48 protein-coding genes and 1 pseudogene are annotated in these 49,660 nt (G+C 65.0%); 14 read left to right on the top strand and 35 right to left on the bottom strand.

The window, feature by feature from the left end; all coding sequences use genetic code 11:
- The 4 genes from E5Z01_RS14300 to E5Z01_RS14285 form a co-directional block, all read right to left on the bottom strand.
- A partial coding sequence (locus E5Z01_RS14300) for a nucleotidyltransferase domain-containing protein (protein WP_135229975.1) occupies positions 1-310 on the bottom strand: 310 nt, incomplete at its 3' end.
- 92 nt (positions 311-402) lie between these two features.
- The gene (locus E5Z01_RS14295) at positions 403-1,146 is read right to left on the bottom strand and encodes a methylenetetrahydrofolate reductase (protein ID WP_135229974.1); all 744 of its coding nucleotides are present in this window, start codon (positions 1,144-1,146) and stop codon (positions 403-405) included.
- Positions 1,143-4,850, bottom strand: a complete 3,708-nt coding sequence (gene metH, locus E5Z01_RS14290) for a methionine synthase (RefSeq protein WP_135229973.1) — start codon at positions 4,848-4,850, stop codon at positions 1,143-1,145. Before metH ends, E5Z01_RS14295 begins: the two co-directional genes overlap by 4 nt.
- A 538-nt stretch (positions 4,851-5,388) precedes the next feature.
- Positions 5,389-5,670 carry a YciI-like protein gene (locus E5Z01_RS14285; protein WP_135229972.1) on the bottom strand — a complete coding sequence of 94 codons (282 nt, stop codon included), beginning with the start codon at positions 5,668-5,670 and terminating at the stop codon, positions 5,389-5,391.
- Between the two features lie 252 nt (positions 5,671-5,922).
- Between E5Z01_RS14285 and E5Z01_RS14280 the strand changes: the two genes are divergently transcribed.
- Complete coding sequence (locus E5Z01_RS14280) at positions 5,923-6,612, top strand: acetyl-CoA carboxylase biotin carboxylase subunit family protein (protein ID WP_205750494.1); 690 nt, start codon at positions 5,923-5,925, stop codon at positions 6,610-6,612.
- A 118-nt stretch (positions 6,613-6,730) separates the two neighbouring features.
- Here E5Z01_RS14280 and E5Z01_RS14275 read toward each other — a convergent pair whose 3' ends face one another.
- Both E5Z01_RS14275 and E5Z01_RS14270 read right to left on the bottom strand, forming a co-directional pair.
- Positions 6,731-8,479: a long-chain-fatty-acid--CoA ligase gene (locus E5Z01_RS14275; RefSeq protein ID WP_135229971.1), complete on the bottom strand. Its 1,749-nt coding sequence runs from the start codon at positions 8,477-8,479 to the stop codon at positions 6,731-6,733.
- Positions 8,480-9,086: 607 nt separating this feature from the next.
- Positions 9,087-10,205, bottom strand: coding sequence for a DUF1990 family protein (locus E5Z01_RS14270; RefSeq protein ID WP_135229970.1), 1,119 nt, complete (start codon positions 10,203-10,205; stop codon positions 9,087-9,089).
- Positions 10,206-10,344: 139 nt separating this feature from the next.
- Here E5Z01_RS14270 and E5Z01_RS14265 point away from each other — a divergent pair, with 139 nt between their 5' ends.
- The 3 genes from E5Z01_RS14265 to E5Z01_RS14255 all read left to right on the top strand — a co-directional run bounded on the left by E5Z01_RS14265 (position 10,345) and on the right by E5Z01_RS14255 (position 13,451).
- Positions 10,345-11,958 carry an alpha-amylase family glycosyl hydrolase gene (locus E5Z01_RS14265; protein ID WP_135229969.1) on the top strand — a complete coding sequence of 538 codons (1,614 nt, stop codon included), beginning with the start codon at positions 10,345-10,347 and terminating at the stop codon, positions 11,956-11,958.
- A 102-nt stretch (positions 11,959-12,060) separates the two neighbouring features.
- On the top strand, positions 12,061-12,981 hold the full coding sequence (locus E5Z01_RS14260; protein ID WP_135229968.1) for an HpcH/HpaI aldolase/citrate lyase family protein: 921 nt from the start codon (positions 12,061-12,063) through the stop codon (positions 12,979-12,981).
- Complete coding sequence (locus tag E5Z01_RS14255; RefSeq protein WP_135229967.1) at positions 12,978-13,451, top strand: MaoC family dehydratase; 474 nt, start codon at positions 12,978-12,980, stop codon at positions 13,449-13,451. The genes E5Z01_RS14260 and E5Z01_RS14255 overlap by 4 nt, the downstream gene beginning before the upstream one ends.
- Before the next feature lie 55 nt (positions 13,452-13,506).
- Here the strand turns inward: E5Z01_RS14255 and E5Z01_RS14250 are convergent, their stop codons facing one another.
- From E5Z01_RS14250 to E5Z01_RS14240, 3 genes and pseudogenes are all read right to left on the bottom strand, one after another.
- Positions 13,507-13,782, bottom strand: coding sequence for a stage V sporulation protein S (locus E5Z01_RS14250; RefSeq protein ID WP_135229966.1), 276 nt, complete (start codon positions 13,780-13,782; stop codon positions 13,507-13,509).
- Between the two features lie 402 nt (positions 13,783-14,184).
- Positions 14,185-14,652, bottom strand: a complete 468-nt coding sequence (locus tag E5Z01_RS14245; RefSeq protein ID WP_119766018.1) for a hypothetical protein — start codon at positions 14,650-14,652, stop codon at positions 14,185-14,187.
- 93 nt (positions 14,653-14,745) lie between these two features.
- Positions 14,746-15,800, bottom strand: a pseudogene (locus E5Z01_RS14240) (pyridoxal phosphate-dependent aminotransferase).
- A 279-nt stretch (positions 15,801-16,079) separates the two neighbouring features.
- Between E5Z01_RS14240 and lepB the strand changes: the two are divergent.
- The 3 genes from lepB (at position 16,080) to E5Z01_RS14225 (ending at position 18,161) form a co-directional block, all read left to right on the top strand.
- A complete protein-coding gene (gene lepB, locus E5Z01_RS14235; RefSeq protein WP_135229965.1) occupies positions 16,080-16,703 on the top strand; it encodes a signal peptidase I in 624 nt (207 codons plus the stop codon).
- A gap of 166 nt (positions 16,704-16,869) precedes the next feature.
- Positions 16,870-17,394, top strand: a complete 525-nt coding sequence (locus E5Z01_RS14230) for a hypothetical protein (RefSeq protein WP_240738449.1) — start codon at positions 16,870-16,872, stop codon at positions 17,392-17,394.
- Between the two features lie 89 nt (positions 17,395-17,483).
- On the top strand, positions 17,484-18,161 hold the full coding sequence (locus E5Z01_RS14225; protein ID WP_135229964.1) for a DUF2259 domain-containing protein: 678 nt from the start codon (positions 17,484-17,486) through the stop codon (positions 18,159-18,161).
- A gap of 252 nt (positions 18,162-18,413) precedes the next feature.
- Here the strand turns inward: E5Z01_RS14225 and E5Z01_RS14220 are convergent, their stop codons facing one another.
- The 4 genes from E5Z01_RS14220 to E5Z01_RS14205 form a co-directional block, all read right to left on the bottom strand.
- Entirely contained in the window at positions 18,414-18,887 is a 474-nt protein-coding gene (locus E5Z01_RS14220) for a MarR family winged helix-turn-helix transcriptional regulator (protein ID WP_135229963.1), read from the bottom strand.
- A gap of 148 nt (positions 18,888-19,035) precedes the next feature.
- Positions 19,036-20,292 (bottom strand): aspartate aminotransferase type Ic, encoded by a 1,257-nt coding sequence (locus E5Z01_RS14215; protein WP_135229962.1) that lies wholly within the window; start codon positions 20,290-20,292, stop codon positions 19,036-19,038.
- A gap of 191 nt (positions 20,293-20,483) precedes the next feature.
- Entirely contained in the window at positions 20,484-20,822 is a 339-nt protein-coding gene (locus E5Z01_RS14210; RefSeq protein ID WP_135229961.1) for an RNHCP domain-containing protein, read from the bottom strand.
- Complete coding sequence (locus E5Z01_RS14205; protein WP_135229960.1) at positions 20,819-21,409, bottom strand: cob(I)yrinic acid a,c-diamide adenosyltransferase; 591 nt, start codon at positions 21,407-21,409, stop codon at positions 20,819-20,821. Before E5Z01_RS14205 ends, E5Z01_RS14210 begins: the two co-directional genes overlap by 4 nt.
- Positions 21,410-21,502: 93 nt before the next feature.
- Here E5Z01_RS14205 and E5Z01_RS14200 point away from each other — a divergent pair, with 93 nt between their 5' ends.
- Positions 21,503-21,982 carry a hypothetical protein gene (locus tag E5Z01_RS14200; protein ID WP_135229959.1) on the top strand — a complete coding sequence of 160 codons (480 nt, stop codon included), beginning with the start codon at positions 21,503-21,505 and terminating at the stop codon, positions 21,980-21,982.
- 216 nt (positions 21,983-22,198) lie between these two features.
- On the opposite strand, the gene E5Z01_RS14195 is transcribed toward E5Z01_RS14200, so the two are convergent.
- Together E5Z01_RS14195 and E5Z01_RS14190 are read right to left on the bottom strand one after the other, a co-directional pair.
- Complete coding sequence (locus tag E5Z01_RS14195) at positions 22,199-22,561, bottom strand: metal-sulfur cluster assembly factor (RefSeq protein ID WP_167757938.1); 363 nt, start codon at positions 22,559-22,561, stop codon at positions 22,199-22,201.
- A complete protein-coding gene (locus tag E5Z01_RS14190; protein WP_167757937.1) occupies positions 22,558-22,872 on the bottom strand; it encodes a rhodanese-like domain-containing protein in 315 nt (104 codons plus the stop codon). Before E5Z01_RS14190 ends, E5Z01_RS14195 begins: the two co-directional genes overlap by 4 nt.
- An 81-nt stretch (positions 22,873-22,953) precedes the next feature.
- On the opposite strand from E5Z01_RS14190, the gene E5Z01_RS14185 reads away from it, so the two are divergent.
- Positions 22,954-23,229: a rhodanese-like domain-containing protein gene (locus E5Z01_RS14185; protein WP_119766029.1), complete on the top strand. Its 276-nt coding sequence runs from the start codon at positions 22,954-22,956 to the stop codon at positions 23,227-23,229.
- 87 nt (positions 23,230-23,316) lie between these two features.
- On the opposite strand, the gene E5Z01_RS14180 is transcribed toward E5Z01_RS14185, so the two are convergent.
- The 8 genes from E5Z01_RS14180 to E5Z01_RS14145 form a co-directional block, all read right to left on the bottom strand.
- A complete protein-coding gene (locus E5Z01_RS14180; protein ID WP_135229957.1) occupies positions 23,317-24,879 on the bottom strand; it encodes an Rqc2 family fibronectin-binding protein in 1,563 nt (520 codons plus the stop codon).
- The gene (locus E5Z01_RS14175) at positions 24,879-25,967 is read right to left on the bottom strand and encodes a DsbA family protein (RefSeq protein WP_240738447.1); all 1,089 of its coding nucleotides are present in this window, start codon (positions 25,965-25,967) and stop codon (positions 24,879-24,881) included. The genes E5Z01_RS14180 and E5Z01_RS14175 overlap by 1 nt, the downstream gene beginning before the upstream one ends.
- A gap of 179 nt (positions 25,968-26,146) precedes the next feature.
- Positions 26,147-27,247, bottom strand: coding sequence for a tRNA epoxyqueuosine(34) reductase QueG (gene queG, locus E5Z01_RS14170; protein WP_135229956.1), 1,101 nt, complete (start codon positions 27,245-27,247; stop codon positions 26,147-26,149).
- The gene (locus tag E5Z01_RS14165; RefSeq protein WP_233554685.1) at positions 27,247-28,107 is read right to left on the bottom strand and encodes a metallophosphoesterase; all 861 of its coding nucleotides are present in this window, start codon (positions 28,105-28,107) and stop codon (positions 27,247-27,249) included. Before E5Z01_RS14165 ends, queG begins: the two co-directional genes overlap by 1 nt.
- On the bottom strand, positions 28,104-28,550 hold the full coding sequence (locus E5Z01_RS14160; RefSeq protein WP_276321255.1) for an NUDIX domain-containing protein: 447 nt from the start codon (positions 28,548-28,550) through the stop codon (positions 28,104-28,106). The genes E5Z01_RS14165 and E5Z01_RS14160 overlap by 4 nt, the downstream gene beginning before the upstream one ends.
- 5 nt (positions 28,551-28,555) lie before the next feature.
- Positions 28,556-29,272 (bottom strand): heat shock protein transcriptional repressor HspR, fused homodimer type, encoded by a 717-nt coding sequence (gene hspR, locus E5Z01_RS14155; protein WP_135229955.1) that lies wholly within the window; start codon positions 29,270-29,272, stop codon positions 28,556-28,558.
- Between the two features lie 351 nt (positions 29,273-29,623).
- Positions 29,624-30,031, bottom strand: a complete 408-nt coding sequence (locus tag E5Z01_RS14150) for a GNAT family N-acetyltransferase (RefSeq protein ID WP_205750493.1) — start codon at positions 30,029-30,031, stop codon at positions 29,624-29,626.
- A gap of 219 nt (positions 30,032-30,250) precedes the next feature.
- Positions 30,251-30,712: a hypothetical protein gene (locus E5Z01_RS14145; protein WP_119766035.1), complete on the bottom strand. Its 462-nt coding sequence runs from the start codon at positions 30,710-30,712 to the stop codon at positions 30,251-30,253.
- Between the two features lie 218 nt (positions 30,713-30,930).
- Here E5Z01_RS14145 and mutS point away from each other — a divergent pair, with 218 nt between their 5' ends.
- Entirely contained in the window at positions 30,931-33,414 is a 2,484-nt protein-coding gene (gene mutS / locus E5Z01_RS14140; RefSeq protein ID WP_135229977.1) for a DNA mismatch repair protein MutS, read from the top strand.
- Here the strand turns inward: mutS and E5Z01_RS14135 are convergent.
- Positions 33,401-34,012 carry an NAD(P)H-dependent oxidoreductase gene (locus E5Z01_RS14135; RefSeq protein ID WP_135229953.1) on the bottom strand — a complete coding sequence of 204 codons (612 nt, stop codon included), beginning with the start codon at positions 34,010-34,012 and terminating at the stop codon, positions 33,401-33,403. The genes mutS and E5Z01_RS14135 overlap by 14 nt on opposite strands.
- A gap of 71 nt (positions 34,013-34,083) precedes the next feature.
- Between E5Z01_RS14135 and E5Z01_RS14130 the strand changes: the two genes are divergently transcribed.
- Positions 34,084-34,695 (top strand): TetR/AcrR family transcriptional regulator, encoded by a 612-nt coding sequence (locus E5Z01_RS14130; RefSeq protein ID WP_135229952.1) that lies wholly within the window; start codon positions 34,084-34,086, stop codon positions 34,693-34,695.
- Here the strand turns inward: E5Z01_RS14130 and E5Z01_RS14125 are convergent.
- The 7 genes from E5Z01_RS14125 to E5Z01_RS14095 all read right to left on the bottom strand — a co-directional run bounded on the left by E5Z01_RS14125 (position 34,690) and on the right by E5Z01_RS14095 (position 40,519).
- Positions 34,690-35,184, bottom strand: coding sequence for an SMI1/KNR4 family protein (locus E5Z01_RS14125; RefSeq protein ID WP_135229951.1), 495 nt, complete (start codon positions 35,182-35,184; stop codon positions 34,690-34,692). The genes E5Z01_RS14130 and E5Z01_RS14125 overlap by 6 nt on opposite strands.
- A complete protein-coding gene (locus E5Z01_RS14120; RefSeq protein WP_167757936.1) occupies positions 35,181-36,272 on the bottom strand; it encodes an alpha-hydroxy acid oxidase in 1,092 nt (363 codons plus the stop codon). The genes E5Z01_RS14125 and E5Z01_RS14120 overlap by 4 nt, the downstream gene beginning before the upstream one ends.
- A 101-nt stretch (positions 36,273-36,373) precedes the next feature.
- Positions 36,374-37,546, bottom strand: coding sequence for an aminotransferase-like domain-containing protein (locus tag E5Z01_RS14115; RefSeq protein WP_135229950.1), 1,173 nt, complete (start codon positions 37,544-37,546; stop codon positions 36,374-36,376).
- Between the two features lie 107 nt (positions 37,547-37,653).
- Positions 37,654-38,427 carry an amino acid ABC transporter ATP-binding protein gene (locus E5Z01_RS14110; protein WP_135229949.1) on the bottom strand — a complete coding sequence of 258 codons (774 nt, stop codon included), beginning with the start codon at positions 38,425-38,427 and terminating at the stop codon, positions 37,654-37,656.
- A gap of 41 nt (positions 38,428-38,468) precedes the next feature.
- Complete coding sequence (locus E5Z01_RS14105) at positions 38,469-39,095, bottom strand: helix-turn-helix domain-containing protein (protein WP_135229948.1); 627 nt, start codon at positions 39,093-39,095, stop codon at positions 38,469-38,471.
- 1 nt (position 39,096) lies between these two features.
- Positions 39,097-39,765 (bottom strand): amino acid ABC transporter permease, encoded by a 669-nt coding sequence (locus tag E5Z01_RS14100; RefSeq protein ID WP_135229947.1) that lies wholly within the window; start codon positions 39,763-39,765, stop codon positions 39,097-39,099.
- Between the two features lie 13 nt (positions 39,766-39,778).
- Entirely contained in the window at positions 39,779-40,519 is a 741-nt protein-coding gene (locus E5Z01_RS14095) for a transporter substrate-binding domain-containing protein (RefSeq protein ID WP_135229946.1), read from the bottom strand.
- A 154-nt stretch (positions 40,520-40,673) separates the two neighbouring features.
- On the opposite strand from E5Z01_RS14095, the gene E5Z01_RS14090 reads away from it, so the two are divergent.
- A complete protein-coding gene (locus E5Z01_RS14090) occupies positions 40,674-42,038 on the top strand; it encodes an FAD-binding oxidoreductase (protein ID WP_135229945.1) in 1,365 nt (454 codons plus the stop codon).
- Positions 42,039-42,052: 14 nt separating this feature from the next.
- Here the strand turns inward: E5Z01_RS14090 and E5Z01_RS20240 are convergent, their stop codons facing one another.
- The 3 genes from E5Z01_RS20240 to E5Z01_RS14085 all read right to left on the bottom strand — a co-directional run bounded on the left by E5Z01_RS20240 (position 42,053) and on the right by E5Z01_RS14085 (position 44,919).
- Positions 42,053-42,175, bottom strand: a complete 123-nt coding sequence (locus E5Z01_RS20240) for a hypothetical protein (RefSeq protein ID WP_274378923.1) — start codon at positions 42,173-42,175, stop codon at positions 42,053-42,055.
- 86 nt (positions 42,176-42,261) lie between these two features.
- Positions 42,262-42,402 (bottom strand): hypothetical protein, encoded by a 141-nt coding sequence (locus tag E5Z01_RS19590; RefSeq protein WP_167757935.1) that lies wholly within the window; start codon positions 42,400-42,402, stop codon positions 42,262-42,264.
- 33 nt (positions 42,403-42,435) lie between these two features.
- Positions 42,436-44,919 carry a transglycosylase domain-containing protein gene (locus tag E5Z01_RS14085; RefSeq protein ID WP_135229944.1) on the bottom strand — a complete coding sequence of 828 codons (2,484 nt, stop codon included), beginning with the start codon at positions 44,917-44,919 and terminating at the stop codon, positions 42,436-42,438.
- A 266-nt stretch (positions 44,920-45,185) separates the two neighbouring features.
- On the opposite strand from E5Z01_RS14085, the gene ttcA reads away from it, so the two are divergent.
- Positions 45,186-46,070 (top strand): tRNA 2-thiocytidine(32) synthetase TtcA, encoded by an 885-nt coding sequence (ttcA, locus tag E5Z01_RS14080; protein ID WP_135229943.1) that lies wholly within the window; start codon positions 45,186-45,188, stop codon positions 46,068-46,070.
- Positions 46,071-46,147: 77 nt separating this feature from the next.
- On the opposite strand, the gene E5Z01_RS14075 is transcribed toward ttcA, so the two are convergent.
- On the bottom strand, positions 46,148-46,966 hold the full coding sequence (locus E5Z01_RS14075) for a pyruvate, water dikinase regulatory protein (RefSeq protein ID WP_167757934.1): 819 nt from the start codon (positions 46,964-46,966) through the stop codon (positions 46,148-46,150).
- A 139-nt stretch (positions 46,967-47,105) separates the two neighbouring features.
- Here E5Z01_RS14075 and ppsA point away from each other — a divergent pair, with 139 nt between their 5' ends.
- Positions 47,106-49,463, top strand: a complete 2,358-nt coding sequence (gene ppsA, locus E5Z01_RS14070; RefSeq protein WP_135229941.1) for a pyruvate, water dikinase — start codon at positions 47,106-47,108, stop codon at positions 49,461-49,463.
- Positions 49,464-49,660: the final 197 nt, after the last annotated feature.

The raw sequence follows: 49,660 nt of genomic DNA, 5'->3' as shown, positions 1-49,660 counted from the left end.
TCAGTTCCGCACCTGGTACAACACCGTCCGCCCGCATTCGGTCTTGGGGTACAGCTACCCCTGGGTTAAGCTTCTGGAAGTGGCTGAGTCTCTCAAAGCCGCTTGAAGGATTTTCTGGAGCACTACCGTCGGACTTCTCTTTCAGCAGAACATGCACGTCTACGTCCGAGTACCTGTTGGCCTTTCCTCGTCCCAGGCTGCCTTCCAGCCACATCGCGAGAAAGCGCGGGTCAGGCTGAACTTTCTCTGTCAAGCGTTGCAAGAACTCGTCTCGCGCCTGTTCCAGTTCCCGGCGGCCATCCTCGGACATGACCAGAGCTTAGAGCGGTTCTCTGAATTCTCTTCTGCGGAGCTGTGCCAGTCGGTTAGGACAAAAAGCGCTTCGTTCTTCTGTCAATTGCTCTAAAGAATGCCGCCCAGATAATCCACGACCTTCGTGCGAATCGGCTGGAAGTACATGTGTTGCCTCCGGTCGCGTGCGAATTGCAGGGCTTCGGCGGCCAGGCGGCGGTTCCACTCCAGCGACAGATCGAAATGACGCGGGTACACGGCGGCGTTGCGGGTCGCCCAGTAGGTCATGCTGCCCTCGGTGGTCACGTTCGTGACGCCCCACCACACCTCTGCGCCGTCCGGCACGAGGTCGGCGTAGGCGTCCATCAGGCGCAGGTCGAAAAACGGCTGGGTGAAGAACCCCACCGCGCCCGCCTCCAGTTTGCGCTCCATGTAGTCGCGTTCCCGGGCCAACGACTGGCGGTAAGGGTCAATGCCGGCGTACACCTTCACATGCGGCAACTCGCGCGCGAAGCGCCGGATGGCCTGCTCGGCGTCCACGTTGTACACGCGGCGGTTCATGTCACTGGGCGCGTCCCCGGTGACGATCAGCACCTCCTCGATGCCGTGCGCGGCCAGAGGGTTCGCCATCGGCAGCGGCTCTTTGGGGTTCAGGTCGATGGCGCGGATATGGGGAATGGCGCGGAAGTGGGGCCGCGCGAAGGCGCACCCTTCCCAGGAACGCGTGGAAAACCGTGCCAGATCCGGGACGTTGATGGTGTCCACCCCCGGAAACGTCTGTTTGACTTCCTCCAGTTCCGCCCGCAAGCCACTGCGCGTTCGGGGAATCAACTCCAGGGAAATCCGGGTGGTCATGCGCTCACCGCTTCCTGCTTGCTGGGGTCGTAGGCGAGGTTCGGGGCCAGCCATTTCTCGGCTTCTTCCAGCGTCCAGCCTTTGCGCCCGGCGTACTCGGCCACCTGATCGCGCCCGATGCGGCCCAGCGCGAAGTATCTGGCGTCCGGGTGCGCGAAGTACAGCCCCGAAACGGCCGCGGCGGGCGTCATGGCGCACGACTCGGTGAGGCCCATGCCGATGCCCTCCGCGCCCAGCAGGCGGAAAATCGTGCGCTTCTCGGTGTGGTCCGGCTGGGCCGGATAGCCCGGCGCGGGCCTGATCCCGGCGTAGCGCTCCTTGATCAGGTCATTGTTGTCCAGCGACTCGTCGGGCGCGTAGCCCCAGTGCTTCACGCGCACGTCGCGGTGCAGTTTTTCCGCGAAGGCCTCGGCCAGCCGGTCCGCGACCGACTTCACCAGAATCGCGTTGTAATCGTCGTGCTGGGCCTCGAAATCCTGCGCCAGTTGTTCCGCCCCCTGAATGGACACGGCAAAAGCCCCGATATGGTCGCCTCGGTGGGCCACGAAATCGGCCAGGGCGGTATTCGGCGTGGCCTGATCGCGCTGCTGACGCAGGGTATGGAAACGGGGGAGATCAGGCAGGGAGTCCCGTCCGGCCGCGACCTCGTGGGTCTGTCGATCCAGCGTCCCCTGCGGGTGAAGGTCATCCAGCACGATGTCGTCGCCTTCGCGGTGCGCGGGCCACAGCCCGATGACCCCCCGCGCGCGAAGCAGGTTTTCGTCCACGATGCGTTTCAGCAAGGCCTGGGCGTCACCCAGCAACTTGCGGGCCTCTTCACCGCGCACGGGGTCTCTCAGAATGTTCGGGTAGATGCCCTTCATTTCCCAGGCGATGAAGAACGGTGTCCAGTCGATGTATTCCAGCAGTTCGCTGATGGGTTGCTCGATGACCTGCCGGCCGGGTTGACGGGGAGCGGCGGGAACGGCCGGGGAAAGGCGCGGCGCACGTTCGCGGGCCTGCCCGAGCGGAATCAGGCGCACCTGCCGCTCGCCGTGGCGTTCGCGCAGGGCGTCGTACTCGGTTCGGGTTTTGTGGCGGTAAGCGGCCTCGTCGGCGAGCAGTTCACTGGTGGTCGTGACGGCGCGGCTGGCGTCGATGACGTGAACGACCGTTCCGTCGTAGGCCGGGTCGATCTTCACGGCGGTGTGGGCGCGGCTGGTGGTCGCCCCGCCGATCAGGAGGGGCTGTTTCATGCCCCGGCGCGTCATCTCCCGGGCCACGTTCACCATTTCGTCGAGGCTGGGGGTGATCAGGCCGCTCAGGCCAATCACGTCCGCGCCCAGTTTCTCGGCCTCATCCAGAATTTTCTCGGCCGGCACCATCACGCCCAGGTCGGTCACCTGATAGCCGTTGCAGGCCATGACCACGCCCACGATGTTCTTCCCGATGTCGTGCACGTCGCCTTTCACGGTCGCCAGGACGACCTTGCCTTTGCTGCTGCTCTCGGCCTTCTCGGCTTCCAGATACGGGGTCAGGTGGGCCACCGCGCGCTTCATCACGCGGGCGGACTTCACGACCTGCGGCAGAAACATTTTGCCGGCGCCGAACAGGTCACCCACCACGTTCATGCCGTCCATCAGCGGTCCCTCGATTACGGCCAGCGGCGAACCCAGTTCGCGGTAGGCTTCCTCGGCATCGAACACCACGTGGTCGGTCAGGCCTTGCACCAGCGCGTGCTTCAGGCGCTCCTGCACGGGCCATTCGCGCCAGGCGTTCACGGCCGCGGCCTCGCGCTTCACGTCTCTGTACCCCTCGGCCAGCGTGATGAGGCGCTCGGTGGCGCTGCTTGTATCGGATACTGAACCGCGCGCCAGAATCACGTCCTCGACGGCCTCACGCAGTTCGGGCTCGATGTCCTCGTACACCGCCAGCATCCCGGCGTTCACGATGCCCATATCCAGCCCGGCGCCGATGGCGTGGTACAGGAACACGGCGTGCATGGCCTCGCGCACGTGGTTGTTGCCCCGGAAACTGAAGGACACGTTGGAAATCCCGCCCGACACCAGCGCCCCCGGCAGGTTTTCCTTGATCCAGCGCGTGGCCTCGATGAAGTCCAGCGCGTAGCGGTCGTGTTCCGGCAGACCGGTGGCGACCGTCAGCACGTTGGGGTCGAAGATGATGTCCTGCGGCGGAAACTGCACCTGCTCGGTCAGCAGCCGGTAGGCGCGGCCCAGAATTTCCTGACGGCGCGAGAGGTTGTCGGCCTGGCCCTGCTCGTCGAAGGCCATGACCACCGCCGCCGCCCCGTACCGCCGCAGCAGCCGCGCCCGCTCCAGGAATTTCTCCTCGCCGTCCTTCAGCGAGATGCTGTTCACCACGCACTTGCCCTGCACGCGCTTCAGGCCCGCTTCCAGAATCTCCCACTTGCTGGAGTCCAGCATCAGCGGCACGCGCGAGATGTCGGGTTCACCCGCCAGCAGGTTCAGGAACTTGACCATGGCGGCCTCGCCGTCGAGCATGCCCTCATCGAAGTTCACGTCGACCAGCTGGGCGCCGTTGCTGACCTGCTGGCGCGCAATTTTCAGGCCCGCGTCGTAATCCCCGGCCAGAATCGCCTTTGAAAAGCGGGGGCTGCCGGTCACGTTGGTGCGTTCGCCTACGTTCACGAAATTCAGTTCGGGCGTGACGGTCAGGGCTTCCAGACCGCTCAGACGCAGGTAAGGCGACCGCGCCGTGGGCGTGCGTGGCGTGAGGCCCTTCACGGCGTCGGCAATGGCTTTGATGTGCTCGGGTGTGGTGCCGCAGCACCCCCCCACGATGTTCACCAGCCCCTCGCGCGCGAACTCGGCCAGCACGCGGGCGGTGTGCTCGGGTGTCTCGTCGTATTCGCCAAACGCGTTCGGGAGGCCGGCATTCGGGTGAACCGACACCAGCCGGTCTGTGTTCGCCGCAATGGCCCGCAGGTGGGGCCGCAGCAGATCCGCGCCCAGCGCACAGTTCAGGCCCAGGCTGAACAGGCCCGCGTGCTCGGTGCTGACTGCAAAGGCTTCCGGCGTCTGGCCGCTCAGCGTGCGCCCGGAAGCGTCGGTGATGGTGCCCGAGAGCATGATCGGCAGCTCGCGGCCCCGCTGCTCGAACACGTCTTGCGCGGCAAACAGCGCTGCCTTGGCGTTCAGCGTATCGAACACGGTCTCGATCAACAGCAGGTTCGCGCCGCCGTCCATCAATCCCGTCACGGCCTCGCTGTAAGCCGCCACCAGATCGTCGAAAGTGACGTTCCTGAATTCGGGGCGCTCCACGTCCGGCGAGAGGGTCGCCGTGCGGTTGGTCGGGCCCACCGCCCCCGCCACCCAGCGCGGTTTGCCGTCGCGGCCGGTGAATTCGTCGGCCACCTCGCGCGCCAGCCGGGCGCCCTCCAGGTTCATGCGGTAGGCGAGGGCCTCGGTGCCGTAATCCGCCTGCGAGATGCTGGTGCTGTTGAAGGTGTTCGTGCTGGCGATGTCCGCCCCGGCCCCGAAGTAGGCGCGGTGAACGTCCCGGATGACGTCGGGCCGGGTCAGTTGCAGCAGGTCGAAGTTGCCCCGGTACATCCGCAGCGGGTCGGCGCCGTCAAAACGGAAATCAGCCTCGGTCAGCCCGGCGCGTTGCAGCTGCGTGCCCCACGCGCCGTCCAGAATCAGGATGCGTTTTCGCGCTTCGGCGCGAAGGTTCGTCGTGCTCATGCTGCTCAAAATGTTCACTCCATGAAAAAAAGCCGCTGACAGGCGACCTCCGGTGTCTATGCGCTTGGGCGCCTCCGCTGGGCCATCGTGTTCGCTCGCACCATCGTCGGTGCACCCACGCGAACCTTTCCTGAAAGCACCGTGCCGCAATGAAGGCCGGTTGCTCCGCCGTGCAGTCGGGCAGGAAACACCCTCTGGCGAGTCTGGATGACCGCACCGGACAGGTGCGATAGGAGCAAGGATAGCGCGGAGCCAGGGAAGCGAAATGGAGGTGGCTATTCAGGTGGTAAAACGCGCGTCTGCCATCCCCGCTTTTCCAGTCTGGTCAAATCAGGTTCCTGGGCAATGGAAACAAGGTGGCGCGCAGGTGCCAGGCGTTGCCTGTCGCCCAGGTCACCTGTCCACGCAGGTCAACCGCCCACTCAGATCAACCACAAAAGTACCGCTCTGTCTCTGGCGGTATTTCCCGCGCCGGAGTGAGCAGCAGAAAAGACGCACGGCGGGAGACGCAGGAGGCTGGCGGCGCTTTCCCGCCAGCTTATTTCACCAGCGCCCCCACCACCGTCGTCCAGGGCCTGATTTCCCAGCTTTTCACCAGGCCGCTTTGCACGTATGGGTCGGCTTCCGCGAACGTGCTGGCCGCTTCGGCACTCGTGAAAACCAGCACTGCGCCGTCCATCGGTTCGGCCAGGGCGCCGCCCAGCAGCAGTTCGCCGCGTGCAGCGGCCTCGCGCGCCAGGGCGAGGTGGTCGGCGCGGTACGGTTCGCGGCGCACGGCGTGGTCGGCGTAGGCAAAGCGGTAGAACAGCAGGTGATGCATGGGGGCCTCCTGGCATGGGTTTTCTTTACTGTAAAGCGGAACCTCGCGCCAGCGTGTGCTGCGGCGCCTTTAAGGTGATGCCAGTGTCCCCAGCGCTGGCGCAGTGCCGGGAGTTGCGGGTGATCCCAAGATTCTACGCTTTCTGTGCAGACTCTTGTGGTGGTCGGCAATCTCGGTTCAGATCGTCTCCAGGCTGTGGACGGGAATTGCCTGGCCCCTTTACTCTTGACATACCGGTGGAATGATGAGGGCATGGAAAAGAGAGTGATCGGTGTGACCGAACTCGCTCTGCGCGACGCGCACCAGAGCCTGATGGCGACCCGTATGGCGCTGGAGGACATGCAGGGCGCCTGCGCCGACATCGACGCGGCGGGCTTCTGGAGTGTGGAGTGCTGGGGCGGCGCGACCTTCGACGCCTGCATCCGCTTCCTGAACGAAGACCCCTGGGAACGGCTACGTACCTTTCGCAAGCTCATGCCGCAAAGCCGCCTGCAAATGCTGCTGCGCGGCCAGAACCTGCTGGGCTACCGCCACTACGCTGATGACGTGGTGGACGCCTTCGTGGAGAAATCCGCCGAGAACGGTATGGACGTGTACCGCGTGTTCGATGCGCTGAACGACGTGCGCAACGTGCAGCGCAGCATCGCCGCCGTGAAAAGGGCCGGAAAGCACGCGCAGGGCACCCTCTGCTACACCGTCAGCCCGCTGCACACCGTGCAGGGCTACGTGCAACTGGCCCGCGACCTGGTAGACCTGGGCTGCGACAGCCTGTGCCTCAAGGACATGGCCGCGCTGCTCAGGCCCCAGCCGGCCTACGACATCGTGAAGGCCATCAAGACCGAACTGGGCGAGCAGACGCGCGTTCATGTGCATTGCCACAGCACCACCGGCGTGACGCTGGCCAGAAAGAGAAGTGCTTCCTGGCCGGGCGAAGTTGAATAAACAGGATGGACTTGCCAGGTGGCGCAGCATACGGGCACAGCTCCAAAGGAGAGAAGGGCGCCGCCTGGGGCGCTGATCCCCTTCAGGGCATCATTCGGAGAACTGCGCTCAGCCTTCCTTAGCCCTGCGGCGGCAGGTTCTTCTGCGCCCGTTCCTGAATGACGCGTTCGGTGGCTTCCTGGGCGAGCTGGCGGCGCAGAATTTTCAGGGCGGCCGTCTTGGGCAGTTCGCTGCGGAATTCGACGCTGCGGGGAACCTTGTAGGCGCTGAGTTCCTGTTTGCAAAAAGCCCGGATGTCGGCCTCGGTGACGCTCTGGCCGGGTTTCAGGGCCAGGACGGCGTGCACGCTTTCGCCGCGGTACTCGTCGGGAATGCCGACGGCAGCTGCTTCCAGCACGGCGGGGTGCATCATCAGGACTTCCTCGACCTCGCGCGGATAGATGTTGTGGCCCCCGGCGATGATCAGGTCTTTTTTACGGTCCACGATTCTGAAAAAGCCGCGTTCATCCATGGTGGCGATGTCGCCGGTTTTCAGCCAGACCTTGCCGCCGCGCTCGGCGAGGGTACGGGCGGTCTCTTCGGGGCGCTGCCAGTAGCCTTTCATCACCATGGGGCCGGCCACCCACAGTTCGCCGCGTTCGCCTGTCGGCACGGGCTGGCCGTCATCGTTCATGATCAGCGCGTCCACGCCGGGCAGCGGCAGGCCAATGCTGCCTTCCTGCTGCTCACCAAAAATGGGGTTGACGTGCGTGACCGGGCTGCTCTCGGTGAGGCCGTAGCCCTCGACCAGGTTCGCGCCCCCGGTGATCCACTTGAACTTGTGCGCGGTTTCCAGCAGCAGGGGCGCACTGCCGCTGATGCAGGCGCGAATGCTGCTCAGGTCATGCCTGGGCGTGTCGGGGTGGTTGTTGATGGCGTTGTACAGCGTGGGCACGCCGGGAAACAGCGTGGCCTTGTTCTTCTGAATCTCGGAGAGCACCATCTTGATGTCGCGGGCGTTGGGCACCAGCACCATGTTCGCGGCGCCCAGGATGCTGAGGTTCATGGCGACGGTCATGCCGTACACGTGAAAGAACGGAATGGCCGCCAGCGTGACTTCCTGGCCCACTCTCAGGTCACCCATCCACAGGCGGGCCTGTTCGGCGTTCGCCACCAGGTTGGCGTGGGTCAGCATGGCGCCCTTGGGCGTGCCGGTGGTGCCGCCGGTGTATTGCAGGAGCGCCACATCCTGCGCCGTCATGTTTACGGCGGCGGGGTAGGGTGTCTGCGAATCGATGACCTTCGTGAAGTTCAGCACGTGTTCCTGGGGCTGCACGTTCACCCAGGTGCCTTCCTTTCTGGCCTTGAGGGGGTACAGCAGGTTCTTGGGAAAGGGCAGGGCGTCCTGGATGCCGGTGACCAGCACGCGCTTGACCGGCACGCGCTCCTGGATCTCCAGGTAACGCGGGTAAAACATGTCCATGATGATCAGCGTTTCGCTGCCGCTGTCCTGAAGCTGGTGCTCCAGTTCGTGCGCGGTGTAAAGCGGGCTGGTGTTCACGACAATGGCCCCGGCGATCAGGGTGCCGAAGAAACTGATCACGAACTGCGGGCAGTTGGGCAGCATGACGGCCACGCGGTCGCCCGGTTTCACGCCCATTTTTTGCAGGGCGGCGGCCAGTTGCTGCGCCTGGGTGAGCAACTCGGCGTAACTGGTGCGTGCGCCGATGAAGGTCATGGCCGTGTGCTTCGGGTAATGCTGCGCGGTTTGCTGAAGCAGTTGCGGCAGGGTATGGCCGGTGGGCTGGAAGTCGTGGGGAACGTGTTGCTCGTAGTGCTCCAGCCAGGGCCGAGGGGCAGGGGCGTGGGGGTCAGCGGGTGAAGTCATGTGTTCTACCTTCCTTCTGGCCTGATGTGGAGGCCGGGAACCTCCAGCAGCGTTGACGACCAGCAGCGTTGATGAATTGAACCCAGTATAAGTAGACTCAGCACAAAGATAACAGTCATGGCAGCGGGAGAACGGGTTCACCTAGCCTGACACACCGCCTGGCACAGGCTTCTGAACGCGCCCGGCCCTTAAGAAAACCCATTGGTCGGGCGGCGCTGTGGTGAGCTGGAACGGCCACTGGCACGAATTCAAGCAGTGATCTAAAGCATTTGACATAAGAATGGCAGCGTATTTCTGCCATTCGTTGTCCGAACGAAGTGAGTGAATTTGAGGAGAGCATAGGGCAGACTGGAGGCATTTGGGGTGCTGTTCCCCGAAGGCCGTAATTCTGTCAAATGCTCTAGATAAGGCGTGCGCCAGGAAAGCGCCTCTATCCGCTCCCCCAGCTTTGCCACTCCGTTCTGCCCGTCGCCATTCGCTTGCTCTCTGTAAGCTGTGTTCTTCCACTCAGCCACAAACCTCCCTCTTTCTGGCCCAGGCGCTTAATGCTGCACGTTCCCTGGGTGGCCGCAGGAAGGGTCTGTGTTCCAGACGACCCCGCCCAGGATCAGTCGGCGGTCATTTCCTGCATGTTGCGGATGTACTCCTGCTTGAACTTGCGGCGCAGCGCCGCGTGAACCGGAGCCAGAAAAGTCAGGTTGGGCATCGCCAGGAACTGCTGGGTACTCAACGAGAACACCACGCGGTCATCGGGCTGCCAGTCCACCAGGAAAGTCTCGCGCAGCAGCAGCACCTGGCCGTCCAGGCTGACCAGCGTGAAGCCCCAGCGGCGCGGTTCCTCGACCATGTCCAGCACGCGGCATCCCAGCAGCAGCGTGACCGGCCCGATCTTCTGCTCGACCAGGGCGTTGCGGCCGGGCAGCGGGGGCCCGTGCGAGTGAATGTCCATGTTGGCCTGGCGGTGCGTGCGCCACGACCACAGCGCCGACTGCGCCCGCAGGAAGCACGGTTCGCCCTGTCCCAGTTCGGCCTGGCCGCGGATGACCCCGGCCGTCCGGTCGGGCGGCACCCGGATGTCCAGCCGCGTCAGTGAACGCAGGGTCGCGGCAGGCAGGCCCTCGGGGGGGGAACCGATCACGTAGGGGCGCGGTTCGGGTGCTGGGACGGGGGGCGTGCCACTGGCGGCAGGGGAGACAGACGCTGGCGCACCGGCTGCCGGGACTGAGGAAGGAGAGGGCCGCCGGGGTTCCTCGAAAGTGGGTCTGGAGGCGTTTCCGTGGCGGCCCAGCAGGGTGCCCGACGCGGTGGTCTGCGCCAGGGCGTCCGTTTCGGCCAGTGTGTCGGGCAGGGCGTCGTACAGGGCACGGATCAGCGCCTCGATAACCGAATCTTCCAGCGTGGGTTGTGGCTCCGTGAAGACGGTGCCCGTGAAGCCTGTCCCTGTGAAGCGTGTGCCCGAGAACTCCAGATCCAGGGGCTGTGTGCTGAGATGAGTCAGTTCCGGCGGCGTTTCGGGGCCAGGATGCGGTTCAGGGCCGTGCAGCGGCAAGAACTGCTCTGACCGGCTTTGCAGGCGTGAGGCGAACCCGCCGGGCGGGCGTTTGACCCAGCGGTAATCCAGCAGTTTCAGGCCATGCCGGGCATACGGCCAGCCTGCGACAGCCGCAGGGGCAGGGAGCCGGGCGTGATCAGCCGGCCCGCCGAACGCTGGCTTGAACTTGGCCACGGCTTATTGTTCCACAGCTGGGGCAGCGACGACAGCCGGGTTGCCAGCCGGGTGAATCAGGGGCGATTCTTCAGCGGGTGATCTAGACCGTTCGACTGAATCGATTCAGTCGGGTTGCCAGGCCTGCTACGCTACCAGCATGACCCCCAACCTGCACGGCGAACTGAAATGGTGGCAAAGCGGAATCATCTACCAGATCTACCCGCGCTCCTACCAGGACACCGACGGCGACGGCATCGGCGACCTGCGGGGCATCACGCAGCGCCTGCCCTACATCGCCAGCCTGGGCGTGCAGGCGGTGTGGCTCTCGCCCATCTTCAAAAGCCCCATGCGCGACTTCGGCTACGACGTGGCCGACTACTGCGACATCGACCCCCTTTTCGGCACGCTCGAACAGTTCGACGCGCTGGTCGCCGAGGCGCACCGGCTGGGCCTGAAGGTCATGCTGGACTATGTGCCCAACCACTCCTCCTCGGATCACGCCTGGTTTCAGGAGGCGCTGGAGGGCAAAGACAGCGCCAGGCGCGACTGGTACGTGTGGCGCGACCCCGCACCGGACGGCGGCCTGCCGAACAACTGGAAGTCCTTTTTCGGTGGCCCGGCCTGGACACTGGACGAAAAAAGCGGCCAGTATTACCTGCACCAGTTCCTGCCCACCCAGCCCGACCTGAACTGGCGCAATCCGGCCGTGCGGCAGGCCATGTTCGCCGTGTTGCGCTTCTGGATGCGCCGGGGCGTCGACGGTTTCCGGGTAGACGTGATCTGGCTGCTGGCCGAGGACGCCCGCTTCCTGGACGAACCCGTGAACCCGGACGCCGGGCGCGAGGTGATCGGCGGGCAGGTGGAACACAGCACCCTGATTCACATCTACACGCAGGATCAACCCGAAACGCACGAATACATCCGCGAGATGCGCCGCGTGATCGACGAATTTTCCGACCGCATGATGGTCGGGGAAATTTACCTGCCACTCGACAAACTGTTGCCTTACGCCGGCACGCCCGATGCCCCGATGGTTCATCTGCCGTTCAACTTTCACCTCATTCTGCTGCCGTGGCAGGCCGGCACCGTCCGCCAGTTCGCGGACGACTACGACGCGGCCAGCCTGAGGGCCGGCGCGTGGCCCAACTGGGTGCTGGGCAACCACGACCAGCACCGCTTCAAGACCCGCGTGGGCGCGGCGCAGTACCGCGTGGCGCAGACGCTGCTGCTGACCCTGAGCGGTACGCCCACCGTGTACTACGGCGACGAGATCGGCATGCAGAACGTCCCCATTCCCCCGGAGCGCATGGTCGACCCGGCGGGCCTGCAACAACCCGATTCGCCCGCCGCTGGACGCGACCCGGAACGCACCCCCATGCAGTGGGACGCCTCCCCCAACGCCGGGTTCAGCGCGGCGGGCGTGGAGACCTGGCTGCCCGTGGCGGACGACTTCATGGCCGTCAACGTCGAGGCGCAGCAGGCCGACCCGCTCAGCGACCTGAACTACTTCCGCGCCCTGACGCGCCTGCGCGAGACGCATCCCGCTTTGATCGGCGGCACGTATGAAAGCCTGGATTCCGGACACGAGGACGTGTTTCTGTTCCGCCGCCAACAGGGTCGGGAAAGTGTGCTGGTGGCGCTGAACTTCGGTTCGGAATCCCGCCCGCTGAGCGTTCTGAACGGCCGGACGCTGCTCAGCAGCCTGAATGACCAGCCGCCTGCCGACACGTCCCTGCGCCCGGACGAGGCCCGGATCGTCCTGAACTCCTGACGCGGGAGGCTGGGCCAGGCGGTTCACCCTCTAGACTGTCCGCATGCTGATTGCCCATTTGACCGTTTCGGGGCCTGTGTTGGGGTTCATATCGGGGCGGGCGTGAACGGCCTGCTGTCGCGGCCCCGCAGCGTGCTGTTCGCGCCCGGCAACCGCGCCGACCTGATCGCCAAACTGCCGCGCAGCGCACCGGACGCGGTGGTTATCGACCTGGAGGACGCCGTGCCCGGCACGCCCGAAGCCAAGGCCGCCGCGCGCCCCATCGCCCGTGACGCGGCCCGCGACCTGATCGCCGCTGCGCCGCACCTGGCCGTGTTCATTCGCGTAAATGCCCCCCACTCGCCGTACTTCGAGGACGACCTGACGGTGCTTACGCCGGAACTGGCCGGCGTGGTCGTGCCGAAACTGGAGAGCGCTGCCGACGTCTCCAGGGTAGAGAGCGCGCTGGCTGAACTGGGCCTGAACCTGCCCATCATGGCGGGCCTGGAAACTGCCGCAGGTGTCTGGAACGCCCGTGAAATCATGATTCCGCCCGTGGCCTGGGCGTACTTTGGCGCCGAGGACTACACCACGGATCTGGGGGGCACGCGCACGGCCGGGAACCTGGAAGTGCTGTACGCCCGTTCGCAGGTGGCGCTGGCCGCGAGGCTGGCCGGGGTGGCCGCGCTGGACATCGTGGTCACGCGCCTGAACGACGAAACGGCTTTCCGCGAAGACGCCACGCAGGGCCGCGCCCTGGGATACAGCGGGAAGCTGTGTATTCACCCGGCGCAGGTGACGCTGGCCCACGACCTGTTCGGCCCGACACCCGCCGACCTGGCCCGCGCCCGCGCCCTGCTGGACGCCGCCCACGCGGCCGCGCAGGCTGGACACGGGGCCTTCAGTTTCGAGGGCCAGATGGTGGACGAACCCATGCTGGTCAAGGCCCGCGCCCTGCTGCAAAGCGCCGACCTACCCAGTGGCGACTTACACAGTGCCGAACAATCCGCTGCACACCAGCACCCCGAAAGGAAAGACGCATGAACGATGACCTGAACCGCCCTGCTGGCCGCTACTTCGAGGAACTTCCGCTCGGTACCGTCATTCGCCACCGCGTGACGCGCACCGTCACCGAGTCGGACAACATCCTGTTCACGACCCTGACCATGAACCCCCAGCCGCTGCACCTGGATTTCGAGTTCGCCTCGAAAACCGAATTCGGCCGGCCGCTTTTCAACAGCATGATGACCCTTTCGCTGCTGGTTGGCATTAGCGTGCACGAACTGAGCCTGGGCACGCTGGTCGCCAACCTGGGCCTGACCGACGTGGTGTTCCCCCAGCCCGTGTTTCACGGGGATACGCTGCGCGTCGAGTCGGAGGTCATCGAGTCGCGCGCCAGCAAGAGCCGCCCCAACCAGGGCCTCGTGACTGTCGAGCACCGCGCATTCAACCAGCACGGTGACCTGGTGGCGCAGTGCAAACGCACCATGCTGTTTCACCGCAAGCCCAATTGAACAGGGAAATACCGGGCCGCCACGCGCAAGGAAAGTCGAGCAGCGTGGCAGCTTTTTACGGCTGTTGGGTGCTGTACCCGTAGACCAGGAATTTCATGGCGGTGCGTTCCTCACTGGCGACATCCAGTTTTACGAAGGAGGGCTGCACCGTCAGGTCAAGGTTGTCGTCGTGCAGGTAGCCGCGCGCAATGGCGATGGCCTTGATGGCCTGGTTCACGGCGGCGGGCCCGATGGCCTGCACTTCCACCTGGCCCTGCGATCGCAGCAGCGCCGCGACGGCTCCGGCGACGGCATTGGGACGTGAATTTCCTGAGACTCGCAGCGTTTCCAGTGGGGATCAGTCCTCCAGGAGAGGAAAAAAATATGACTCAAGACCTATGGGGGATTCAATGAAGTGAACTGGGGTCAGAATACCCCAAAAAATGAAGTGAGACCAAATTTCCGGGTTGCGCCCCGATGTGGCCGGACAATCCAGAGGTTTGCCCTGTTTTCATCGAGTTTTTGCAGGGATGAATTGTCCTCGTCCGCTTGTCAAGAGAAGGTCACTTTCGGCAGATGCCCAGAGAATCCGCATCACACTGCTACATCTCGCGGGGGAGTTTCTCAACTCTGCAAGCTGCCTGTGCCGTGTCAAGATTCCCAGCCTGTCCGTCAACCCCTCCCGACTTATGCAAAGAAAAAGCCGACCACTGATGGATCGGCTTGAGAAGCATATGGGGGTGAACAGGCAGGATCAGTTGTTCAGCTGGTAGTTCAGGCCCAGGCGGGCACCCCAGCCGAACGAGAAAAAGGTGGCGCTGCCCAGGTTGAAGTAAGGGCCGGCATTCACTTCACCGAAGATGCTCAGCGGGGCGGAGACGTTGTACTTGGCCCCCAGCAGCGCGTGCGGGTACAGGCCCACGCCGGTTCCCGCGCCCAGGCTCACGTAAGCGCCCAGACCCGCGCCGTAGTAGGGCGTCAGGGCTGAGGGGGCTTGGCCAGGGATGTTCATCAGGTAATCGGCGGAGCCGCCGACCCGCAGGTTGTTGAAGCTCAGGCCGGTGGCGGCCAGATCCAGGCTGTAACGCATGGCGGAGGTGGCAGAACGGTCTTGCTGATAGTGGATGCTGCCGCCCGTACCAATCGAGCCACCGACGTAATTGGCGGCGGAAGCGGTCGTTACGGTGCACAGGGCCAGGAAGCCTAAAAGGGTCTTCTTCATAAACCAAATAGATCACATTTGGGGCCGCGCTGGCACCTGAGAGTATCTTTAGGATGTGACACCGAACAATGCCGAACCGGTTCGTCCGAACCCCTAGGCCAGCCGGGAAAGGCGTGCCAGGGCCTCCTCGAGGTCTTCCTGAGATTTGCAGAAGGCCACGCGGAAAAGTCCTGGCGGGCAATCGTGCTGGTCGTAAAAGGCCTCGCCCGGAACGACTGCCACGCCCTCCCGAACCAGCGACAGGGCGTCCCAGGCAGGGTGCTGCGCCGTCAGAAAGTAGGTGCCCTGTGGCTCATGAACGGTGACGCCCAGGGCCCGCAGGCCGCTGACCATCCACTCCTTTCTGACGCGGTATTTCTCGCGGAGCTGGGCGTAAAACCCTTCTTGCCGCGCCCGAGGCAGCGCCTGGGCCACCGCCACCTGCAGGGGCGTGGGGGCACAGAAGGACGCCAGTTGCCGCACGCCTGCCACCTGTGGGGCCAGGCCGGCCGGGCACGCCACCCACCCCACGCGCCAGCCGGTGGCTTCCAGCCGCTTGCCCGCGCTGCCCACTGTGAATGTCCGCTCCGGGGCCAGTGAACGCAGGCTGACGGGCTCGTCGGTGAAAGACAGTTCGTCGTACACCTCGTCGGAAATGATCCACAGGTCGTGCTGGCGGGCCAGCGCCACCAGGTCACGCTGTTCGGCCGCGCTCAGCACTTTGCCGGTGGGGTTGTGCGGCGTGTTCAGCAGCAGCGCCCGGGTGCGCCCGGTCACGGCGGCCTGCACGGCGTTCACGTCCACCGCCCAGCCCCCGTCATTCAGGGTCATGGGCACGGTCACCGGCGTCGCCCCGGCCAGCCGCGCCTGCGGCAGGTAAACGTCGTACACGGGTCCAGCATCAGCACCTCGTCGCCCGGGCCGTACAGGCTCAGCGCCAGGGCGGCCAGCGCCTCGGTCGCGCCGCTGGTCACCACGATGTCCTGTGGGTCTACATGCAGGTCGGCGCCCAGCGCCTCACGCAATGCGGGGAGGCCCGCCGGGGGGGTGTACTGGTCGAAGTGCCCCACAGCCCCCCGTGCCGCCTCCAGCAGGAACGCCGGCGGCGGGTCTGCCGGAAACCCCTGCCCCAGGTTCACAGCCCCGTGCTGCGCGGCGAGGCGGCTCATGACCGAAAAAATACTTTCCCGCGCAGTGCGGGCCGCCGGCATCAGTTCAGGCATGGCCGCAGTCTGCCACGCGCCCTGTTCGGCCTGCTTCCCACTAAACTTCACTGGCCTGACTCATGGAAGAGGCACGACCCCAAACGCGAATGCGCTAGAGCATTTCTCCGAATGACACGCTCTGTGGAAGGGCACCCCAGAGCCCTTCATTCCTCGACCTCTTCATTTAAATTCACTCGCGCTGTTCGGACAAAATCACTGCGTTCTTTTGTCAAATGCTCTAGCATGCAGCGCGTGACCCCGCCCCAGGCCCGTTCCCCTGCCCCGTGGCGGGACTTCTGGCGCACCTGGGTGCTGGGGGCGCTGCTGCCGGTGTACCTGCTGACGACCTTCGTGGCGACCTTCGCCCGCGTGAATGGCGAGAGCATGGCCCCCACCCTGCACAGCGGGCAACTGCTGCTGCTGCTGAAGTACCCGCGCTGGCTGCACGCCTGGCACCTCAGCGGCCCCTACCTGAAGCGGGGCGACCTGGTGGTGTTCAAAATTCCTGCCGACAGCCCCTATGCCACAGAAACCATGTACGGCCTGCGTTACCGGCCCTACAACGTCAAGCGCGTGGTGGCGCTCGCCGGGGACACCGTGCGTATTCAGGGCGGGCAGCTGCTCGTGAATGGCCGCGTGGTGGCCGAACCCTACACCAGCCCCGAGGGGTACATGAACGAGCAGCCCGCCCAGGTCGTGCCCGGCGGCAAGGTGTGGGTGCTGGGCGACAACCGCCGCCTGGGTGACAGCCTGGACAGCCGAGCCTATGGCCCGGTGAGCGTGCGGGACGTGGCTGGCACCGCCAACCTGCGCCTGTGGCCCGCCCCTCGGAACCTGCGCCCAGACCAGAACGAGCGTTCAAAGTAGCCTTCCAGCCGCTGACCGCCTGGTTTTCTGGCCTGACTTGCTGGGGCGTGACTTGCTGGCTGTGCCGGGGCGTGAGATGTCTTCTCCAGGTGCTGCTGCTCTCCTGGTGAACGTCCCGTCAAGTTTTAACGCGCGCTTCCTCACATTCCTTTGTTAAGGTGCCGGCATGAAGATGTCCGCTGTGTTGCCCCACGTTCTGCTGACCGCTGCCTTGATCCTGCCGCACACCGCTGCAGCGCAGACCCTGGTGCCGTTCAGCGACCCCAAACTGCCTTACTCATTCAGCCACCCGCAGGGCTGGCTGGGCGTCGAACTGGGCGACAAGACCAGTGGCGTCAGCATGGTGTCCGGTAAGACGCCCCCCGCCACCATGATCCGGCTGCTGTACGCCCCCAAGGCGGGCGGGCAGACCCTCAACCTGACCGAGCAGTTCACCGGCTACGAGCAGGGCCTGAAGTCCACCGGGGTGAGTGTGCGCCCGCAGAGCAGCTACCCTGTCAGTTACGGCGGTCTGCGCGGCATGGAGCGCGAGTACATCGTCAGCAGCGGCAAGAAATCCATCAAGATGCGGGTCTGGTTCGCGCAGGGCAACAAGAACCTGTACTACTTCCAGCTGTCCGATACCGTCGAGCGTTACCCCACGTCCAGTCTGCTGTTCACCAAGGTCATGCGCACCGTCAGGTTCAAGTGAGCAGCCCCTTGAGCCAGGAGGCGCCGGGTAACGCAGGGAATAGGGAAGCCCGTTCCGGCAGGTTTCCTTTCTCTGCGTCAGGCCGCCGGATGCTGGCAGTGCTTGGTGCTGGCGTGCTGCTGGGCGGCGCGGCGCAGGCTGGAGACCGCCTGAGTGTGACCCGAGTTTCCTTCAATGCCGGGGCCAGCCACGCGCTGGCGATGGTGCAGGGTTCGCGGGACGGCAGCGGCTTTTCGGCGGCGCAACTGCACCTCCTCAACACCATGACGGGCCGCGAGTGGAAGGCCAGCCGGCAGGCGCAGCGTGAAAGCCCCAGCCCTCAGACCCTGATGGCTTCCCTCCTGGAGGCGCAGAAACCCGCCCTGAAACAGCAGGGATACGCGTCCGGCCTGACCTCGGTGCCGCGTTTCAAACGCACCTTTCCGGTGCAGGCCCCGACCTGGCAGGAAGGCGTGGGCGCCGGGCAGACAGAGCAGAACAGCGTGAAACTGTGGAGCCGCCCCGTGCCTGTAGATGTGCAGGTGCTGCCGGCCCAGACGCCGTGCCCGTGGCGCAAGATGCTGCCGCCCGGCAGCGTCCCCGCCCGGCTAATCCTTCGGGTGGGCGGGCGGCAGGTGGCGGCCACCGCCGTGCCCTGCGCGGCCCGCTACACCCTGGAGCGCGTGGACGTAAAAGGCAACCGCGCCCTGTTTACCCTGCGGGCGTACACCCCGGGTTTTGAAGGCCCGAATGCCCAACCGCTGTTCATCGCCACCACCTTCGACTGAACAGCCGGGCGGCGCAGCAGTCCTGGACAGAGTGGACACCTGAAGGCCAGCCCTCACACTGCGACAAAGAACACGCTGCTGAGGCGGCCCCAAATGAAAAGCCCTCGCGTGCATAAGGCGAGGGCTGTTTTCATTGGCTGGAATTATACGCTTGCCGGAAAAGGAGTTCTCGAATCGGAAAACGCCCATTCGAGAACTCCTTTTCCGGCAACCGTTTTGTTCCTTCTCGCTCCGCTCGGGTTGAACATCATGTCAACTGTTCAACCGGGATCCGTATGACTTCAAACTCAGGCCCAGTTTGCGGGTCAGGTAGGCCAGTTCCTGCACCTCTTCCGGTTCCAGGGCGCTGAACAGGCTGGTCAGTCCCTCGACGTGCGTCGGAAGGATATTCCGGATCAGGCTCTCACCGGTCGCGGTCAGGGTCACGATCATGACGCGGCGGTCGTTCGGGTCGCGTTCGCGGGTGACCAGGCCGTCGCGTTCCAGGTTGTCGATGACCATGGTCAGGTTGCCGCTGGAGCGCAGGATCTTCTCGGCCAGGCGGCGCTGGCTGAGTGGCCCCAGGTGCAGCAGGGCTTCGAGCACCCCGAATTGACTGATGGTCAGGTTGTGGGCCGCGAGGTGACGGTGCGCCGCCGTTTCCATGGCCTGGGCCGCCCGTGACAGTTTCACGTAGGCAGCGAGCGCCCGTTTTTCCTCCTGGGTTCCTGGGTAACGACTGGGCATCACCCTCCATCCTCGGGGGTAGGCACTGAAAAAGCAAGCGACCTTGAGCGGTAATTTACCGTGTAAACCGCGTTTGAAGAAAGTTCATTCACGGCCGTAAATGGGCGTATTCGGGAGGGCATCTGCTGGCGGCTCAGTGGTTGGCGGCTCAGCCCTGCCGCGCGCGGTGTTCCTCGGTGGCCAGGCGAATACAGGTCGCAATGCCCTGCATGGCCGTGCCCACTTCCTCCAGCGGGGGGCGCGTGGGGGCCAGGCGAATGTTGCGGTTATGAGGGTCTTTCCCGCCAGGGTAGGTCGCCCCGGCAGGCGTCAGGCTGATGCCGGCTTCCTCGGCCAGTTGCACCACCCGGTCGGCCACGGGCGCAGTCGTGTCCAGGCTGATGAAGTACCCGCCCCTCGGGTTGCCCCAGGTGGCGAACTCGCCGCCCGTGCCCAGTTCCTGGCCCAGCACCTCGCTGACCGCCCGGAATTTCGGGTCGATCAGCCGGGCGTGGTCGAGCATCAGGCCTTCCAGGCCGCCTTCATAGGCCTCCAGGAATTTCACGTGCCGCGCCTGCTCCAGCTTGTTCGGCCCGATGCTCTGCGCGTTGAGGTACTTGCTGACCCACTTGATGTTGTCCTCACTGCTGGCCATGAACCCCAGCCCCGCGCCCGCATACGTGACCTTGCTGGTGCTGGCGAACACGAAGGCCCGGTCCGGAAAGCCCGCGTCGCGGCACAGCGTCACGAGATTCACGGGCGTATCGCGCTCATCCGAGAGGTGGTGAGCCCGGTAGGCATCATCGGCAAAAATGGTGAAATCCTGCGCCGCTGCCTTCAGGCCCGCCAGCCGCGCCGCCTTCTGCGCACTGATGGTTTCGCCACCGGGGTTGCTGTAGGTCGGCACGAACAGCAGGCCCTTCACGCTGTCGTCCTGCCCGGCGAGGCGCTCGATGGCGTCCACGTCCGGCCCGTCGGGTTGCATGTCCACCGTCAGCAACTCGAAGCCCAGCGTCTCCAGCAGCAGAAAGTGACGGTCATACCCCGGCACGGTCACGATCATCTTCGGTTTGCCGTGCGCCCAAGGCCCCTTCGAGGCCCGCAAGCCGTGCAGCAGGGCAAAGGTCAGCACCAGGCCCTGCAATTCCAGCGAGGCGTTGTTCCACACCAGGACGTTCTCCGGCTTCACGTCCAGGTACTCCGCGAACAACTTCCGCGCACTCGGAAGGCCCGTCACGCCGCCCGGGTAATTGCGCAGATCCAGGCCGTCCATCTTCAGGTCGGCTTCGGTCAGCACGCTGAGCAGCCCGTTGCTGAGGTCAAAATCGGCGTCGCTGGGCTGGCCGCGCTGCATGTTCAATTTCAGGCCACGCGCTTTCAACGCCGCGTAAGCCGCCTGGGCCTGGGTCAGAGCATCACTCGTCATGATGCACAGCCTAACGTCACCCGGTCAGCAGGCGTCCAGCTTGTTAGATCAGGCGCGCAGGAGAGAGCAGCAGTGAGTGAAAAAACCGTCGGCTGGAGATGGTAACTCCAGTGTGCAATCCTGGCAACCAGTTATAAGAATTCCGGCCCCTCGGTGATGAAATCACTGGGAAGGAACAAACGATAGGCTCGCTACAGCTTCGGTCGGCTCAGCTCGATCAGGGCGTCCCAGTCGTCGGGCTGCTCGGGGTCGTCCAGGGCGGCCTTGTTGCGGCCCTCGAAGCCGCATCTGGCGCAGCGGTGGACGATGATCCAGCCTTTCTTGCCGCTCTGCTCGACGCCCACCGGCACCATGTCGCCGTGGCAGGTGCAGGCGCGGTCGCCGGGTTGAAGGTCGACATGCTTGCTGTGCAGGCATACCGGGCAGTGGTTGCGCACCGAACCGTTCGCCAGGGGCCGAATTTGCGCGCCGCAGTGACCGCAGGTAAAGCCGTTGTTGGTGCCCTGCACGGTGAACTTGCGGCCGGTCATGCGTTCTGGTCACCTGCTGGGCGGCGGTCACCCTTCTGCGCAGCTTCCTCATCGAGGCCCGCCCGGTGGTTCACGACCCGCGCCATAGCGAACAGCAGGTCGGACAGGCGGTTGAGGTACACCTGCGCGGCGTGGTTGGTTTCCTCGACTTCCATCAGCCGGATCACGTCGCGCTCGGCCCGGCGCGCCACCGCCCGCGCCACCTGCAACTGCGCCGCCGTCAGCGTGCCGCCCGGCTGAATAAACCACCGGATGGGCGGCGCGGCTTCCATATAGCGGTCGATCATGCCCTCGATGTCCGACAGGTCACGGTCGTCCAGGCGGCTCACGTTCTTCTCGTAAGGGCTGCCCGTGCGGGTCGAGAGGTCGGCGCCCAGGTCGTACAGCGCGTTTTGCAGATAATTCAGGTCGCCGTCCAGCCCGGCATCCTGCGCCTCGGCCCGGTTGTGCGCCCGCACCACGCCCAGCACGCTGTTCAGTTCATCGACTGCGCCGTAAGCCTCCACGCGCGGGTGCGCCTTGCTGACCCGGTCGGCCCCGTACAGCCCCGTCGTTCCGCCGTCTCCCGTTTTCGTGTAGAGCTTCATGGGTACAGGGTAAACGCTGAGCGCCCGCCCGGATGAACAGGCGTTGCCCCGCGCCTCACGCCCTGCCGGGCCGGGCGGGCCTACAGTAACCCCATGCCCCGACTGTTCCTGGCCCTGCTGGGCATCACTGCCCTGAGTTTAAGCGCCTGTGCCCCGGCGCCCCTAACCGCCCGCACCGCGCCGCCCGCCGCCGGGACGTGCGCCCCAGGCACCCGGCCCGTCACTGGCATCGCCGTGCAAAGCGTGTTCGATGGTGATTACGGCCCGCAACTCACCCAGTACCTGACCCGTCGCCTGAACGAGGAGGGGTTCAGGGCATACCGCAGCACCGATTACCCCGACGTGAACGCCGCCAGCATCAGCATCACGGGCCTGATCGATCACTGGGCCAACGCGCAGGATCAGGCCGCCCCGCGCGTCGGAGCCGCCGATATCCTGATCAGCGACCGGAACACCGGCACCACCCTCAACCGTTTTCAGGTGCAGCAGTCTGGTGTCTTCTTCGCCCCCAGCCTCCCCGAGTACGCCGAAGGCCTGCTCAGCGAAATTCAGCGACGCTATTGCCAGGTCTAACCCGACATCAGGAAAAGGCCGCCCTATCAGTGGGGCGGCCTTTTCGATGTCGGGGCGTTGATAAGCCTCCGTTTGTTTCGTGCTCCCTGCGGAACAACGCCGGAGGGTTCACTCTATGTCCGAGACGCTTTTTGTTCCTGTTCGCTCTGATTTCCAGCTTTGTAAGTCTGCTCGACCCTTTCCAGTGACTTCATCACCGAGGGGCCGGAATTCTTGTTACACGTTGAAGCCGAACATGCGCATCTGGCGCTTGCCGTCCTCGGTCATCTTGTCCGGCCCCCATGGTGGCACCCACACGAACTCCACGTTCACCTCGTTCACGCCCTCCAGGCGACTGACGGCCATTTCGGCGTCGGCGCGGATCAGGTCCTGTACGGGGCACCCCACGCTGGTCAGGGTCATGGTGATGTCCACCAGCCCGGTGTCCTGCACGTCCACATCGTAGATGAGGCCCAGATCGACCACATTCACGGGAATTTCCGGGTCTTTCACGACCTTCAGGGCTTCGAGCACCTGCTCGCGCGTGGGCAGGGCACCGTTGAGTTCGGCGGGCGTACCCGTCTGTTCGGGCTGCGTCATGCGTCCCCTCCCACCACGGGCAGGCCCGCTTCGTTCCAGGCCAGCGTGCCGCCCGCCAGGTTGGTCACGTCCGCGTACCCGTTTTGCAGCAGGAATTCGCCGGCACGGGCGCTGCGGGCACCACTGCGGCAGATCATCACGAGGGGCCGGTCCTTCGGCAGTTCGGCGTAGCGGGCTTCGAGTTCACTGAGGGGCAAGAGCTGCGCGCCCTCGGCGTGAATTTCGCTGTACTCGTTGGGCTCGCGCACGTCCACCAGCACCGCGCCGCCTTGCACCAGGGCCTGACCTTCAGCAGGGGAGACTTCTTTCATGCCCCCAGCATACCCGAGCGAACCACTCGGATTGTGGCGTGGCCCGGGACAGGCCAGGTCACCCACCGTACACTTTGAGCAGTGCCCCTTTCCGACGTTCACACCATCATCGACCTGCGCCCGGCCCAGGCCGGGGAACCGCTGGCCGGCCGCCTGCCCGTTGTTCGCCTCAGCATGGACGACATCGAGGAAGGCCGCCATGCCCTCACTCCGGCGGGTGGGCCCTACCTCGTCGTGTGTGAGCGCGGCGCCCACGCCGGCCTGGCCGCCCGTTACCTCCGCGCCGACGGCTTAAATGCCGAAGCGTGGACAGGCACCCCCGCCGCCCTGGGGCAGGCGCTGCGGGAAAACGAGTAGAGGAGAGGGGCGGCCAAGGCCTGTCACTCGCCAGAAAACGGTCAAGAGTCGCTGCCCTCTTAATTTGGCTCCCTCAAACTGGCCCGTTTAATCTGGCAGACTGCCGTCCACAAAAACTGTCTTCTGGTCAGTGTAGTGAACCTGTCCGGCGGGTGCGCCTTTAGGCCGCCACACGAACTTGATGCGTGTGTAATCCACCGGGACGTTGCTGCTGCCCCGCGCCTTGCTGTGCGCGGCGGCCAATTGAGCGGCGTACAGGATATCCGGTAGGTCCAGTTCCTTGCCGCCCGTGCGCACCAGGACGTGACTGCCGGGATACCCCTGGGCGTGAAACCACCAGTCCAGGCTTTTGCCGACGCGGTGCGTGAGGGTGGCGTTCTCCTTGTTGTTGCGGCCCACCAGCGCCTCGAAGCCGGTGGGGGTGGTGAAGCGGGCGCCGTAGGCGCTTTTCTCGGGCTTCTCAGATTCGAGTTCGGCGGCCAGGGCCTCCAGTTCGCCCAGGTCGGCATGGTCGAGACGGCCCAGGCGTTCCTGCGCCGCCTGAAATTCCGCTCTCAGGCTTTCCTCGCGCTCGGCCAGGCGCTCGTAGACCTCCTCACGGCGGCGGGCGCGGGTGTAGCGCTTCTCGGCGTTCTGGAGGGCCGTCAGTTGCGGTTCCAGTGAAATGGGAACGTCACGGCTGTCGTCGAAGGCCGGGAGGGTCACCTGGGGCGTTCCGGCCGGCACATCGTGGGCGTAGGCCATCAGCAGGTCGGCCTCCAGGCGGTCTTGCGCGGCCAGTTCCACGCCCTGCTCGGCGCGGGTCACGTCGCCCAGCTGGTTTTTCAGCAGGGTCAGGCGCTTGTCCAGCGGTTCGCGCAGCAGTTTGCGCAAGGACGCGGCTTTCTCGGCCCGCGCCGCCTCGCGGGCGCCGCCCTGCAAAGCCCCCTCACTGACCGAAGGGTCGGCCACCAGGGAACGCAGGGCCGCCAGCACGGCCGGCCACTGGTCTCCCGGCGCCTGCCCCAAGGTCATGTTGGCCCGCCGGGCCAGTTCGGCGCTCAGCAGTGGCCCCAGGCCGTCCACCCGGTCACGCCAGTTCACCACGGGGAGGGCAGCCAGGGAAGCGGCCTCCCGTTCCGTCATGATGCGCGGGTCGAATTTCTCGTAAGGCGGTGGGGGCGTATACGTGCCGCCGCTGCGCACGGTGCGGAAGCGGTTGCGGCTGCCGGTGATCTCGCGGGCGGCCAGGGCGATGCGGCCCGTGAAGCCCTCGCCCTCGTCGAGCACCAGCAGGTTGGCGTTGCGGCCCGTGACCTCGAACAGCAGCCGGGCGGGCGGCTGGTCAATGAAGCCGGCTTCCCCGGCGAAGTGCAGCGCCACCACCCGGTCGAGTTTCAGCTGCTCGACGCGCAGCAGCTCGCCGCGCACGCGGGCTGCCAGATAACGCTGAAAGCCGTTCTTCGGATCGCCGCGCAGCCGCTCACGGCTGATGAACAGCGCCGGTTGCGGCGGGCGGTAACTCAGCACCAGGTTGCCCAGCACCGCGCCGTCCGGGCCGCCCAGCAGCAGGGCTGAGGTCGTTTCGTCGGGAAAGGCCCAGCCCAGGTGCCGGGCCGGCAGCAGGGAGCCCAGGTCACGCAGCACCTGGGCCAGCATCAGGCCTTCCATCAGGGCCTGGCGGGCGTCGCCGCAGGCGTGGGCAGCGTCCCGGCCACACGGGCAAAGGCGATGAGGTTCAGCAGGCCGTTCGCGTCGTAGGCATTTCCGGCCCGGAAGCCGTTCACGAAGACCGTCGGCGTGCCGTTCAGGTTCAGGCGCAGGGCCTCTTGCAGCCCGGCGTCCACCGCCGCCTTCCCGGCGCGGCTTTCCACGCACTTCTGGAAGGCCGCGACATTCAGCCCCACCTTCCCGGCCAGGCGCACGAACACTTCCTGCGGGTTGCTGGCCAGCCAGCTGCGGTCCGTGAACAGCGCGTCCTTGTACGCCCAGAACTTGCCCTGCTGGCTGGCGCACTCGCTTGCCTCGGCGGACGGGCGGGCCAGCGGGTGAATCTGCTCCAGCGGAAAGTGGTGAAACTCGACAGAAACGTCATCCGGCAGTTTTGCCAGCAGGGTCGGCAGTGTTTCGGTCTCGAACTTCTGGCAGTAAGGACACTGGAAATCGCTGTACACGCGCACCACCACCGGTCTGGCCGATGGTGTCCTGGCGGGCCGCAGGGTTTTCACGGCCTGGAAGGCTCGGGCGTCCACCTGCGGCAGGCTGAGGGTCACCTTCAGCACGCCCCCCTCCGTTTTCGCGGAAAGCAGGTACTCCTCGGCCCCGACGCTGAAGCCCTGCGCCAGTTGCGCGGCCACGTCCGGACGGTTGAGGAACGCCTCCAGCGGCCCGGCCAGTTCCTCGCCGTACCCGCTCAACACGCCGATGACCTGCGCCACGCGAGCAACCGCACTGTTCGGCCCGCCGCTGCCCTGAGTCGAGGTGCCCGGTGCCGCTGCGGGCTGGGCCGCCGGAGCGGTGTATTTCACCTGCACCGTCCCCGACATCAGAAAGCCCTGGTTCTGGCTGAGCAGCACGCTGACGCCGCCCGGCAGCAGGTAGGTTCCCGCCGGCCCACGCGCCGCCCCCCCAAACAGCGCGTTCGACAGCACCGGGGCCGCCTGCCCTCCCACCTGGGCCTGCGCTGCGCCCAGCACCCCAGACGCCATTACCCCAGACGCCAGCAACGCGGCCAGCCAACGAGTTGAACGAAAAGTCATACCCACCATCCTAGAGCATGGGCCTGATTGGCCCATACGCCTTTAGAACAGCTTGCATAATTCCGCCATTTGTGGAACCCCGCCCCAAACGGCTCCAATATTCCAGCTGCTCGTTAAAAGTCACTCGTTCCACTCGGCATAAAAAGGGAGAACGACACGACCTTTTTATGCAAACTGCTCTAGGCCTGTTCTGCGATTCGCTGGGCGGTGCGCTGCACTTCCTCATGCGGGTCGTTCAGCAGCGGGGCAAGGTGTTTCTGTTCACCCCACTCGCCCAGTGCCCAGGCGGCGGCCTCGCGGACTTCCCAGGCGGGGTCTTCGCGCCCCAGCAGCAGCAGGGGCCAGCCTTGCGGGGCGCGGGTGTTGCCCAGCACGGTCAGGGCGTTGCGGGCCATGCCCTTGCGGCGCGGGCGCAAAAAAGCTGTGCCGCTGAACTGCCGCTCGAACTGCCGTTCGCTGACGCCAAAAAAACGCGACAGGTCGGGCCAGGCCAGTTGCGGATCGGGCCGGAAAAGACGGGCCAGCGGCCCGGCCTTCTGCGTCCATGGGCACACGGCGCTGCACACGTCACAGCCAAAAAGCCAGTCGCCCATGCGGCGCCGCAGCGAAAGGGGAATGGGCCCCCGGTGCTCGATGGTCAGGTAGGACAGGCACAGGTTGGCGTCGATGGTGCGCTCCGGGCCGATGGCCCCGGTGGGGCAGGCGCTGACGCAGCGCACGCAGCGGCCGCACCTGTCCGGGTGGGCCGGCGGAATGTCCTCCAGAGGAACATCCGTGAGCAGCACTGCCAGGGTCAGGAAGGCGCCGTAACTGGTGCTGACCAGCATGCCCGATTTGCCGCGCCAGCCCAGGAACGCCTGGGCACCGAACAGGCGCTCCAGCACCGGGCCGTGGTCCACATAGCCCCGTGCCCGCACGCCCAGGTCGGCGGCGCGGGCCTCCAGGGCGTTCAGCAGGGGTTGCAGCTGCTCGTGGTAATCGGGCGTCCAGGCGTAGCGCGCCACGCGGCCCACCCGCACGCCCCCCGCCGGGCGTTCAGGAGGTGCAAAGGCGTGCGATACCCCCAGCACCAGCGCGCTCTGCACGCCCTCCAGGCGCGAGGCCGGGTTCAGGCGCGTGGGGAACTGCCGTTCCAGGTAGGCCATCCCCGCGTGCTTTCCAGCGCTAAGCCACTGGGCGTACTGCGCGGCGGCCTCCGGCGGCACGCTCACGGGCGACCAGCCCACCACGTCCGCCCCCAGCTCCAGGGCCAGGGCTTCCAGGTGCTGCCGGGCGGACATCAGGATTCGGCAAGGGGAACAGCTGCCGCGTCGGGAAGTTCGGTCACGCGCACGACCTCTGCCACCTGCGTGCCTTCCAGGCGCGTGATGAACCCGGCCTCGGCGAAGTACGCCATGCCGCTGTCCACGTTCAGGCACAGGCCCCCCGCGTATTCGACGGGCGACACCAGATCAATCACCAGGCCCTGCGTGTTCTCGGCGTGCAGCAGGTGAACGGGCGTGTGACCGTGCATCAGCCGCCTCCCGCCCAGGCGTTCCAGCAGGTGCCGGGCCAGATCCTCACCGCCCGTGTCCGCGAAGTTCAGGCGATCCACGAAGGCGTTGGCAAATTCGCCCCAGTCGACCGGTTCAGGGCTTTGCAGCAGGTCGAGGACGCGCGCGTTCACGCCTTCCAGCGTGCTGCCCAGGTTCAGGTAGAACAGCGAGTCGGCGTGCATGGCCAGCCACTCGCCCACCCGCAGCAGGGCCGGACGGGACAGCAACCAGTCGATGTCCTCGGGCGTCGCCCCGCGCAGGTCGCTGCTCTGGCCGCCGTTTCCGGCCCAGTACATGTAGAACCCCAGGCGGTCACGCGGGTCGGCCACACGGAAGCGGTGCGCCGCCAGGAACATCACCTCGTGGTTGCCCAGCAGCGCCGAAACGCGCCCGCCCGCGTGAACTGCCTGCGCCTCCAGGCGCTGCACCAGCCGGATTACCCCCAGGCCGTCGGGCCCCCTATCCAGGTAGTCTCCCAGAAACAGCAGGTGCGCGTCTCCGCCCGCCCAGTTGCCGAGGTCATCGATCAGCCGGGCACGGTGCAGGAGCGTTCGCAGTTTCGGCAGGGCGCCGTGAATATCCCCCACCACCCACACGGCACTCACGCGGGCACGCTCCGCAACGCCGCAAAATAGGCCCGCGTGGCCGGGGAAACGTCTACGGGCAGATCATTCAGCGGCCACCAGCGCACCTCGGCGGCGTCATCGGCGGCTTTGGCCACCCCCTGCACCTCCCGCGTCACGAACAGCACCGTGACCCACTCCACGACGTTCCCGTCCGGGTAGAGGTGACGATGCTGCGGACCGCTGAACACACCCAGTAGTGTAAGCGTCCCGTCTGACAAACCTGTCTCTTCCTGAAGCTCGCGTGAGGCCGCCGCCTCCACCCGCTCGCCGGGTTCTACGCGCCCGCCCGGAATGTCCCACAGGCCGTTGTCGATCCGGCGCACCAGCAGCACCTGACCACCCCGCAGTACAGCTACGCCTGCACCAATTTGTTGTACAGGTACGCGTTGCTTCGAGAACCTGAAGTTCAGGGAGGACAGCACCCTGTTCACTCTTCTTCCGTTGATTCTTCCTCGTCGTAGGGGGCGGGCAGGGTGCGCCACTTGGTCATGCGGTCGGTGATGTCCTGCTGGATACGGCGCACGTTGCCTTCCAGATTGGCTTTGGCGCCGTCCAGTTCATGCCGCAGGCGCATGATCTCCTCGACACCCGCCAGGTTCACGCCGAGTTCCTGGGTCAGCCGCCGGATTTCGCGCAGGTGCTCGATATCGCGCTCGCTGTACAGGCGTGTTTTGCCGCTGCTGCGCCCGGGCCGAATGAGTTGCTTGCGCTCGTACAGGCGCAGGGTCTGCGGGTGCATATCCACCAGTTCCGCCGCGATGGAGATCACGTACACCGGGCGGTCTTTGGGGTCGGTGGGCGCGCCGGAAGAGGGCAGTTCACGCGCCTGCCCCTGCTGGCGCAGCTCGCCCTCGATGCGGGCAATTTCGGCCTCGAACTCGCCCTGAAGGTCATCGAGTTCGTGTTGCAGGCGCATGACCTCCTCGACGCCCGCCAGGTTCACGCCGAGTTCCTGGGTCAGCCGCCGGATTTCACGCAGGTGCTCGATGTCGCGTTCACTGTACAGGCGTGTTTTGCCGCTGCTGCGCCCAGGGCGGATCAGGCCCTTGCGCTCGTACAGGCGCAGGGTCTGCGGGTGCATATCCACCAGTTCCGCCGCGACGGAAATCACGTACACGGGGCGATGTTTAGAGTCCGACGCCATACCTTGCTTGAGTATACCGGAAGCAGGGTTTATGAGGGTGGTATCTGAACAAAGGGTTTTTACGACACAGAGAAAGCAAATCTGGATTCTTGAACTGAAAACATAAGGCCTCAGCTCCATCACCGTGTGGCAGAAAGCCAGCAGGGCACCAGCGTGCTCCGGGAGAGAGCACAACCCAGCCCCTGATAGGTTGAGCTAAACATCGGCCAGGTGACAGGAAAAAACGATGGGGGGCAGCCTGCGGGGTACGAAAAAGTCCCCATCGGCCCACACGGCCCGTCTGGAGGGATGGCCCTTTCTCCCGCGCCTGACGGAGCTGGAACCCGGCCTGTAAGGGCCTGCGGAAAGCGCTTACGGCTCCGAAGGGAAGGTCAGTCGGGCCACCACTTCTTCATCTTCCAATTCCCCTGTTTCCTCGAAACCCAGCCCCAGATACAGGTGGCGGGCCACGGTATTTCCCGGATGATAGGACAGGGCGAAGCGTCGGTCTCCATGCTGCGTTTCCAGGGCGGCCACGGCGGCCAGGGCAGCTTGTTTGCCATACCCCTGACCTTGAAAGGCCGCGTCCACCATAATCCCGCCCAGCCAGCAACTGCCGTCCTGCGGGTCGACCGCCCACATCAGAAAGCCAACGACCTGATCACCGCTTCGCACGGCCAGGGGCGACCATCCGGCAGGACTGTACTGGTATAAAGCCAGATTGAAGACCGGTGGATTGACGCTTTCCTGCTGCTCAGGCCTGACCTGGAGGGCAGCCACCGCCCTCCAGGTCTCGGAGGTGACTGCCTCGACAGCTACAGGGGGGCCAGACCTGGTAGGGCTTTGCATCAGAGGTACATATATCAGAGCGGCCCCTTTATCCCTGTGCCTGTTGGCCGCCACAGACGGTCTGGCATTTTTCTGTGACTCGACTCTCCGCCACTCCACCGCCAGGCATCTTAATCTGGCCGGTGCTCAGGAGGGAGAGATCGGCCTCCACTACTTGACTTTCTGGATGCCTTTTTCGGCGATGATCCAGAAGCGACCGGCCGTATCTGGCTGAACGTAAAAAGTATTCGGGGCGCTGTACCCGCGGCTGACACTCTGGCGTTGCGTATCGATCTGAACAATGCCGCCCTTCAGAAGCTGGAAGGTGGGGTTACGGTGAAGGTCTGGAGTTTCCACCAATGGAATACTGCGCAGCAGAGCCTTGTACTGAACGCCACTCATTTTCAGGGTACGAATCTCTCCATTCCCGGAGTGCCGATCCACCACAATGCTGGCGGTGTCGTGGTAAAGCTCGGCCAGCTGCTTGCCGTTGTTGGCTTTGACGGCCTGCAAGTAGGTGTCGTAAAACTTCTTTGAACCGTCAAGAAGCTGCGCGTCGGTCAGTTTAACCTGACTGGTCTGGGCAGCACCCAGGCTGGTGAGTGTCAGGAGGGCCAGAGCGGTCAGTCGCATGGAGACCCATTCTATTGACGAGTCGTGGGGCGCAGCAAGCAGAATTCTCGGTTCAAGCCTTACTCCTGAATCGATGGCATGCCAGCCTGCTAGGGTCGTTTTTGAATGAAATTGCACCTGTATATTTCGCTGTCAACAGAGGGATTGTGCGCTATGCTTCTGCGGTGAAATCGGCGCAGAGTGTCCTCAAAGGAACCGGGGCGGGGGCTTTGCCACCCATGCTGGAGCAGTACGTGCAGATGCGGGACGACGTGGCCGCCCAGCTTCCGCACGCCATCCTGCTGTTTCAGGTGGGCGATTTCTACGAGACCTTCGGTGAGGACGCCGAACGCACCGCCCGGCTACTTTCCCTGGCGCTGACGCACAAGAGCAGCAAGGACTTCTCGACGCCCATGGCCGGTATTCCCCTGCGGGCACTCGACCAGAACGTGGAGAAGCTGCTGGCGGCGGGCGTGTGCGTGGCGGTGGCCGACCAGACTGAGGAAGCGGGCAGCGGTCTGGTGGAGCGCAAGGTCACGCAGCTGCTGACACCCGGCACCGTCACCGAGGAACGCCACCTCAGCGCCGATGAAAACTACCTGGCGGCGGTCGCCACCGGGGACGGGTACGCGCTGGCGCTGCTGGACGTTTCGACCGGCGAGTTCCGCACGGCGGCCTTTCACACCCGGCTGGCGCTGTACGACGAACTGTCGCGCCACCGCGCCCGCGAGGTGCTGCTGGCCCCGGAACTGAGCGGCAACCCGGCCCTCCTCAGCGACTTTCAGGCGCGCTTTCCGGTGATGCTGTCGCCGGCCAACTTTGGTGAGGACGCGTCCCGGCAGGAGTTGGCCGCGCATCTGGGCGAAGTGCCCGGCACGCTGAGCACGGCCGCCCTGGTGCGCGCCTGCGGGGCGGTGCTGGGGTACGCCAAACTGACGCAGCAGGGACATCTGGAAATGGTGCGCCGCATCGTGCGCTTCGAGCCGGGAGCGCATATGCGCCTTTCAGACACCGCCGCCCGCGCCCTGGAACTGTTTCAGGCGCAGTCTCCGCAGGGTGTGACGCTGATGGACGTGCTGGCGCAGACGCGCACCGCCGGGGGCAAACGCCGCCTGCGGGCGTGGCTGCGGGCGCCGCTGCTCGATGAACTCAGCATTCGCGCCCGGCTGGACAGCGTGGAACTTCTGACCCGCGCCCCGGATCTGCGCGGCGCCGTTCGTTCACTGCTGTACCGCGCCCACGATCTGGAACGCCTGGCCGCCCGCGTCGCCACACGCCGCGCCACGCCCCGCGAAATTGCGGCGCTGGCCCGCACGCTGGAACTGTTGCCGGAAGCCGCGGGGCTGCTGCCCGCGCAGGACGGCCTGTTGGGCGGTATTCGCGCCCGCCTGGGCAGCCTGCCGGACGTGGTGACGCGCATTCGCGCCGCCATGGTCGACGACCCACCCATCCGCATCGGGGACGGCGGCCTGATCCGCGACGGGTTTCACGCCGAGCTGGACGACCTGCGTGCCGGGGCCATGGGGCACCGCGAATGGCTGGCCCAGCTGGAAGTGACCGAGCGGGCGCGCACCGGCATCGGCAGCCTGAAGGTGGGGTACAACAACGTGTTCGGGTACTACCTGGAAGTGACCGGAGCGCACCTGAGTAAGGTGCCCGCCGATTACCGCCAGATCGCCACGCTGAAAGACCGCGCCCGCTTCACCCGCCCGGACCTGCGCGAACACGAACGCGAAATTGCCCGCCTGGAGCTGGCCGCCGGTCGCCTGGAAGTGGACGTGTTCACCGAACTGCGCGAGTCGCTGGCCGCGCACGCCGAGCCTCTCGCCGAAGCCGCCGGAGCGCTGTCGGAACTGGACGTGCTGACCACCCTGGCCGAAATCGCCGCCGAGAAAGGCTGGACGCGTCCCCAAACCACCGACGGCCCCGCCACCCTCCGGCAGGCGCGTCACCCCGTGGTCGAGCAGGCCACCGGGGGCAAATTTGTTCCGAACGACGCGGAACTGAGTCCCCACCGCTTTACCCTGCTGCTGACCGGGCCGAACATGGCCGGCAAAAGCACCTACCTGCGCACCGTGGCCCTGTGCGCCCTGCTGCACCAGATCGGTTCCTTCGTTCCGGCAGACGGAGCGCACCTGCCCGTGTACGACGCCATTCACACCCGCATCGGGGCCAGCGACGACCTGGCGGGCGGGCGCAGCACCTTCATGGTGGAAATGACCGAACTGGCCGCCATCTTGCACAGCGCCACCCACCGCAGCCTGGTGATTCTCGACGAGGTGGGGCGCGGCACCAGTACTCTGGACGGCCTTGCCATCGCCCAGGCCGCGCTGGAGCACCTGCACGCCACCCGCGCCCACACGCTCTTCGCCACCCACTACTTCGAGCTGACGCGCCTGGAAACCGACCATCCCGGCCTGGTGAACCTGCACGTCGCCGCCGAGGAAGACGAGACCAAAAATGGAGGAACGGGTGGTCTCACCTTCTACCACCAGGTCATTCCCGGTGCCGCCCGCCAGAGCTACGGCGTGGAAGTCGCCCGCCTCGCCGGGTTGCCCGCGCCGGTCACGAACCGCGCCGCGAAACTCCTGACCGCCCTGAACACCAGCGGCGACGACCGGAAACTCATGCAGGAACTCGCCACATTGGATTTGAGCCGCCTGACGCCGATGCAGGCTTTGGAGGTATTGCACCGCTGGCAACGCGAGGTTACGAAGGAGTGAAGGCTGGCGGTCGGGCGCGGGAGTGGGCATGATCCCGCTGCGCCAGCCTGACCGTCTGGGCCAGCCACGCTTCCCGCTGCCTTGGTGTGCTGGTACGCAGTATGCCGAAGCGGGTGCTTTTGACCTTGAAGCCGCTGAACCCCAGCACGCCCTGAGCGATGGCTCTCACGGTGCTGTCGCCCATGACGGTACGCAGCAGCAGCGGCGGTGAGTCGGTGGTGACGATCAGGCGGGCGGTGCGGCCCCGCAGAAGTTTCTCCGGTATCAGGTGTCCGGGACGGTACTTGAAGGCGAACCCGGGCAGGAAAATCCGGTCGATGAACCCTTTCAGGACGGCGGGCATGGAACTCCACCAGGTGGGCGTGACCACGAGCAGGTGCTGACACCAGGTCAGGAGTTCCTGGGCGCGTTGCAGGTCAGGTTCGAGTGGCTGGATCGACCGGTAGCCGCGGTGCAGTGAGGGGTCAAAATTCAGCCGGGCAAGGTCGAGGATGTGCACTTCGGCACCACCTTGCCGGGCGGCCTGGGCGTAGTGGTGGGCCAGGGCATGGCAGTAGCTGTCGGGGTTGGGGTGGCCGATGAGAACGAGGGTGCGCACGGTTGAACCTCCAGGGCAGCCACACGCCGCCCGCAATCTTGACACTGTCAACTTAAGGTAGAATCTTGCCAATGTCAAGATTGGTCGCGGCGGGACGCCACTATCACCACGGGCAACTCCGCGAAGCCCTGCTGGACGCGGCCGCACAGCTCCTGGAACAACAGGGCACTCAGTTCAGCCTGCGCGAGGTGGCGCGGCAGGCGGGTGTCAGTCACGCTGCTCCCTATCACCACTTCGAGGACAAGCATCAACTGCTGGAAGCGCTGGCCGAACGCTGCATGAAAGCCTTCAGCCAGGCCCAGACGGCGGCGGCGCAGGCCAGCACCCCACGCGCCCGGTTGATCGGTCTGGGCACGGCCTATATTGAGTACGCCGCCGCGCACCCCAACGCCTTCCAGCTGATCTTCAACCCGGAACTGTGCCGGCCCGGACAGACCAGCGTCCTCACGCCTTACATCCAGGCGGATCACGCCCTGCTGGCCGAAGTTCTCGCCCAGGCCATTCAGGCCGGCGACCTGCCCGGCCACGCTCCCGAAGCACTGGGAACGGCCCTGTGGGGAACCGTGCATGGACTGGCCCACCTCGTCCTGCTTGGGCAAGTGAACTTAAACGATGTTCCAACCGTACTCGACAGCCTATTCAAACCCGTATCCGCAAGCTCAATGACAACTCAAAACTTATAACCCGTAGAAGTAATTGCCGCCTGAATTCACAAGATGGCTGAGCCACTCGTCAAAATCCACCCAACTTTCAAGAAATTCGTCCCAGTCTTCGGGCAGCATGTCCACATCGGAAAGGGCTATTTTTCCGTCGCTACGCATCAAAAGGTGCGAGCCATACGCCGAAATTGTAACGGGCAGCAGGAAATCAACATCATTGAAATCCTCGCCAGGGAAAGCCAGCGTGTAAAAGGCGGCCATTTCGTCAAGGCAGAGGAACTCAACACCGATTCCCCCCAATAGAAACAGGCGGCACGCCCCGACATCCTTCAGGAAGGTTGCGTAAGGCTGAGGAAGTGGCTTTCCCGTTTTCACCTCGAACTCCGTGATGTCTTGCGGCGTATGTCGCTTGACCCGTTCAAATGCGCGAGGCCGTTTCTGGTCAAGGACAATTTCTTTACCTTGACTTTTGTCGAGCCAATTGTTGAGTTTGTTGTAAACGTCGTTCATCATGTGGTTTCGATTTTCAACAAGTCCGGCCCCAGTTCACTGACCCTGGTCTTGCCGCTGAGCATCATGGCGAGGCGGAATTCGTCTTGCAGAAGTTGCAGGGTGTAGCGCACGCCTTCTTCTCCGGCGAGGGCCAGGCCGTACAGGGCGGCGCGCGCGATAAACACGGCTTTGGCACCGAGCGCCACGGCTTTCAGGATGTCGGTACCACGGGTAATGCCGCCGTCCAGGTACACCTCGACCCGACCTTCCACCGCTTCCACGATTTCGGGCAGGGCGTCCAGGGCGGTCACGGCGGTGTCCAGCTGCCGTCCGCCGTGGTTGCTGGCCCACACATGGCAGCCGTGCTCGGCGGCCAGCCGGGCGTCCTCGGCGGTCAGCAGGCCCTTGAGGACAATGGGAAGTGTCGTCTGTTCGCGCAGCCAGGCGAGGTCGTGCCAGGTGAGGGCCGGGTCGAGGAGGCTGTCGAAGTATTGCAGGTCATCCAGGTGTTCACTGCCGGCGCGGCGCGGGCCGATGTTGGGCAGGATGGTGCCGGGTTCGATGTGAACGGGCGTCTTGATGATGGCTTCGCGCCGGCCCAGCGCGGGAGCGTCCACGGTGACGACCAGGGCGCGCGCCCCCGCCGCCTCGGCCCGCTGAATCAGGGCGCGGCTGATGTCGCGGTCTTTGTACACGTACAGCTGAAACCACAGGCGCCCAGGCGCGGCCTGCGAGACGTCCTCGATGGTGCGGTGACTCATGGTCGAGAGGGTCATGAGGCTGCCCATGCCGGCGGCGGCGCGGGCGGTGGCGACCTCGGCATCCGGATGGCACAGACCGTGCATGGCGCACGGAGCAATGCCGAGTGGGAAGGCCAGCGGCACCCCCAGAACCGACGTACCCGTATCGATGTTCGAGACGTCCACCAGCATGCGGGGTCGCAATTTGATCTGCGCGTATCCGTCGCGGTTCTCGCGCAGCGTATGTTCGTCGTTCGCGCCGCCACTGTAGTAAGCGAAAGCGGCGGGCGAGAGGACTTCAGCGGCGGCGGCTTCCAGTTCTTGCAGGTTCAGGTACTGGCTCAGATTTCGGGTCAGGTTCGGGGTCATGGTCGCTCCTTTGCCGTGTCGTACGGCGTTGCACAAGACAAGACGGGCTTGAACAGCACGTAGGGAACGCGGGTGCATTTTCAGTATCCACGCTGGAGCGTTCAAAGCCGCCGCATAGCCCGAATGGCCTGCCCTAAACGCTGAACGCCTTCGCGCAGGTCATCTTCCTCGTAGAAGGCGAAGCACAGGCGCAGGTTGTTCCCCTGGGTGCCGTCCGGCGAGAAGAGGTTGCCCGGCTGGAAGCGCACGCCCCGTTCCAGGGCGGTGGTCAGCAGGTCGTCACTGTTCAGGCTTTCAGGCAGGGTGACCCAGATGAAGTACCCGCCGCGCGGACGCTGGAACTGAATCCCCAGGGGGCGCAGGTCGTCCAGGGCGTCGGCCAGGACGTGGGCGCGGTGGCGAAAGGTGTCGCGGAGCTTCTGAATGTACGGCGAGAGCAGGTTCAGCTCGAGCATGCTGCGAATCAGGCCACTGCCCAGCGGACTGAAACCCCCGCCGCTGATGATCATGCCGTTCTGGGCCAGGCGTTCCAGCAGGGCCGAAGGTGCGTGAATCCAGCCCAGGCGCGTGCCGGGGGCCAGGATCTTGCTGAAACTCCCCAGGCTCAGCACCCGGCCACCCTCGCCCTGTGCCGCTACCCACGCGGAAAAGCTGCGCGGGGGCGTACCGTCAAAGGTCAGCAGGTGATACACCTCGTCGGCCATGATGTAAAAGTCGTGCTGCTGCGCCAGTTGCACCAGTTTCTCCCGGCGCTCCTCACTCAGGGTCACGCCGGACGGGTTCTGGTGGGTGGGGATGGTGTACACCAGCTTCGGCCGGTGCTGCTGCACCAGTTTTTCCAGGGCGTCCACGTTCAGGCCGTGCCCGTCTACCGGGGCGGTCCGGATGTTCAGGCGGTGGTTGCGGAAAATGCCAGACGCGAAGAAGTAGGTGGGGTCTTCCACGATGATGGTGTCGCCCGGTTCGGTCAGCATGGCGCAGATCAGGTCGAGGGCCTGCGATACCCCGCCGGAAATGAACAGGTCTTCGGCCTGCACGGGCAAGCCATCCTCCTGGTTCAGGCTGTATTCGCGGGTCAGGAAGGCCGCCAGTTCGGTGCGCAGGAAACCGTCACCCCACTCGAACCCGTACTGGAGGAATTCCGCGTCGCCCTGCGCGAAACGGTGGGCGGCGGCCTGTTCCATTTCACGCAGGGGCAGCATGGGCAGAGAAGGGTGCCCCACCGCCAGGTTGATGACGCCTTCTGTCAGGGTGGTTTGGGCGGTTTTCAGCATTACGGCACCTCCTTAAAGCATCTGACAAAAGAGCGAAGTGCTTTTTGTCCGAGTCAATCGAGTGAATTGAGATGAGCAGGACGAAGAACGCAATTCGCAGACCTGCTCTAATGCCTGGACACGCGGTTCAGGAACTGTTTCAGGCGATCCAGGCGCGGATTCCCGAAGAACTCGGCGGGTGGGGCGTCTTCCAGCAATTGCCCACGATCCATGAAGATCACCCGGTCGGCGACCTCGCGGGCAAAGCCCATCTCGTGAGTGACCACCAGCATGGTCATGCCCGACCCGGCCAGCGAACGCATCACGTCCAGCACCTCGCCCACCATCTCGGGGTCGAGGGCGCTAGTGGGTTCGTCGAACAGCATGATCCTGGGTTCCATCGCCAGCGCGCGGGCAATGGCCACCCGCTGCTGTTGCCCACCCGACAGTTCCGAGGCGTGCTTGTGCGCCTGCTCGGCAATCCCGACCCGGTTCAGCAGCGTCATGGCGCGCTGCTCGGCGGCTTTTTCGCTCAGGCCGCGTAATTTCATGGGGGCCAGCATCACGTTTTTCAGCACCGTCATGTGCGGAAACAGGTTGAACTGCTGAAAGACCATGCCCACCTCACGCCGCACGACCTCCAGTTGCCCGTGCTCCTTCAGTCGGTGCCCGTCCACGACGATCTCGCCTTCCTGAAATTCCTCCAGGCGGTTGATGCAGCGAATCAGGGTGCTTTTGCCACTGCCGCTGGGGCCGAGCACCACGACCTTCTGCCCGGCCTGCACGTTCAGGTTGATGTTCGTGAGCACCTGGTGCGAACCGAACCACTTGCTGACGTTCCTGATCTGAATGATGGGGCCCGCGCCCTGCGCCGGTTCCCGTTTCGCCTGTGCTTGAGTCATGTGAGCCTCGGTACGAAAAAGAATCTGTTGTTAAGTATGGTTCAGGGGTGCGGGCTGGTGACCCACAGCACCCGCGTGGGCACGCTGCCGGGGTTGCGCCAGTTGTGCGGAATGCGGCTGGACATGGTCAGGCTGTCCCCGGCCTGAAGGAAGTAATGCGCGTCCTCGATCATGAATTCCAGCACGCCCTCCAGCACGGTCACGAAGGTCACGTCCGCATTCAGGGTATACAGTTCCTCGCCGCCGTGCCCGCCGGGGTGAATCACCGAGTTCAGGATCATCATCTCGCCGTTCAGCCCCTGCGAGAGCAGCCGCTCGTCCACGTTCACGCCGCCGAAATTGACCCGCACCGCGTCGGACGCCCGCACCAGGCTGGCGGTGGGCGGGTCGAACAGCGCCCCCGGTTTGATGTCCAGTGCCGCGCACACTTTCACCAGCGACGCCACCGACGCCTGTGCCAGGTCGCGTTCCATGCGGCTCAGGAAGGACTTGTCCAGGCCCGTGAGTTTCACCAGGGCGTCCAGTGTGAGGCCCTTGGCCTGCCGCGCCGCCCGCAAGCGTGGGCCGATGCGGGGCGTGTCCGGCTCGGCGGGCCTGCCGTTCACGCGCTTGACGCTCGCGTCGAAATCCAGTGCCTCAAGGCCTTTTCCTGCCCGCGGCGGCGTCATGTCAGGCGACCTTCCAGCGTTTCTCGATGCGGCCTGCGATAAGGCTCATGGGGATGGTCATGCACAGGTAGAGCAGGCCCACCGCCAGGTACATCTCGAAGGGTTTGTACGTGCGGGACGTGATCATCTGGCCCACGCGCACCAGTTCCACGATCATGATGGTCGACAGCAGCGAACTGTTTTTCAGTAGCGTGGTCGCCTCGTTCAGCAGCGGCGGCACGATGCGCCGGAACGCCTGCGGCAGCACGATGTAGCGCAGCGTATCGGTGGGCGTGAACCCCAGCGAGAGGCTCGCCTCGGTCTGCCCGCGCGGGGTGCTCTGAATCCCGCTGCGCACGATCTCGGCCACGTAGGCGCTGGAGTTGACGGCCAGGATGGCGGTGCCGGCCACCAGCGGGTTGAAGTTCAGGGGAATGTTGAACATCTCCTGAAACACGTAAGGCAGTCCGTAGAAGAACAGGAAAATCTGCGCCAGCAGCGGCGTGCCGCGAATCATCTCGATGTACGCCACCCCAAAAGCCGCCAGGGGCTTGATCGGCGACATGCGAATCAAAGCGAACAGCGTCCCGAAAATCACGCCGAACAGCAGCGCGATCAGCGAGATGACGATGGTCAGGCCCGCCCCCTTCAGCAGGGCCGGCAGACTCTCGACGATCAGTCCGAAATCCATGCGGGTTCAGGACTTACTTGAGCCACTTCTTGCTGATGGCCGCCAGTTCGCCGTTCTTGCGCATCTCGATGATGGCGGCGTTCATGCGGTTGACCACGTCGCCGCAGTCCTTGCGCACCGCCATGGCCTTCTCGTTCTTGGCCAGGGTGCCGGTGATGCGCAGGTCGGGGTACGTCTTCAGGAACTGGTCGGCCACGGTCTTGTCCACCACCATCGCGTCGATCTGGCGGGTCTGGAGAGCCACGGCGGCGTCGGTGTACAGGTTGAAGGCCTTGCTGCTGGCGCCTTTAATTCCCTGCACGATCTGCTCCTGCACCGTGCCGATCTGCGACCCCACGTTCTTCCCGGCCAGGCTGGCGGCGGAAGCGTACTTCAGGTTCTCCTTGCGGGCCATGATCACGTTCGCCGAGTTGTCGTAAGGCAGGGTGAAGTTCACGGCTTTCTTGCGCTCGGCGGTCACGGTCATGCCGGCGGCGATCACGTCGATCTTCTTGCTGATCAGCGCGGGAATCAGGCCGTCGAAGCCCTGCCCGACCACCTTGACCTTCACGCCCATCTTCTTGGCTACGGCGTTGATCAGGTCGATGTCGAAGCCTACGATCTCGTTCCGGTCGTTCAGGGACTCGTAGGGCGGGTAATCGGGGCTGGTGCCCACGGTCAGGCCGCTTTTCTTGACGTTGGCCATGCAGGACTGGGCGCCTGTCTGACTGACGAGAAGGGCGGCCAGGGTGGTGAGCAGGATGGTTTTTTTCATGGATGATCCTCCGGGGTAGGCATAGATATCGTGGAAATCTATGCAAAAACCCTAGGACTTGGTTGCATAAAAATCAACCCTGTTGCCTGGGAAACCCTGAAAGTACCGAAAAATTCACAGTTCATCCCCGGCGTCCACGAATTACAATTCAGGCATGCTGCCAGAAGCCCTCCAGGCCCTCCGGGCCTCCTTCGCCGAGAAGCTCTCGACCGCTCCCGCTGTGCTCGAAGCCCACGGCCACGACGAAAGCCGCCTCGACCACCACCTGCCCGACGCGGTGCTGTTCGTCAGCAGCGAGGAGGACGTGTTGCATGCCCTGCAACTTGCGCGGCAGTACGCCTTTCCTATCGTGCCCTTCGCGGTGGGCAGCAGCCTGGAAGGACAGGTTATTCCGGTGCAGGGCGGCCTTTCCCTTGACCTGAGCGGCATGAACCGCGTCCTGGCCATCGAACCGGGCGGCTTTCAGGCCACGGTACAGCCCGGCGTGACCTACCCCGAACTGAACCGTCAGGCGCGCCGGCATGGCCTGTTCTGGGCTGTCGACCCCGGCGCGGAAGCCAGCCTGGGCGGCATGGCCTCCACCAACGCCAGCGGCACGGGCGCCGTGCGCTACGGCACCACCCGCGACAACATCCTGGAAATGCGTGTGGCGCTGACGGACGGGCGGGTCATCCGGGTGGGCAGCCGCGCCCGCAAGACCAGCGCCGGGTACGACTTGAAAAACCTCTTTATCGGCGCGGAAGGCACCCTGGGCATCATCACCCAGCTCACCGTGAAACTCTGGCCCCTGCCCGCCGAGGTGGTCGTCCTGCGCTGCACCTTCACCAGCCTGCGGGCGGCCGCCGAGTGCGCCGTGCTGATCATGGGCGCTGCCCTGCAACCCGAACGCCTGGAACTCATCGACGAGCACGAAATTCACGCCGTGAACCAGTACCTCGGGCGCGAGTATCCCGAACGGCCCACCCTGTGGATCGAGCTGGCCGCCGCCAGCCGCACGGCCCTGGAAGACTCCCTGAACGTCTGCCGCGAACTGTGCCAGGACGCCGGCGCGCAGGACATTCACACCGCCGTGACTCCCGAGGAACGCGGCGCCATCTGGGAAGCGCGGCACAAGGCCTACACCGCCATGGGCGCCCTGCACCCCGGCCACGCGCAACTCAGCACCGACGCCTGCGTGCCGCTGCACCGGCTCCCGGACGTGCTGGACTTTACCCGACAGCGCTGCCAGGAACGCGCCCTGACCGCCAGTTTCGTGGGTCACGTCGGGGACGGCAACTTTCACGTGCTGTTTCAGGCCGCCCCCGACGACACCGCGACCTGGCAGGCCATTCACGCCACCTACGACGAGATGATGCAGGCCACCTTGCAGGCCGGCGGCACCTGCACCGGCGAGCACGGCGTGGGCCTGCACAAGAAAAAATATGTGGCCCAGGAGCATGCCGACACCCTTGACCTGATGCGCGAGATCAAGGCCCTGCTCGACCCGCACCACCTGCTGAACCCCGGCAAGATTTTCTGACCGCTCGCCCGGGCTTAAAGCTTGTCCCTGAACTGCGCTCCCAGCGCCTGAAAACGCTCCAGAACGTCGGTGTTCAGGAGGCGCATCCGTTCGCCCAGCGTGTCGATGATCACCAGGAAGTGCTCACGCTGGCCCACGACCTCCTATACGGATTCCGTCTGTTTCATCCACCATCCGGAAAAATGCCGGATGGTGGATTCCACGCCCAGAACCCGTTTTGCTCTCACTCCCTCCGGTCGGATTTCACCGCCCTGAAGGGGCGATTCAATCGGAGTTCGTACTGCACGGTGAAATCCAGCCCACCGTTCAGGCGCAATCGGTCGCCCCGGCGCACCTGGTGAATGGTGATCTCGACCCACCTCACGCCTGACAGCCTACTGTACCGTTGCCCGCCGGCTCATGGCGTGGTGGGCGACAGTTCCGGCAGGGCGTTCGGGTCGGCCGGAACCGAGGGCGCTTCGGTCTGATCGAACGGAACAGGCATAATTTCGGGCGGCCCGGCGTCCGGCGCGCTGGGAGGCGCGGACGGGTTCTGCGCCGGGTCGGTGGGGGAGGGCCGCGTGTCGGGGAGGGCTTCCGGTTCCTCGGGCGTGGGTGGCGTGGCGGGAATGTCCGTTGCCGCCCCGTCCTGCGCGGGCACCTCGGTGGCTGGCATTTGCGTGTCCGGCGCAGGGTTGCTCTCTGATGTAGAGGAGCTGTCCGGCAGCACGGGGGGCGGCGGTTCGACCGGGGCGACTTCCGGGGTGTCCGGCGCGTCCTGCCCGGTCGCCTGCCCCGTCTGCTCGGCCTGGCGGGTGCCGTCACGGGCGACGGGATCGGTGTCGGCTTCTTTGGCGCGGAAGGCCATGTTGACGCGCCGAACCACCCGGTACGCGATATCGGCGGGTTCCTTGAAGTTCGTTTTGCTGCGGCCCGCCAGGGCGCCCGCCACCGCCTGCTGCCACACCGGCGTGGGCACGTCGCCCGAGTACGCCCAGGAGGGCAGCGGCGTGCCGTCCTCCTGACCCACCCACACCGCGCCGCTGATCAGGGACGTGACCCCCGCGAACCACAGGTCCTTGATGTCGTTGGTGGTGCCGGTCTTGCCGCCCACTTCCCAGCCGTCGATCATGGCCCGCGTCGCCAGGCCGCCCTGGCTCGGCGTGAGGTCGTTCACCACGCCGCGCAGCATGTCCAGGCCCAGCCACGCCGTCTGCTCGTCCCACACCCGGCGGCTGACGGGCTGGTGGGTATACACGCTCTGGCCGTGCCTGTCCTCGAATTTGCGGACGGTGTGCGGCTCGAAATAGATGCCGCCGTTCACGAAGGGGGCGTAGGCGGCGGCCATCTGCAGGGGGCTGGCCTCCAGGGTGCCGATGCTGAGGCTCAGCCCGGCGTTCGGCGGCGGCGTCAACCCCAGTTCGCGCAGTTTGGCCTCGAAGGTGGGCATGCCCAGTTCCTGGCCCATGCGCACGGTCGGCAGGTTCAGGCTGTGGTCCAGGGAGTAACGCATGGTCACGTAGCGGCCGGTCCAGCGCCGGTCGTAGTTCATGGGCTGGTAATCGCCCTCAATGGGCGAGTCCAGCACCGTGTCGCTCTGCTTCCAGCCTTTCGAGAGCGCCAGCGTGTACAGCAGCGGTTTGATGCTGCTGCCCACCTGCCGCCGCGCCTGCAGGGCATTGTTCCAGTCGCGCGGGCGATCCCCGGTGAGTTTCTGCCCCACCAGCGCCAGCGCCTCGCCGTTGGCCGGGTTCACCAGCGCCAGTCCCAGCGTCGCGCCGGGTGGCAGGCTGGCGTCCAGGCTGGCTTTTTCCGCCGCCACCTGCGCGGCGATGTCCATACCGGTAAAGATTTTTCCGCCGGCGTACAGTTCCTTGCGGCCCACCCGGGGCAGCAGTTCCTTTTCCACCGCCTGCATGTACGCCTGGTACTGGTACTTGCCCTGGCCGCGGCTTTCGGTCTGATCCAGGTTCAGCTGGCGGCGCTCCAGGTTCTCCAGGTTCGCGTACTTGAAGGTGCCGTCCTCGTTCCAGCTGATTCGGTAGCCCGCCGGGTAAATCTTGGTTTTCCAGGCCGCGTCGGCTTCCGCCCGGGTGGCCCGCCCGTCTTCCACCATGCGGGTCAGCAGGCTTTTCATCACGTTGCGGTACGCCCCGAAATCTTTGTAGCGGCGGTTGGGCGCGGGAATAATCGTCGCCAGATACACGCTTTCGGCCAGGTTCAATTCCCGGGCGTCCTTCTTGAAGTAAGCGCGCGCTGCCATGCCCGCCCCCACGATGTCACTGCGCCCCGCGTCGCCCCAGTAGATGATGTTCAGGTAGGCGTTCAGGATCTTGTCCTTGTTGAAATCCCGGTCGAGCTGGTAGGCCAGAATCGCTTCCTTGAACTTGCGCTCGGGCGTCCGCGCACTTTGCAGGTCGGCCAGCAAGGTATTTTTCACCACCTGCTGGGTAATGCTGCTGCCGCCCTCCAGGTCGTTCCGGAGCAGGCCCTTGAGCAGTCCGCGCGCAATCCCGATGTAATCCACCCCGTGATGCTCGTAGAAGCGCCGGTCCTCGCTGGACACCACCGCCTTTTGCAGCCAGCCGCTCACCTCGTTCAGTTTCTTCAGGTCGCGGTTGACGCTCTGCCCGCTGCTGAGGCTGGGCGTCAGGGTGCCGATCAAAGCCCCGGTGCGGTCATACACCCGCGTCTGACCGCTGTACTCCAGCACGTCCAGGTCGGACACGTTGGGCAGGTCGCGCCCCCACATGAACCACAGCGCCCCCAGCCCCGCCAGCACCAGCAACAGGCCTGTGCCCAGCAACCGCGCCAGCCAGCCGGCGCACCCCACACGGCGGCGAACGGGTGGTCTGGTGGGGGCCTTGCGGGCCGGACGGGGCGACTGCGGGCGACGAGCCATGACCCCCAAGATAACGGGCGACCGTTAGAAATCACGTCCACCCAAGGAATGACGGCTAAAAATCAGGGGCGCCGTAACCAGGGAATACCGTAACCAGGGGGCGCCGTGAATTTTTGCCAGGCCCGCGGCTTACATGCAGTACGAATGGCGACGAAGCCCGACAGGCTGAGAGGAAACACACCCGCCGTTCGGTTTTCCCCTTGCCCCATGCCCCAGGCTCGTTGCCCTGCCCGTTGTACTATGGGGCGCTGACGAGGCCCCTGCCCATGACCCAGACCGCTTCTGCTTCCTCTGCCGACACTGCCCGCCTGTTCCAGCCCATCGTGAAGGGCGTGGGACAGGCCATCGGGGATTACCGCATGATCGAGCCGGGCGACCGGGTGATGGTGTGCCTGTCGGGCGGCAAAGACAGTTACACGCTGCTGGACGTGCTGCTGCACCTTCAGAAGAAAGCGCCCATCGACTTTGAGGTGGTGGCCGTGAACCTCGACCAGGGTCAGCCGGGGTTTCCCAAACACGTTTTGCCGCAGTACCTGACGCAGCGGGGGATACCGTTCGACATCCTGACGCAGGACACCTACAGCGTCGTGAAGCAGAAGATTCCGGAAGGCAAAACCACCTGCTCGCTGTGTAGCCGCCTGCGCCGGGGCATCCTGTACGCCCACGCCCGCCAGATCGGCGCGACGAAAATTGCGCTGGGCCACCACCGCGACGACATTCTGGAAACGCTGTTCATGAACATGTTTTTCGGCGCCAGGCTCAAGGCCATGCCGCCCAAGCTCCAGAGCGACGACGGCAGCAACGTGGTCATCCGGCCGCTGGCCTACGTGGCCGAAAAGGACATCATCAAATATGCCCAGGCGCGGGAATTTCCGATCATTCCCTGCAACCTGTGCGGCAGTCAGGAGAACCTGCAACGCCGGGTGGTGGGGGGCATGCTGGACACCTGGGAACGCGAACACCCCGGCCGGCTGCACAACATCCTCAAAAGCCTGACGCGCGTGACCCCCAGCCACCTGCTCGACCGCGACCTGTACGATTTCGCTAGCCTCAGTGTCACCCCGGCCGAAGGCGACCGGGGCTTCGACGCCGAGGACTACCCCGAGCGCGAATTCCTGGCGGGCCTGGGCGAACTGACCCTGTTGGGCTAAGGGCGCACGCAACGTTAGGTGTCCGCAGCTGGGTTAAGCGGAACTTGGTTCAGCCTGCTGCTGACGGCCCGGCGCCCCTACTGCGTCAGCTTGCCATTCTTCCTGAGCAGCGCCAGGACGCCCGCCGCGATTTCCTCGACGCTGGCGGTGGTGGTTTCCTTCACAGGAATGCCGTAGCGCTGAAACAGCAACTGGGCGCGTTTCACCTCGTACTCGCATTGCTCGATGCTGGCGTAGCGACTGCCCGCTTTGCGCTGCGTGCGAATGGCGTGCAGCCTCCGGGGGTCGATGGTCAAACCGAACAGCTTGCGCTTGAAGGGTTCCAGCGGAATAGGCAAGCGCTCGCGCTCGAAGTCGTCCTCGGCCAGCGGGTAATTGCTGGCGCGAATGCCGTGCTGCAAGGCCAGAAAGAGGCTGGTGGGGGTTTTGCCGGCGCGGGACACGCCGACCAGGATCACGTCCGACTGGGCGTATCCCTTGCTGCCCACGCCATCGTCGGTGGCGAGGGCAAAATCCAGCGCCTCCATGCGGGTCAGGTACGCTTCGGTGTCCTGCATGTCGTGGTGCCCGCCGACGTTCAGGGTGGGCGTCTCGCCGAACTCCTGCTCCAGCCGCGCGATGTCCTCGGTCAGCAGGTCAAACACCTGCGCGGGGGCGCTGTTCAGAATTTCCAGCACCTCGGGGCGGGTCACGGTGGTGAAAATCAGCGGGCGGCTGCCCGCCTCGGCGTGGCCTTTCACCTCGTTCACCACGTCAAGGGCGGCCTGCGCGTCCTTGGTGAAGGGGCGGCGCAGGTACTCCAGGCGCTGGCCCGGAAAGTGGGTGAGCAGGGCGCGGGCGATGTTCTCGGCGGTGAGTCCGGTGTGGTCGGACACGATGAACACGGTGCGGGGCATGCCCCAGACTGACACGTCCAGCCCGGAGGGACAAAACGGGCGCTCAGGAATTGTGGACTGCGTTAGTGTTGAGGCGTAGCCTGACACTAATCCCCTCACTTCAAGGCGCAGAAACCCTTTCGCCAAACGGAGAATACCCATGGACATGATTCGCCCTTTTGAAACACTAAGGATGACCGATGTGGAAATCGTCGGCGGCAAGAACGCCAGCATCGGCGAGATGATTCAGGGCCTCGCGGGCGCAGGCGTGCGCGTCCCCGGTGGGTTCGCCACCACCGCCGACGCCTTCCGGCTGTTCTTACAGGAAAACCAGATCGAGCAGAAGATCAACGAGAAACTGTCTGCGCTGGACGTGAACGACGTTCATGCGCTGGTCGCCGCCGGGAAGGAAATTCGTGGCTGGGTCGAGCAGGCTGCTTTCCCGGCCGCGCTGGAACAGGCCATCCGCGAAGGGTATGCCCGCATGACCGCCGAGGCGGGCGGCACAGACCCCGACGTGGCCGTGCGCAGCAGCGCCACCGCCGAGGACTTGCCCGAGGCCAGTTTCGCCGGGCAGCAGGAAACCTTCCTGAACGTGCGCGGCATCGACGAGGTGCTGGGGCACGTCAAACTGGTGTTCGCCAGCCTCTACAACGACCGCGCCATCAGCTACCGCGTTCACCAGGGCTTCTCGCACAGTGAGGTGGCGCTGTCCGCCGGTATTCAGCGCATGGTTCGCACGGATCTGGGCGTGTCCGGCGTGGCCTTTACCCTCGACACCGAAAGCGGTTTTCGGGATGCCGTGTTCGTGACCAGCAGCTACGGCCTGGGCGAAATGGTGGTGCAGGGCGCCGTGAACCCCGACGAGTTCTTCGTGTACAAACCCGCGCTGGAACAGGGCAAACGCGCCGTGCTGCGCCGCACCCGCGGCAGCAAACAAAAGAAGATGATCTACGCAGCGGAAGGCGGCGTGCAGACCGTCGACGTGGACGAAGCGGAACGCGCCGCCTTCTCGCTGACCGACGACGACCTCACCGAACTGGCCCGTCAGTGCGTCACCATCGAGCGGCACTATGGGCGTCCCATGGACATCGAGTGGGGCAAGGACGGGCGTGACGGGCAGATCTACATCCTTCAGGCCCGCCCGGAAACGGTGCAGAGCCGCGCCGGGCGCACCCTGGAACGCTTCGAGCTGACGGGCAAAGGAGAAATCCTGGTCGAGGGCCGCGCCGTGGGGAGCCGCATCGGCGCCGGCACGGTGCGCGTCGTCAGCGACCTCTCGCAGATGGACGAGGTGCAGCCGGGCGACATCCTGGTGGCCGACATGACCGACCCCGACTGGGAACCGGTCATGAAACGCGCCTCCGCCATCGTCACCAACCGGGGCGGGCGCACCTGCCACGCCGCCATCATCGCCCGCGAGATGGGCATTCCTGCCGTGGTCGGCACCGGCAACGCTACCCGCGAACTCAAATCCGGGCAGCCCGTCACCGTGTCCTGCGCCGAGGGCGACACCGGCTTCGTGTACGCAGGTCAGCTGGACTTCCACATCGATAAGGTGGAACTGGACGCCATGCCCGAAGTCGGCATGAAGATCATGATGAACGTGGCCTCGCCAGACCGGGCCTTCAGCTTCGCCGCGCTGCCCAACGAGGGGGTGGGCCTGGCCCGGGTCGAGTTCATTTGCAGCAACGTGATCGGCATTCACCCCCGCGCCCTGCTGGACTACCCCAACGTGCCCGACGATGTGAAGGCCCAGATCGAGGACAAAACGGCCGGGTACGCTTCACCGCGCGACTTTTTCCGCGAGAAGCTCGCCGAGGGGGTCGCCAGCATTGCCGCCGCCTTCGCGCCCAAACCCGTGATTGTGCGACTCAGCGACTTCAAAAGCAACGAGTACGCCCACCTGATCGGCGGAACAAGCTACGAACCCAGCGAGGAGAACCCCATGATCGGCTTCCGGGGGGCGAGCCGCTACCGCAGTGAGGACTTCAAGGAAGCATTCGCTCTGGAATGCGCCGCCATGAAACAGGTGCGCGACGACATGGGCCTCACCAACGTGCAACTCATGATTCCCTTCGTGCGCACCGTCGCGGAAGGCCAGCGCATCCTGGAAATCCTGCGCGAAAACGGCCTCACCCAGGGTGAGAACGACCTGAAGGTCATCATGATGTGCGAGGTGCCCAGCAACGCCATCCTGGCCGACCAGTTCCTCGACCACTTCGACGGTTTCTCCATCGGCAGCAACGACCTCACGCAACTGACACTGGCCCTCGACCGCGACTCCGGCCTGGTCGCCGACATGTTCGACGAGCAGAACGAGGCCGTGCTGGCCCTCATGGAAATGGCGATCCGGGCCGCCAAGGCACGCGGCAAGTACGTCGGCATCTGCGGCCAGGGGCCGAGCGATCACCCCGCCCTGGCCCAGTGGCTGATGGACAAGGGCATAGATAGCGTTAGCCTCAACCCCGACAGCGTACTAAGTACGTGGCTGCACCTGGCAGGGGAAAAGGCGTAAACGAAAAAATTACGCCTCAGTCGTTCGGAAATCCCCGCTTTCATCGGCTAGGACGCCTTCAATGAAGCAGTTACGGCGATTAGGGGTTGATTTTTGCAGCTAGAAATGAGAGAGGGACGGATGTCTAAGCCTCGTCCCGATCTCAGTGTAATCCCCATCCGTGAAGCCCAGCCCATCCTCAGCGCCTGGATTCGCCC

Source organism: Deinococcus fonticola (assembly GCF_004634215.1).
Lineage (GTDB): Bacteria > Deinococcota > Deinococci > Deinococcales > Deinococcaceae > Deinococcus > Deinococcus fonticola.
The sequence above is the reverse complement of the archived record's forward strand: the minus strand, read 5'-3'. Positions and strand labels throughout refer to the sequence as shown.

What these genes read in the sequence shown, in the direction of transcription:
- E5Z01_RS14220 (WP_135229963.1), bottom strand. Translation starts at nt 18,887, where the DNA reads ATGCCCAGTCGTTACCCAGGAACCCAGGAGGAAAAACGGGCGCTCGCT.
- E5Z01_RS14295 (WP_135229974.1), bottom strand. Translation starts at nt 1,146, where the DNA reads ATGACCACCCGGATTTCCCTGGAGTTGATTCCCCGAACGCGCAGTGGC.
- E5Z01_RS14215 (WP_135229962.1), bottom strand. Translation starts at nt 20,292, where the DNA reads ATGACGAGTGATGCTCTGACCCAGGCCCAGGCGGCTTACGCGGCGTTG.
- E5Z01_RS14195 (WP_167757938.1), bottom strand. Translation starts at nt 22,561, where the DNA reads ATGACGCAGCCCGAACAGACGGGTACGCCCGCCGAACTCAACGGTGCC.
- ttcA (WP_135229943.1), top strand. Translation starts at nt 45,186, where the DNA reads ATGACCCAGACCGCTTCTGCTTCCTCTGCCGACACTGCCCGCCTGTTC.
- E5Z01_RS14280 (WP_205750494.1), top strand. Translation starts at nt 5,923, where the DNA reads ATGGAAAAGAGAGTGATCGGTGTGACCGAACTCGCTCTGCGCGACGCG.
- E5Z01_RS14120 (WP_167757936.1), bottom strand. Translation starts at nt 36,272, where the DNA reads ATGACCCCGAACCTGACCCGAAATCTGAGCCAGTACCTGAACCTGCAA.
- E5Z01_RS14255 (WP_135229967.1), top strand. Translation starts at nt 12,978, where the DNA reads ATGAACGATGACCTGAACCGCCCTGCTGGCCGCTACTTCGAGGAACTT.
- E5Z01_RS14205 (WP_135229960.1), bottom strand. Translation starts at nt 21,409, where the DNA reads ATGAAGCTCTACACGAAAACGGGAGACGGCGGAACGACGGGGCTGTAC.
- lepB (WP_135229965.1), top strand. Translation starts at nt 16,080, where the DNA reads ATGCAGCGCGTGACCCCGCCCCAGGCCCGTTCCCCTGCCCCGTGGCGG.
- hspR (WP_135229955.1), bottom strand. Translation starts at nt 29,272, where the DNA reads ATGGCGTCGGACTCTAAACATCGCCCCGTGTACGTGATTTCCGTCGCG.
- E5Z01_RS14115 (WP_135229950.1), bottom strand. Translation starts at nt 37,546, where the DNA reads ATGCTGAAAACCGCCCAAACCACCCTGACAGAAGGCGTCATCAACCTG.
- E5Z01_RS14230 (WP_240738449.1), top strand. Translation starts at nt 16,870, where the DNA reads ATGAAGATGTCCGCTGTGTTGCCCCACGTTCTGCTGACCGCTGCCTTG.
- mutS (WP_135229977.1), top strand. Translation starts at nt 30,931, where the DNA reads ATGCTGGAGCAGTACGTGCAGATGCGGGACGACGTGGCCGCCCAGCTT.
- E5Z01_RS14285 (WP_135229972.1), bottom strand. Translation starts at nt 5,670, where the DNA reads ATGCATCACCTGCTGTTCTACCGCTTTGCCTACGCCGACCACGCCGTG.
- metH (WP_135229973.1), bottom strand. Translation starts at nt 4,850, where the DNA reads ATGAGCACGACGAACCTTCGCGCCGAAGCGCGAAAACGCATCCTGATT.
- E5Z01_RS14245 (WP_119766018.1), bottom strand. Translation starts at nt 14,652, where the DNA reads ATGAAGAAGACCCTTTTAGGCTTCCTGGCCCTGTGCACCGTAACGACC.
- E5Z01_RS14085 (WP_135229944.1), bottom strand. Translation starts at nt 44,919, where the DNA reads ATGGCTCGTCGCCCGCAGTCGCCCCGTCCGGCCCGCAAGGCCCCCACC.
- E5Z01_RS14200 (WP_135229959.1), top strand. Translation starts at nt 21,503, where the DNA reads ATGCCCCGACTGTTCCTGGCCCTGCTGGGCATCACTGCCCTGAGTTTA.
- queG (WP_135229956.1), bottom strand. Translation starts at nt 27,247, where the DNA reads ATGTCCGCCCGGCAGCACCTGGAAGCCCTGGCCCTGGAGCTGGGGGCG.
- E5Z01_RS14180 (WP_135229957.1), bottom strand. Translation starts at nt 24,879, where the DNA reads ATGGAAGGCCTGATGCTGGCCCAGGTGCTGCGTGACCTGGGCTCCCTG.
- E5Z01_RS14090 (WP_135229945.1), top strand. Translation starts at nt 40,674, where the DNA reads ATGCTGCCAGAAGCCCTCCAGGCCCTCCGGGCCTCCTTCGCCGAGAAG.
- E5Z01_RS14225 (WP_135229964.1), top strand. Translation starts at nt 17,484, where the DNA reads ATGCTGGCAGTGCTTGGTGCTGGCGTGCTGCTGGGCGGCGCGGCGCAG.
- E5Z01_RS14110 (WP_135229949.1), bottom strand. Translation starts at nt 38,427, where the DNA reads ATGACTCAAGCACAGGCGAAACGGGAACCGGCGCAGGGCGCGGGCCCC.
- E5Z01_RS14145 (WP_119766035.1), bottom strand. Translation starts at nt 30,712, where the DNA reads ATGCGACTGACCGCTCTGGCCCTCCTGACACTCACCAGCCTGGGTGCT.
- E5Z01_RS14275 (WP_135229971.1), bottom strand. Translation starts at nt 8,479, where the DNA reads ATGACTTCACCCGCTGACCCCCACGCCCCTGCCCCTCGGCCCTGGCTG.
- ppsA (WP_135229941.1), top strand. Translation starts at nt 47,106, where the DNA reads ATGGACATGATTCGCCCTTTTGAAACACTAAGGATGACCGATGTGGAA.
- E5Z01_RS14105 (WP_135229948.1), bottom strand. Translation starts at nt 39,095, where the DNA reads ATGACGCCGCCGCGGGCAGGAAAAGGCCTTGAGGCACTGGATTTCGAC.
- E5Z01_RS14100 (WP_135229947.1), bottom strand. Translation starts at nt 39,765, where the DNA reads ATGGATTTCGGACTGATCGTCGAGAGTCTGCCGGCCCTGCTGAAGGGG.
- E5Z01_RS14095 (WP_135229946.1), bottom strand. Translation starts at nt 40,519, where the DNA reads ATGAAAAAAACCATCCTGCTCACCACCCTGGCCGCCCTTCTCGTCAGT.
- E5Z01_RS14265 (WP_135229969.1), top strand. Translation starts at nt 10,345, where the DNA reads ATGACCCCCAACCTGCACGGCGAACTGAAATGGTGGCAAAGCGGAATC.
- E5Z01_RS14190 (WP_167757937.1), bottom strand. Translation starts at nt 22,872, where the DNA reads ATGAAAGAAGTCTCCCCTGCTGAAGGTCAGGCCCTGGTGCAAGGCGGC.
- E5Z01_RS14125 (WP_135229951.1), bottom strand. Translation starts at nt 35,184, where the DNA reads ATGATGAACGACGTTTACAACAAACTCAACAATTGGCTCGACAAAAGT.
- E5Z01_RS14175 (WP_240738447.1), bottom strand. Translation starts at nt 25,967, where the DNA reads ATGACTTTTCGTTCAACTCGTTGGCTGGCCGCGTTGCTGGCGTCTGGG.
- E5Z01_RS14075 (WP_167757934.1), bottom strand. Translation starts at nt 46,966, where the DNA reads ATGCCCCGCACCGTGTTCATCGTGTCCGACCACACCGGACTCACCGCC.
- E5Z01_RS14210 (WP_135229961.1), bottom strand. Translation starts at nt 20,822, where the DNA reads ATGACCGGCCGCAAGTTCACCGTGCAGGGCACCAACAACGGCTTTACC.
- E5Z01_RS14130 (WP_135229952.1), top strand. Translation starts at nt 34,084, where the DNA reads ATGTCAAGATTGGTCGCGGCGGGACGCCACTATCACCACGGGCAACTC.